The organism is Anabaena sp. CCY 0017 (assembly GCF_963920885.1).
Classification (GTDB): Bacteria; Cyanobacteriota; Cyanobacteriia; order Cyanobacteriales; family Nostocaceae; genus Nodularia.
Genome location: NZ_CAWUDG010000023.1, coordinates 1 through 57671, shown reverse-complemented (window position 1 = coordinate 57671; position 57671 = coordinate 1). Strand labels below are relative to the sequence as shown.

At 40.5% G+C, this 57671-nt stretch carries 43 protein-coding genes, 2 tRNA genes and 1 pseudogene (1 of these 46 running past the window's edge); 22 read left to right on the top strand and 24 right to left on the bottom strand.

Going from position 1 to position 57671, the window contains the following annotated elements; all coding sequences use genetic code 11:
- The 4 genes from ACM0OW_RS20930 to ACM0OW_RS20915 form a co-directional block, all read left to right on the top strand.
- A protein-coding gene (locus ACM0OW_RS20930; protein WP_414552062.1) for a PIN domain-containing protein crosses the window boundary here: on the top strand, positions 1–316 show its 3' portion. 296 nt of this gene lie to the left of the window's left edge; 316 of the gene's 612 nt are visible here — the last part of the coding sequence; its start codon lies beyond the left edge, outside the window; it ends in the stop codon at positions 314–316.
- A 458-nt stretch (positions 317–774) separates the two neighbouring features.
- Complete coding sequence (locus ACM0OW_RS20925) at positions 775–984, top strand: DUF2997 domain-containing protein (RefSeq protein WP_271942997.1); 210 nt, start codon at positions 775–777, stop codon at positions 982–984.
- 39 nt (positions 985–1023) lie between these two features.
- Positions 1024–1410 carry a DUF1257 domain-containing protein gene (locus tag ACM0OW_RS20920; protein ID WP_414552061.1) on the top strand — a complete coding sequence of 129 codons (387 nt, stop codon included), beginning with the start codon at positions 1024–1026 and terminating at the stop codon, positions 1408–1410.
- Complete coding sequence (locus ACM0OW_RS20915; RefSeq protein ID WP_414552060.1) at positions 1410–1868, top strand: ferredoxin; 459 nt, start codon at positions 1410–1412, stop codon at positions 1866–1868. The genes ACM0OW_RS20920 and ACM0OW_RS20915 overlap by 1 nt, the downstream gene beginning before the upstream one ends.
- A 382-nt stretch (positions 1869–2250) precedes the next feature.
- On the opposite strand, the gene ACM0OW_RS20910 is transcribed toward ACM0OW_RS20915, so the two are convergent.
- The 3 genes from ACM0OW_RS20910 to ACM0OW_RS20900 form a co-directional block, all read right to left on the bottom strand.
- The gene (locus ACM0OW_RS20910) at positions 2251–3870 is read right to left on the bottom strand and encodes a DUF4335 domain-containing protein (protein WP_414552059.1); all 1620 of its coding nucleotides are present in this window, start codon (positions 3868–3870) and stop codon (positions 2251–2253) included.
- A gap of 27 nt (positions 3871–3897) precedes the next feature.
- Positions 3898–4503 (bottom strand): DUF3038 domain-containing protein, encoded by a 606-nt coding sequence (locus ACM0OW_RS20905; protein ID WP_414552058.1) that lies wholly within the window; start codon positions 4501–4503, stop codon positions 3898–3900.
- Positions 4504–4958: 455 nt separating this feature from the next.
- On the bottom strand, positions 4959–7397 hold the full coding sequence (locus ACM0OW_RS20900; protein ID WP_414552057.1) for an endonuclease MutS2: 2439 nt from the start codon (positions 7395–7397) through the stop codon (positions 4959–4961).
- Between the two features lie 389 nt (positions 7398–7786).
- On the opposite strand from ACM0OW_RS20900, the gene ACM0OW_RS20895 reads away from it, so the two are divergent.
- The 7 genes and pseudogenes from ACM0OW_RS20895 (at position 7787) to ACM0OW_RS20865 (ending at position 16858) form a co-directional block, all read left to right on the top strand.
- Positions 7787–8452, top strand: coding sequence for a DUF1449 domain-containing protein (locus ACM0OW_RS20895; RefSeq protein WP_414552056.1), 666 nt, complete (start codon positions 7787–7789; stop codon positions 8450–8452).
- Between the two features lie 19 nt (positions 8453–8471).
- Positions 8472–10424 (top strand): flotillin family protein, encoded by a 1953-nt coding sequence (locus ACM0OW_RS20890; RefSeq protein WP_414552055.1) that lies wholly within the window; start codon positions 8472–8474, stop codon positions 10422–10424.
- Positions 10425–10803: 379 nt separating this feature from the next.
- Complete coding sequence (locus tag ACM0OW_RS20885) at positions 10804–11967, top strand: GuaB3 family IMP dehydrogenase-related protein (protein ID WP_414552054.1); 1164 nt, start codon at positions 10804–10806, stop codon at positions 11965–11967.
- 323 nt (positions 11968–12290) lie between these two features.
- A pseudogene (gene trxA / locus ACM0OW_RS20880) lies at positions 12291–12632 on the top strand (thioredoxin); the annotation flags it as partial.
- 631 nt (positions 12633–13263) lie between these two features.
- Entirely contained in the window at positions 13264–14334 is a 1071-nt protein-coding gene (locus tag ACM0OW_RS20875) for an LOG family protein (protein ID WP_414552076.1), read from the top strand.
- 28 nt (positions 14335–14362) lie between these two features.
- Positions 14363–15418 (top strand): methyltransferase, encoded by a 1056-nt coding sequence (locus ACM0OW_RS20870; protein ID WP_414552053.1) that lies wholly within the window; start codon positions 14363–14365, stop codon positions 15416–15418.
- Positions 15419–15520: 102 nt separating this feature from the next.
- Positions 15521–16858, top strand: a complete 1338-nt coding sequence (locus ACM0OW_RS20865) for a D-alanyl-D-alanine carboxypeptidase (RefSeq protein ID WP_414552052.1) — start codon at positions 15521–15523, stop codon at positions 16856–16858.
- A gap of 83 nt (positions 16859–16941) precedes the next feature.
- Here the strand turns inward: ACM0OW_RS20865 and lptC are convergent, their stop codons facing one another.
- The 3 genes from lptC to metG all read right to left on the bottom strand — a co-directional run bounded on the left by lptC (position 16942) and on the right by metG (position 20607).
- Entirely contained in the window at positions 16942–18201 is a 1260-nt protein-coding gene (gene lptC, locus ACM0OW_RS20860) for an LPS export ABC transporter periplasmic protein LptC (protein ID WP_414552051.1), read from the bottom strand.
- Complete coding sequence (locus ACM0OW_RS20855) at positions 18201–18830, bottom strand: NYN domain-containing protein (protein WP_414552075.1); 630 nt, start codon at positions 18828–18830, stop codon at positions 18201–18203. Before ACM0OW_RS20855 ends, lptC begins: the two co-directional genes overlap by 1 nt.
- Before the next feature lie 175 nt (positions 18831–19005).
- Complete coding sequence (gene metG, locus ACM0OW_RS20850) at positions 19006–20607, bottom strand: methionine--tRNA ligase (protein ID WP_414552050.1); 1602 nt, start codon at positions 20605–20607, stop codon at positions 19006–19008.
- A 379-nt stretch (positions 20608–20986) separates the two neighbouring features.
- On the opposite strand from metG, the gene ACM0OW_RS20845 reads away from it, so the two are divergent.
- Complete coding sequence (locus tag ACM0OW_RS20845; protein WP_414552049.1) at positions 20987–21712, top strand: lysophospholipid acyltransferase family protein; 726 nt, start codon at positions 20987–20989, stop codon at positions 21710–21712.
- 376 nt (positions 21713–22088) lie between these two features.
- Positions 22089–22910 carry an alpha/beta fold hydrolase gene (locus tag ACM0OW_RS20840; protein ID WP_414552048.1) on the top strand — a complete coding sequence of 274 codons (822 nt, stop codon included), beginning with the start codon at positions 22089–22091 and terminating at the stop codon, positions 22908–22910.
- A gap of 465 nt (positions 22911–23375) precedes the next feature.
- Here the strand turns inward: ACM0OW_RS20840 and ACM0OW_RS20835 are convergent, their stop codons facing one another.
- On the bottom strand, positions 23376–24128 hold the full coding sequence (locus ACM0OW_RS20835) for a class I SAM-dependent methyltransferase (protein ID WP_414552047.1): 753 nt from the start codon (positions 24126–24128) through the stop codon (positions 23376–23378).
- A complete protein-coding gene (locus ACM0OW_RS20830) occupies positions 24118–25326 on the bottom strand; it encodes an FAD-dependent monooxygenase (RefSeq protein WP_414552046.1) in 1209 nt (402 codons plus the stop codon). The genes ACM0OW_RS20835 and ACM0OW_RS20830 overlap by 11 nt, the downstream gene beginning before the upstream one ends.
- Before the next feature lie 153 nt (positions 25327–25479).
- Between ACM0OW_RS20830 and ACM0OW_RS20825 the strand changes: the two genes are divergently transcribed.
- From ACM0OW_RS20825 to ACM0OW_RS20815, 3 genes are read left to right on the top strand one after another with little or no spacing between them, the layout of a single operon-like run.
- Positions 25480–25914: a hypothetical protein gene (locus ACM0OW_RS20825; protein ID WP_414552045.1), complete on the top strand. Its 435-nt coding sequence runs from the start codon at positions 25480–25482 to the stop codon at positions 25912–25914.
- Between the two features lie 41 nt (positions 25915–25955).
- A complete protein-coding gene (locus tag ACM0OW_RS20820; protein ID WP_414552044.1) occupies positions 25956–28706 on the top strand; it encodes a tetratricopeptide repeat protein in 2751 nt (916 codons plus the stop codon).
- A 59-nt stretch (positions 28707–28765) separates the two neighbouring features.
- Positions 28766–28990: a hypothetical protein gene (locus tag ACM0OW_RS20815; protein WP_414552043.1), complete on the top strand. Its 225-nt coding sequence runs from the start codon at positions 28766–28768 to the stop codon at positions 28988–28990.
- Positions 28991–29222: 232 nt separating this feature from the next.
- On the opposite strand, the gene ACM0OW_RS20810 is transcribed toward ACM0OW_RS20815, so the two are convergent.
- The 5 genes from ACM0OW_RS20810 to ACM0OW_RS20790 all read right to left on the bottom strand — a co-directional run bounded on the left by ACM0OW_RS20810 (position 29223) and on the right by ACM0OW_RS20790 (position 33141).
- Complete coding sequence (locus ACM0OW_RS20810; protein WP_414552042.1) at positions 29223–29660, bottom strand: GNAT family N-acetyltransferase; 438 nt, start codon at positions 29658–29660, stop codon at positions 29223–29225.
- A 77-nt stretch (positions 29661–29737) separates the two neighbouring features.
- Positions 29738–30517 carry a uroporphyrinogen-III C-methyltransferase gene (cobA, locus tag ACM0OW_RS20805; protein ID WP_414552041.1) on the bottom strand — a complete coding sequence of 260 codons (780 nt, stop codon included), beginning with the start codon at positions 30515–30517 and terminating at the stop codon, positions 29738–29740.
- A complete protein-coding gene (locus ACM0OW_RS20800) occupies positions 30514–31221 on the bottom strand; it encodes a sirohydrochlorin chelatase (RefSeq protein ID WP_414552040.1) in 708 nt (235 codons plus the stop codon). Before ACM0OW_RS20800 ends, cobA begins: the two co-directional genes overlap by 4 nt.
- Before the next feature lie 171 nt (positions 31222–31392).
- Positions 31393–32625, bottom strand: a complete 1233-nt coding sequence (locus tag ACM0OW_RS20795) for a protein kinase domain-containing protein (RefSeq protein WP_414552039.1) — start codon at positions 32623–32625, stop codon at positions 31393–31395.
- A 135-nt stretch (positions 32626–32760) separates the two neighbouring features.
- Positions 32761–33141: a DUF4359 domain-containing protein gene (locus ACM0OW_RS20790; protein WP_414552038.1), complete on the bottom strand. Its 381-nt coding sequence runs from the start codon at positions 33139–33141 to the stop codon at positions 32761–32763.
- A gap of 124 nt (positions 33142–33265) precedes the next feature.
- On the opposite strand from ACM0OW_RS20790, the gene ACM0OW_RS20785 reads away from it, so the two are divergent.
- Both ACM0OW_RS20785 and ACM0OW_RS20780 read left to right on the top strand, forming a co-directional pair.
- Positions 33266–33338 (top strand) — tRNA-His (locus ACM0OW_RS20785).
- Between the two features lie 358 nt (positions 33339–33696).
- Positions 33697–36120, top strand: a complete 2424-nt coding sequence (locus tag ACM0OW_RS20780) for a sucrose synthase (protein ID WP_414552037.1) — start codon at positions 33697–33699, stop codon at positions 36118–36120.
- 49 nt (positions 36121–36169) lie between these two features.
- On the opposite strand, the gene ACM0OW_RS20775 is transcribed toward ACM0OW_RS20780, so the two are convergent.
- Both ACM0OW_RS20775 and cax read right to left on the bottom strand, forming a co-directional pair.
- Entirely contained in the window at positions 36170–36733 is a 564-nt protein-coding gene (locus ACM0OW_RS20775) for a peptidoglycan-binding domain-containing protein (RefSeq protein WP_414552036.1), read from the bottom strand.
- A gap of 629 nt (positions 36734–37362) precedes the next feature.
- Positions 37363–38454, bottom strand: coding sequence for a calcium/proton exchanger (cax, locus tag ACM0OW_RS20770; protein WP_414552035.1), 1092 nt, complete (start codon positions 38452–38454; stop codon positions 37363–37365).
- A gap of 447 nt (positions 38455–38901) precedes the next feature.
- On the opposite strand from cax, the gene ACM0OW_RS20765 reads away from it, so the two are divergent.
- Both ACM0OW_RS20765 and ACM0OW_RS20760 read left to right on the top strand, forming a co-directional pair.
- On the top strand, positions 38902–41562 hold the full coding sequence (locus ACM0OW_RS20765) for a DUF3536 domain-containing protein (RefSeq protein WP_414552034.1): 2661 nt from the start codon (positions 38902–38904) through the stop codon (positions 41560–41562).
- A gap of 239 nt (positions 41563–41801) precedes the next feature.
- Positions 41802–42272 carry a phosphate-starvation-inducible PsiE family protein gene (locus ACM0OW_RS20760; protein WP_414552074.1) on the top strand — a complete coding sequence of 157 codons (471 nt, stop codon included), beginning with the start codon at positions 41802–41804 and terminating at the stop codon, positions 42270–42272.
- Positions 42273–42429: 157 nt separating this feature from the next.
- Here the strand turns inward: ACM0OW_RS20760 and ACM0OW_RS20755 are convergent, their stop codons facing one another.
- The 8 genes from ACM0OW_RS20755 to ACM0OW_RS20720 form a co-directional block, all read right to left on the bottom strand.
- Entirely contained in the window at positions 42430–44598 is a 2169-nt protein-coding gene (locus ACM0OW_RS20755; RefSeq protein WP_414552033.1) for a dynamin family protein, read from the bottom strand.
- Positions 44599–44609: 11 nt separating this feature from the next.
- Positions 44610–45383, bottom strand: a complete 774-nt coding sequence (locus ACM0OW_RS20750) for a hypothetical protein (RefSeq protein ID WP_414552032.1) — start codon at positions 45381–45383, stop codon at positions 44610–44612.
- Between the two features lie 39 nt (positions 45384–45422).
- Positions 45423–47555 carry a dynamin family protein gene (locus tag ACM0OW_RS20745; RefSeq protein WP_414552031.1) on the bottom strand — a complete coding sequence of 711 codons (2133 nt, stop codon included), beginning with the start codon at positions 47553–47555 and terminating at the stop codon, positions 45423–45425.
- Between the two features lie 510 nt (positions 47556–48065).
- Positions 48066–49604 (bottom strand): SPFH domain-containing protein, encoded by a 1539-nt coding sequence (locus tag ACM0OW_RS20740; RefSeq protein WP_414552030.1) that lies wholly within the window; start codon positions 49602–49604, stop codon positions 48066–48068.
- Positions 49605–50354: 750 nt separating this feature from the next.
- Positions 50355–50426, bottom strand: a tRNA-Ser gene (locus ACM0OW_RS20735).
- A gap of 157 nt (positions 50427–50583) precedes the next feature.
- Positions 50584–50829: an HNH endonuclease gene (locus ACM0OW_RS20730; protein WP_414552029.1), complete on the bottom strand. Its 246-nt coding sequence runs from the start codon at positions 50827–50829 to the stop codon at positions 50584–50586.
- A gap of 120 nt (positions 50830–50949) precedes the next feature.
- Positions 50950–53409, bottom strand: coding sequence for a dynamin family protein (locus tag ACM0OW_RS20725; protein WP_414552028.1), 2460 nt, complete (start codon positions 53407–53409; stop codon positions 50950–50952).
- A gap of 192 nt (positions 53410–53601) precedes the next feature.
- Positions 53602–54582: an RsmB/NOP family class I SAM-dependent RNA methyltransferase gene (locus tag ACM0OW_RS20720; protein WP_414552027.1), complete on the bottom strand. Its 981-nt coding sequence runs from the start codon at positions 54580–54582 to the stop codon at positions 53602–53604.
- Between the two features lie 120 nt (positions 54583–54702).
- On the opposite strand from ACM0OW_RS20720, the gene ACM0OW_RS20715 reads away from it, so the two are divergent.
- Positions 54703–56124: a DUF2157 domain-containing protein gene (locus ACM0OW_RS20715; RefSeq protein ID WP_414552026.1), complete on the top strand. Its 1422-nt coding sequence runs from the start codon at positions 54703–54705 to the stop codon at positions 56122–56124.
- 247 nt (positions 56125–56371) lie between these two features.
- On the top strand, positions 56372–57112 hold the full coding sequence (locus ACM0OW_RS20710; RefSeq protein ID WP_414552025.1) for a GDYXXLXY domain-containing protein: 741 nt from the start codon (positions 56372–56374) through the stop codon (positions 57110–57112).
- Positions 57113–57221: 109 nt separating this feature from the next.
- Here the strand turns inward: ACM0OW_RS20710 and ACM0OW_RS20705 are convergent, their stop codons facing one another.
- Positions 57222–57461 carry a hypothetical protein gene (locus ACM0OW_RS20705; RefSeq protein ID WP_414552024.1) on the bottom strand — a complete coding sequence of 80 codons (240 nt, stop codon included), beginning with the start codon at positions 57459–57461 and terminating at the stop codon, positions 57222–57224.
- Positions 57462–57671: the final 210 nt, after the last annotated feature.

Here is a 57671-nt window from a genome sequence, read left to right as displayed (position 1 = left end):
GATGACGGATGATATTGAAAATCGCCTTTTTGAAGTTTTGAAGTGGGCTGCAAATAATGTGGATTTAATAAATCTAGAACCATCAATATTTATAGACAGCCTTAATCAAAAATTTATTCCTGATCCCACAGATAACTTAATTTTACATTCTATTCTTAATCACGCTAAAACCTCTTCAGATGATCAGAAAGTTCTGTTGACTGGAAACTCTAAAGACTTTGGGACAAAAGAGATTAAGCAAATATTGGGTGCAGCAGGAATACAAAAATATTTCGCCAGTACCAAATATTTTTTAGGGTGGTTGCAGTCTATTTAGCTATTTTGTAAAAAAATCAGTGGGGCGATCGCATCTCGTAGCGCATATATGAAATAATCCGAGTGGGTTAAACAACCCTGATTGAATCTATCTATGGCAAGAATAGTGTATATTCAATGGTAATGATAAAATTTTTCAATAAATTGTATACTTTTATGAAGGGGATAACTGGCTAAACTACTGCTAATGCTTGCTTTGAGGACTTTTGTCGCTGATTTTGGCAGCGTAATTGTGAGCTTGACTAATTTAGTATGTTAAGCGAAACTAACTAATAACTGAAGTATGTGCTTATAATATTAATAAAATTTGTAAAGATTCTGAGATATATATTTTGAGAGATGGAACATTTGTTCACAAATGGCAAGTTTGTATCTAAGTAACAATGTTCCGATGGCTATATTTTTAGCCTGCTGCTTAGGCAGTAAAGTTCAAACGTACTATCAAGGTTGGCTAAAAGCATGGAGACATTAGAGTTCATCATCTATCCAGACGGTCGAGTACAAGAAACAGTCACTGGTATTGTGGGCAATTCTTGCGCTGAGGTTACAGCAGCAATAGAAGCACAACTGGGACAAGTACTTAGTCATCAGCCAACCTCAGAATTCTTCGCCGCACAGGTGCAACAATCAGCTGTAGCCACTACCCAAGCCACATACAGCGATTGGTAAATTTTCTTAAAAGTTTCGTGTCATTTATTCACAACTGCCATGTCACACTTTAGCCAAATTAAAACTCAAATCCGTAACCTTGATTCTTTGAAAGATGCTCTAACAGAATTGGGCATAGACTGGAGACCAGGCCCACGCGAAGTCCGTGGCTATCGCGGTCAAACTCATCCTGCGGAAGTCACGATTGAGCAGGAAAACGGCTATGACATCGGTTTTAGATGGAATGGCAAAGAATATGAGTTGGTGGCTGACTTGCAATATTGGCAACAAGGCTTGTCTGTCGATGGCTTCTTACGCCAAGTAACTCAACGCTATGCTTATCAGTCCGTTGTGAAAGAAACTGCTCGCGCAGGCTTTCAAGTGACTGAACAAGAAAAAAATCAAGATGGCTCAATTCGCTTAGTAGTACAACGCTGGAGTGCGTAATGGCTGATTTTTTGCCCTCGCAGTCAGAACCAGAAGACAACCAGAACGGTTTGGAACCAGAGTTAGGTGGCTTCTTACGAGATGACCCAGAACGCTCTGGTTTAGAGCCGGAATTGGGTGGTATTGAGCGTCAGAAGGGTGTTTACGTTGACGAAATCACCTGTATTGGCTGCTTACACTGCGCTCATGTGGCACGTAACACCTTCTACATTGAACCAGATTATGGGCGATCGCGTGTGATTCGCCAAGATGGTGACGGGGAGGATATCATCCAAGAAGCAATTGATACTTGTCCAGTCGATTGCATCCATTGGGTTGATTACACCGAACTGAAAAAGTTAGAAGAAGAACGTAAATATCAGGCTATACCTATTGCAGGCTATCCAGTTGAACAGGCTGTATATGCTGCTGAACGGCGACGTAAAAAACAAAAGTTAAAAAACCAAAAACCCCATTAATAATTCGTAATTAGAAAACCTTTCATAGGCTATCTTGTATCAGGTGGAGATAGAAATCCCTACCTGATATAAAAAAGTGCTGAGTGCCAGTTTTTATATATTTGAACCACACTGTAGGGGCGCAAGTCCTTGCGCCCCTACAGTGTGGTCTATTTATAGCAACCGCCAAGGAGGTTAGGAGATTTTTGATTGCTGAAAGCCTTGATGTAAGGGCGGGCTTATTAAAATTATTATTAGTAATTGAGCATATCTGTAAACCCGCCCCTACTTGGTTTTTACTCAGGACTTTCCTATATTGGCAGCGTTTGGTTGCGCTGCGCTTAACCCAACCTACGTTTAATGCACTATTTTAGGCTTGTCAGTCCACTACAAATTGGGGATTCTATTCACTTTCAGGGAATGTTTGAACCCTACCATCAGGACCGAGAACAACTCGAATTCTGATATTTTGCCCATATTTATTGGCAGAAACAAAGGGTTGACCAATTTCAGGCATTCCCACATTTTCAACAAATGTTCTTGCTGCCTGATTTAGAGGATATATTCTTTCAATTTTACCATCAATACCCACCATTAAACTATATTCTAATGTTTGTGTGAATCCAGTCGGGGGCTGCCAGCGTTTTGTAAAAATTTCTCTAGCTTCTGCTACTTGAGGTGTGTCAAACAAAGTCGGAGCAGAGGTAAATTCTTCTGATTGCGGCTTGACGCGTTCATTACTTAATCTACTAACTAAGGCATTCTGATCTGCCTCAGTTGCGACATTTACAGAAGACTTCATTGCTTCTTCTATTTGCTGTATCTGGATGCGTGGGTCAGATGAAGAAGAAGTCTGCCTCCTATTTTGATTGGGATTCGTGGACACAGACAAGGGAACTGATGAGCTACTGAGTGATGTGTCTGGGTTAGCAGATAGGCTGGGTGGTAAAGTCCGCCTTTGGGGGATCGCAGTTTCACTCTGAGGAATTGAGCCTGTGAGGTCTGTCTGGCTATTGGGCTGAATAGTAAGTTGCTGTTCGGGAATTCTTGTAGAGGCTATACTGCGTGAATTGCTGTCTATGTTGGGGATTTTGGTCTCAAATATAGATAGTGGATCTTCTTGAGATGGTAAGGATGAGGCGGAATTTGTAAAGAGACTCGAATTAGGTGCTGTCGAGGGCTGTTGAGGGAAACTAGCGGTAGGAAATTGAGAGTCTGCACCTGGAAGCGGTAACGATGTCAAATTATCTGGGGGTGTAAATCCCCGTGGCGATGGGGGAACATCGAGAGACGCTGAGGGTTCTAGGGCAGTGTTCGCCGCTTCTGAGTCTGATGTTGCCGCTATTTGTGGTTGATTTTGCCTGTTATTGTTGGCAAACTGCAAAGTTATTGGTAATAAACCTATACCTAAAACCATGACTGCGGCAATAGGAGACCAAGCAGGTAATCGTAGAACTTTATTATTGTTATGGAGATTTGGTAAAGCCATGACATCAGCAGAATATTCGTCTAAAGCGGTTGCTAAATCGAATAGTTGCAAAAGACTGAGTTGAATTACAGAACCAGAGATTTCGTTAGCGAGGGAGCCAAGAAACAGATTGTGAGTTAAATAACTGCCTGTTTCTAAGTAGATTTTGTTCTCTGTTTGCGCTGTAAAGGATTTAAGATTTTTAATGGTTGGTTGTAAAGATGGCTGAAAATCTGTGAACTCGGAATTATCAGATACTTTACTAGAATCTTGGGGTTCACAAAGACTGAGCCAAAAGTTATCTGGGGGTTGTTGAAGAAATTCTTGTACATAGCTGGTGACAACATCACACAACATTTCTAGTTGATCTCTATCACCCCGAATGGGAATTTTACTTTCGTCTGGTAATTGGGGGTCGTCAAAGTGGAGTTCAAAGGTTAACTGTTTGATCACCGTTTTTCCCATCCACTGGGATAAAGGTGAACTTTGCGCCAATATTTCTAAGGTACAAGTTGGTGGTGTGTAACGTCGAATGACAGAATTTAATGATGGCATGGCAGAAACGGCGAGGGAGACGATTATCTAAAATTTTGCAGAACTGTCTATGAGTGCTAGCCAGAAACGGCGATGTCCACCAGGCGCACTGTAAAACAATAAATCTACAAGCAGCTTTAGGGCCAAGTGGGTAAGTAGATCCGTGGTTATTTGGTCGTCGTCTTCCATCCGTTCTTGGTAAGTATTGCAAAAAGCATCGATGTAATCTCCAAGTAAGGCAACCTGATGAGGTTCCCGCTTCTTTTCCGCCATTTGTTCGAGTAGACCAACAGCACGGCGAATCAATTCCTGGTGCTGTTTGGCGAGGTAGCAGGTAATGAGAACAAGCGATCGCGCTTCTTCCACATCTAGCTTTTTTCGCCCACCTTGACCTTTACGCAAAGGATTAGACTGACGCAAGCGCCATAAAGCTACCCGGTCTGGCACTCTTGACTCTAAATTCAGATTAATTGCCGCAGACAGCATGGCCTCGGAACCAATACCAGTGAAAGTTTCTAGCGCCAACAGCACCAAGTCTAATTGGGTTTTGATGTTGTCCCATTCCACTGTGTTTGGGGCTGGAAGCTTAATTAAATCCGCCCACTGGGGATTTGGTGTGGCTGAATCGGCGGCCGAGTGCATAACTTTTAGCATAGGTGATCAGGCTGTAGGGGCTGTTGCTGTTACCCATTTTGAAACCAGACTCTGAAATATCAAGGTTGGGTTCCCATCGCTATTAGCTAGAAGCTGCCGCAAGCTTTGCTCATTTTGGTAAACAGCAATAGTCTTTGTCTTACTCTACTAGATGAAAATTTATTTTCAAGAAATTTACTTGATAAAAGTGATTAATCTCTTCCCCCAGAAAACTATGATTTCAGTAGAAATGTATAAATAAACATTACTAAATTTAGTTAATATCTAATTGTTAATTACTTTAAATACTCAGGTAATTAGTATAGCAAAGTGCTGATTGCTGAGTGCTAAGTGCTGAGTATAAACCCATTTGCATTCAGCTTTTGAGCCATCAACACTGTTCTAACCGATATGACGGTTGCTATAAATAGACATTAACAATCTAGTAATCTGTGATTGTGATATTTATTGCCACTTTATTTAATATTGGCAATAGTGACACCACTGCCACCATCTGCCTGTTCTGCGGGTTCATGGTGGCTAACTCTGGGGTGTTGGTGCAAAAAGGCGTGAACTCCTTGGCGCAACTTCCCGGTTCCATGTCCGTGAATAATCCATAAGGGGCCTGTGGCTTCCGAGATTGCTTTGTCTAAAATAATCTCCGAATCAGCTACCCGTTTCCCACGCAAATCCACTGTATTTCGAGAGGTGCGAATCACAGGGGCGCTTTGTTCGGGTTGAGTAATTGGGGCTGGGGCTGGCTTTTGTTTAACAACTGGTTCAGGTTTCTGACCATCCAAAGATTCGATGTCTTCCAGCTTTACGGTCATTTTCATGATGCCAAAACGGACGCTAAATTCACCATCAGCATCGGGGGCGGTTAAAACGTCTGCTGTTTGCCCAAACTGGGAAAGCCGGACGCGATCGCCTACTTTGGGCATAAACCCGACTTTGGGCTTTGGTGCTACCTTTGGCTGATATTTTTGGGAAATTTGATTTAACGCATCAGTGGCTTGTTGGGCATCTTGGGCTTTTGGTGTGCCTTTTTGCAAACGGCGAATCACTTGGGCAATTTCACCTTTAGCTTGAGCGATCGCTTGCTGTACTGCTACTTCCTGATCAGCCCGCAAAGCTTTTTCCCGTTCCTGCAAAGCATCAGATTTTGCCGAAACTTCTTTGTATAAACGTTCCGCTTGCTGCAACAAACTTTGAGCTTCCGCCGCTTTAGTTTCTTGGCGGCGGCGTTGTGCTTCTAACCCAGCAATCACCTGGTTAACTTCGTCTGTAGCCCCTCCTACCTGAGTTTTAGCCTGTGTCACCACTTCTGGTTTTAAACCCAAACGCCGGGCAATTGTCAAGGCGTTGGAACGTCCAGGAATGCCCCACAATAAACGATAGGTAGGCGAAAGGGTACTTTCATCAAATTCTACAGAAGCATTTTCAAATCGCTCATCTTCATATTTCAGCGCTTTCAATTCACCAAAGTGAGTTGTGGCAATGGTTAGCTGGGCATGATTGGCGAGATATTGCAACAAGGCGATCGCTAAAGCACTACCTTCTACTGGATCAGTTCCCGCCCCGACTTCATCCAGGAGGACGAGTGCGTTGCTAGAGACGCGATTCATCGCGTCTGTACAAGCAGGAGATGGGGTAGCATTTTCTGGCTGTTCTTCGTTATCCAACGCATTCAAAATTCGACTAATTCGGCGAATATGTCCAGAAAATGTCGATAAACTTTGCTGTAAGGATTGTTCATCACCAATATCAGCTAATACCTGCTCAAACCAAGGTATTTCTACAGGTTCACGGGCGGAAACAAATAACCCTACCTTGGCCATTAATGCTGCTAAAGCGAGGGTTTTTAAAGTGACTGTTTTACCCCCGGTATTCGGTCCGGTAATCGTTACTACCCGCAGATGGGGACTAATCAGCAAATCCACAGGAACCACAGCTTGACCCTGTTCGTGTTGCTGTTGCCACACTAGCAGAGGATGCCGTAATTGGCGCAGGGTAATGATTTCATTGTCTTCACGGTTGATAAATCTGGGGGGATTTGCTCCTAACCAGAAACTATACCTCGCTCTGGCGGTGGCTAAATCCAACGTCGTCACAATTGCTAACAACCGTTCTAAATCTGGCTTGACTTCTGCTACTTTTTGTGTAAGAGTGCGGCGAATCGCTTCTTCTTCTGTTTGCTCTCTTCTAATTGTCTGCCGCAATTGGTTTCCCAAAGGCACAATCGAATTAGGCTCTACGTAAAGAGTCGCACCACTGGTGGAAGTATCATGGACAATGCCGGGAATGGCATCTTTTTGGGGTAATTTCACCGGGATGACATAGCGATCGCCCCGTTGCGTAATGATCTGTTCTTGAACCGCTCCAGATTTTGCTTGTAAAATATTTTGCAGTTTCTTGGTAATTTGACTGCGTATTTTACGTAAATCTGTGCGAATTTCTCCCAGTTTCAGACTCGCACGGTCGGTTACTTGGCCTCGTTCATCAATACATCGGTGTATTTCTTGCTCTAGTTCGGGATAAGTCCGCAAATCGGCGACTAAATCCGCTAATGTGGGCAAATCTTCTTGGTTATCAATGACACGGCGTAAATTTCTTGTCCCGGCCAAAGTTGTAGCGATCGCCAGCAGTTCATCCCCTGCTAAAATACCGCTAAGTTCAGCGCGTTCTAAGGAATCACCAATATCTTGAATCCCTTCAAAAGATAGTCCTGTTGTTGTCCGAGTTTCCAGTTGGTAGACTTCTTTAGTTTGTGCTAACAACTGCTGACTTGCTGCTTGAGATGCAGGGATGTTCAGATTAAGTGATGCGATCGCCCCTAGCTTAGTTGCCGCAAATGTGGAAAGATGCTGGCAAAGGCGATGCCATTCGAGTAGTTCTAAGGTCTCAGATTGGATCAAGGCTTCAATGTCGAATCTGAAAGAATTTTGACACACTCCCCCGCATAAATGACGGGAGATTCTGGGTTTAAACAGTAATTGCAGGCGTAGCGCGTCTTATAGGGTTCCTCGCCCAATGGACAACGCCCTGCCCATAAGCTGTTCACCACGGAATTTTAACTCGCGTTAGCGAACCATTTTATTGTATCACCACCGAATAAATTCGGTTTACAAACAACTTAACTTTTAAGTAGAAATCCTAAAAAATATAAATAAATATTTTCTTGTATTCAAATAAAAATTAACTCCGAGTTATCAAATGTACAATGTTGCCTGGACAGGTGTAATTTTGATAACCATAATAATTTAGTGTAGCACCACTGCTAAATACATAGCAGGAACAAACTTTTATGCTGTTTAGTCCCGCCAACTTGCCTTATTGGATATTCCTGGGAATGGGAGTAGTGCTGTTTCTGTTTGTGATTATCTCCGGTGGGGAAGATGCAGATGCAGATGCCGAATTTGATGCGGATACCGATGCAAATTTCAGCTTTGTTCAAGCATTGGGATGGCTAGGTATTGGTAAGGCTCCGCTCATCTTATTACTAGCAGCAGATTTGAGTTTGTGGGGCGTTTTTGGACTGATATTAAATACTTTAGGGAGTGGAATAATTAATGGTGGTTTCAGTGCATTGGTTAGAATTATTGTATTATTAGTCTCGTTAATTCTCAGTTTATTAGTGGGAAGATTTATCGCAGAAATAATTGGTAAACTTTTTGCAGATTTTGGAGAAGATGCCAGTAGCGATCGCTTGATTGGTTGTATTGGTACTGTGAGTTCTTTTTATATTCCTAGTGAAACTGAAGGTAAAATTGGACAAGTAGATGTATTAGATCCAAAACGTAATTTTCTTACAATTAGTGCCGCTTTACCAGAATGGGCAACCATTGCACCACAACGTGGTGAGGAAGTGATTGTCATTGAAAATCAACCGCAAAATTATCTGGTAATTGCCAAAGATAGCACAGATGAACAACTTTGGTTAGCTAACTCCAGCCAGAAAAATAAAACTTAAATAATTAGGGTGTAAAATCATGTTATTTTGGTTAACTTTTATCCAGTCTTTACCAACTATTCCTGTATCGGAAATTCCCACAATTCAGTTACAACCAAAACAGCAGCAAACTAGAACACTCGCTCAAAGTATTTCACCAGTCACATTTCAGCCTACTATCGCTCAAATCAATAATGGCTTAGTCTTACCAGGAATTATTGTTGCTTTAGTTTTCTTGCTTTTAGCAAGCTTATATGCTTACACCAGAATTTATGTAGTCACACCCAATAACGAGGCTTTTGTCAGAACTGGGGGTTTGTTTACCAAAAAGAAATCGGTAATTCTTTATGGTGGTTGTATTGTATTACCGGGATTTCATCAACTCACCCGTGTACCTTTGCGAGAAATTTCTATTGATGTAGAACGCACTGGGAAAATGGCAGTGCGGACTAAAGATTATCTAAGAGCAGATATTAGAGTCACATTTTATGTGTGTATTAATCCCTCAGAAGAAGATGTTTTGACAGCAGCAGCAAAATTATCTCAAAGTGGTACAATAATTACTTCTGATGACATTAAAAACGCCTTAGACAAACGGGCAGATGATGCTATTAGAGCCGCAGCTAAAACCAAAGAAATAGCCGAAATTGATTCTGATAAATTGGGTTTTGCTCAAGAAGTTTTGAATTTAATGGGTTCAGATTTGAAAAAAGTGGGGTTAACTCTCAATAATATTGCCATCTCGGAAATTTTAGAAAGTGTTACATACGATCCTGATAGTTTCTTTGATGCTCAAGGTGTGCGTTTAAGAACAGAAATTATTCAGCGTTCAATTCAACAAAAACGAGAAGTTGAATTAACAAGTCAAGTAGCAATTGAGCAAAAAGAACTAGATGCTCAAAAGCGATCGCTACAAATTGCCCAAGAACAAGAAAGTGCTAAATTAGAGCAAAAGTTTCAAGTAGAGGCACTCAAGGCACAGCGAGAACGGGAAATCCAAGAAGCAAAAGATAAAGAAGCCGCAGCGATTCAACGCAGTAGAATTTTGCAAGAAAGATCAGTTGAAGAAGAAGAAATTCGCCGAAAATTATCTTTGCAACAAAGCCAAATTGAAGCCGATATTGCTCTAGACGAACGCAATAAACATTTAAAGGTGTCACAATCACTGCAAAAGCAGGAAGCAGAAATTGCCGAAATTTCCCGTAAACAGAAGGTAGATGCTGGTAGACTCAAAGCTCAAGTGGAGATAGTCGAGTCAGAAAAACTAGCACGAATTGCTCAAGAAGATTTAGAGATTGCTATTTCTGCGAAAAGACGTGAAAGCTTCCTCGCCCAAGCAGCACAAGCCACAGCCGAAGAAGCTGTGAATACAGCCGGGGAAATTGAAAAAGCCGAACGTAACAAGCGGTTATCGACAATTGCAGCCGAAAGAGAAGCCCAACAACGCAGTATAAGCGATCGCAACGTTGTCGAAATCGATGCCTTCCGCCGTCGCCGTCAAGCTGAAATCGCCCAAGAAGCCGCAGAATTAGAAGCAGAGGCCATTCGGATCATCGCATCCGCTAACCGCGATAAAGTTTTAGCAGAAGCAGAAGCCCTAAAAGTCAAAATCGCCGCCGAAAATACAATCAGTAGCGCCAACCTTACAGCCCAAATGCTGACTACAATTTGGCCAGAATTAGCTGCTAAACTCCCAGAAATCCTCACAGCCCTAGCCCCACAACCGGGAGTTTTAGGAGATACCCGGATTTACTCATTCCCTGGTGCAAATGGCAGTAATGGCGCTCAAGATATTAACAAACTCATGCTATCTACCAGTGGGCTTTCCTTAATTAATACGTTACTTGATGAAGGTAAATTAGGCGAATTAATCGGTCAAATTAGCCAATTAGTCCGTAGTAATCACCCAATAACAACTGACACAAACAACAATCTTTCCTTAGTTCATAACCCAAAACCAACCCCCAACCAAAGCAACAAAGAAATAGGTTAATTCAGTTAACAGTGAACGAACCTTGTAGGGTGCATTATGGACGCTAGTCCTAACGCACGGAGAATTGAAGATGGTGCGTTGCGCTACGCGACAACACACCCTACAAAACATAATTTTGACTGAATATCTTGTGGGATGGGCATACTTCTATACGAGACGCTACGCGGTAAGCGCAGCTATGCCGTAGGCTTTACGACAAGTGTTACAGTGAGCTTGCCGAACTGCTCAGTACAAGTCTTGTCCGTCCTCATCATGCAAGTTCACAATTTGCTCCAAACTCTTATCCTCTAAAAATTAGTGGTTGCTGTCCAAAAAAAACGCTCCAAATCCCCTCACAATTTGATACCCTAGCTTAAACAGATTTGAAAAAAGTTAAAGCGTGGAAATTCAACTTGGGCGGGGAAAAACAGCTCGTAGAGCTTATGGAATTGATGAAATTGCTCTAGTCCCTGGTAGCAGAACACTCGATCCGAGTCTGGCAGATACAAAGTGGACTATTGGCAATATTGAGCGAGAAATCCCAATTATTGCCAGTGCAATGGATGGCGTAGTCGATGTCAAAATGGCTGTAAAACTGTCACAGTTAGGAGCATTAGGAGTCATCAACTTAGAAGGTATCCAAACTCGCTATGCTGACCCAGAGCCGATTTTAGAACGAATCGCCTCAGTCGGTAAAAGTGAATTTGTGTCCTTGATGCAAGAACTCTATGCCGAACCCATCAAGCCGGAATTAATTGAAAAACGTATTCAGGAAATTAAACAACAAGGTGGTATTGCGGCGGTGAGTGCTACTCCAGCCGCAGCCAGTAAATATGGTGAAATAGTGGCAAAAGCCGGGGCAGATTTGTTTTTTGTCCAGGCTACAGTAGTCTCTACGGCACATTTATCGCCAGAGTCGATAGTTCCCCTCGATTTGGCTGAATTTTGCCGTTCTATGCCCATCCCAGTGGCGTTGGGGAACTGTGTTACCTATGAAGTTACGTTAAATTTGTTGAAAGCTGGGGCGGCTGCGGTCTTAGTGGGAATTGGACCTGGTGCGGCTTGTACATCTCGTGGCGTTTTGGGTGTGGGCATACCACAAGCAACTGCGATCGCAGATTGTGCAGCCGCCAGAGATGATTATTATCAGGAAACTGGTAACTATATCCCGATTATTGCCGATGGTGGTTTAATTACTGGTGGCGACATTTGCAAGTGCATCGCCTGCGGTGCTGATGGTGTGATGATCGGTTCTCCCTTTGCCAGAGCCGCCGAAGCTCCAGGTAGGGGCTATCATTGGGGAATGGCAACTCCTAGCCCCTTACTGCCCCGTGGGACTCGCATTAGCGTTGGTACAACTGGCAGCCTAGAGCAAATACTCATCGGTCCTGCCGGACTGGATGATGGCACTCATAACCTGGTGGGAGCCTTAAAAACTAGCATGGGGACATTAGGAGCCAAAAACATCAAAGAAATGCAGCAAGTTGAAGTGGTAATCGCTCCTTCCCTACTAACAGAAGGTAAAGTATACCAAAAAGCCCAACAATTAGGCATGGGTAAATAAAGAAAATGGGGAATAGGGAGGTAGGAATCACTAATAAGAAATAAATTCTTTACTGATCCCCAGTCCCCAACTCAAATTCTTGTTGAAAAAATTTTCCAGACTCTTAAACAATCTCTGGAAAAATCCGATATGTCGCCTACAATAGAGATAGCGGAGACAGATGTTTCCGTTCACTCCTCACACCACACTCCGCCCGGACTATTGTCTGGGCGGTTCCTTATGTTTGTCCATAATTTCTTTAACTTCGTTGCAAATGTACATTTTTGACTTCTTAGCGGCTGTTTTTGCTATGGTAGAATTTTCACCAAACTCAGAAATATAATTGGCAAAGGTTTTTAGGCATGACAGCAGCCGAACAAGTTACAGATTCTAGTTTTAAGCAAGAAGTACTCGAAAGCGATGTACCAGTTTTAGTTGACTTCTGGGCCCCCTGGTGCGGTCCCTGCCGCATGGTAGCTCCTGTTGTAGAGGAAATTGCCGGTCAATATGAAGGTCAAATCAAAGTTGTGAAAGTTAATACTGATGAGAATCCTAATGTCGCCAGTCAGTATGGCATCCGCAGCATCCCTACTTTAATGATTTTTAAAGATGGGCAAAAGGTTGATATGGTTGTCGGAGCCGTGCCTAAAACTACATTAGCTAACACTTTGGAAAAATATCTTTGAGACTCAATTGGTAGCACAATCCTTTTGAGTCTGCCATTTGCTTAAGATTTAGGTAAATCTTTGTGAAGAAGTTTGCGAGGCGCGAAAACTCGCGTCTCAAAAAAACTTTTTCTTGTGGTCAACAGTGTTAGATGTCCACGACCCCAGTCATACTTGGTTCTAAAAATGTAGTGTGGCTTTTACAGCATTTTGGCGTTTATCTAACGACTTGGTGCGATATACTTCTATTTGATTTTTGTTGACGTAGCCTGCCTATAGCATACGCTGACAAAACTCAATGCCATCTATTTCATCTTGCTGTTACCATTTTCTGGACTACCGCAGTCAATTCACCGAATTAAATTAGATTGCTGTATGTCTATTGAATTCTTGAGCAGTGCCTTGGTGAATTTTTAACCACAGGTGCTTTTTCATTTTATGGCAAAGTGCTGAGGATAAAGCCACTGGCTGTAAGGCTTTGAGCTATTAACACTGTTTTAACTCATGTCAAAACCGCTATAAGAGATTATGAATAGTCTTTAATATGTTAATAGTCAAAAACTATGGAGTTTTAAATAACCACCGAGTGAAGCGGTTGTAAACTGCATTCCAAAATCAGGTAAAATGTAATGCCATTGTGGCGACAGTTCTCATGACCTCATCTGCGTCTTTTGACACATTAGAGACTCTCCAGGCGGATATTGCTGAACTATTTGATCGTTTACCAACGTTAAAAAATCAGCAACTGATTCAGCAAGCACTGGCTACTATAGTGCGTTTAGCTGAGACTGAAATTGAACGTCTTGATTGGAAAATCTTGTCATCTGCCTTAGCAGATATGGAACGAGGTTTCCAGCTATTTTATGACTATCGACACGTTCGCAAAGTTACTATCTTTGGTTCAGCGCGTCTATCTCCAGAAACACCAGAGTATCAAATCGCCCTTGAATTTGCTCGTGCTGTTTGTCAGTTAGGATTCATGGTCATGACAGGCGGTGGCGGCGGTATTATGCAGGCGGGTCACGAAGGCGCTGGACGAGATAATTCCTTTGGCTTAAATATTCAGTTACCCTTTGAGCAGCAAGCGAACCCATTTATTGAAGGTGATCCGAAGCTGATTCATTTTAAATATTTCTTTACCCGCAAACTATTTCTCCTCAAAGAAAGTGACGCTGTGGCTTTATTTCCTGGAGGTTTTGGCACTCAAGATGAAGCTTTTGAATGTATGACCTTAAGCCAGACAGGTAAATTTGGCCCTGTTCCTGTAGTTTTAATAGATCATCCAGGTGGCGATTACTGGCGGTCTTGGAGCGAATATATTGATCAACAACTGGTGCAGAAAGGTCTTGTGAGTCCCGAAGACCCTAGCCTTTACACAGTCACAGATAACCTGGCAGTAGCTTGTAATGCGATTACCAATTTTTATCAAGTTTATCACTCTAGCCGCTATGTAGGTGAGCAATTAGTGATTCGTCTGTCAGCAGATTTATCAGATGCTGCGGTAGAAAAGTTAAATGCTAACTTTAGCGATATTTTGGTAAAAGGAAAAATTGCCAAAAGCCCAGCTTTACCTCAAGAAAACCAAGATGAAACAGCCGAACTACCCCGCTTGGTGTTGTACTTTAACCAGCGTGATTTGGGTCGTTTGTATCAAATGATTGCATTAATTAACCAGATGGGTACTCCTTCTCAGGAAGAAAAGGCACATCCAGAAAGGAAGTGAATTTTATAGAGTTTATCTTTCACAAATCATGGGATTTCAACAGGACACTTACCAGTCAACAAGTCAAATACCTTTGGCCGAACAACTTAAGCAAATGATTTGTGGTTTTTGGTTAACGCAATCAATCTATGTAGCCGCTAAGTTGGGGATTGCTGATTTACTAAAAGATGGTGCTAAAAGTGCAGAAGAGTTAGCAAAATCTACAGAAGTTGATGCAGAATCATTGTATCGCTTAATGCGTGCTTTGTGTAGCATTGCTATATTTACAGAACTGGAAAATCGCCGTTTTCAGCTCACACCAATGGCCGAATATCTCCGCAGTGATGTTCCAGATTCGTTACAGGCGATGGCTATCATGTTCGGTTCTGAAGACTGGCATTGGCAACCCTGGGGCAATATTCTCTACAGTATCAAAACAGGTAAACCAGCTTTTGATGACGTTTTTGGAACGTCTTTATTTCCCTACTTGGCTCAAAAACCAGAAGCCGCAGCCATATTTGACACTTGCATGACAAGTTTTTCCAGCACGTATATCAATCCTGTGGTGTCTAGTTACGACTTTTCTTCTATCAACACCTTAATTGACGTGGGTGGTGGACATGGGACTTTACTTGCTAGCATTCTCAAAAATTACCCTAAAGTTAAGGGTATAGTTTACGACCAAGAACAAGTAATTGAGGGAGCAAAGCAACATTTAGAAGCATCAGAATTAGAGGGGCGTTGGCAATTATTGAGTGGCGACTTCTTTGAATCTGTACCGAGTGGTGGTGATGCTTATATCATGAAACACATCATTCATGACTGGGATGATGAAAGTGCCATCAAAATTCTTCAAAATTGTCACCATGTGATGCCAGACAACGGGAAAGTGCTGGTTGTAGAAAATGTCATTCCCAATCCTAACGAACCTTCCCTGAGTAAATTCCTCGATTTGGAAATGTTAATAATGACTTCTGGAGGCCGTGAACGCACCGCAACCGAATTTGAAGAACTCTTTGCTGCTGCTGGGTTTAAACTTACTAAGATTATTCCTACCCCTTCTTCGATCAGCATCATTGAAGGTGTAAAAATATCAGCAAAATAATGGTTTATCAAGATGTAAGTTCTTGTACCGCCCAATGCATCCTGCTGATTATGCTCGAAAAGCTTGTATATTAGCACAGGAAACTATTTAGAGGAAGAAAGTATGCTGGAATTATTGGGTTCAGGTTTAGTTTCTGTATGGCTAGAAATGGCTGGGGTACAAATTAAGCCTACAGAAGCCTTACAGGCATTAGCTTGGCAAAGTAGCCCTGGCTTGGTTCTGGCACCTGACCCCAATCCAGCCGGTTCGACTACAGTTCAGAAATATTTGCAGGGAATGATTTCCTCGAAGCTGGTAGCGGAAAACTTAGCGGAGAGTCAAGGCATTTGGATGCAGTCGGGGCCGATGTTGATGGCTAATCATCAAGGTACTACACCTCTGCCTGCTGCTTCTTTAACCAAAATTGCGACTTCACTTGTGGCTTTGAAAACTTGGGGGCCAGACCACCAATTTGAGACTTTGGTCAGCACGACAGGGCGAATAGTTAACGGGGTTTTGCAGGGTGATTTGGTGATTACCGGCGGTGGTGATCCGATGTTTGTTTGGGAAGAAGCGATCGCACTGGGTAATACTCTGAATAAAATGGGTATTAAGCAGGTAAAGGGAAATCTGCTCATAAACGGCAAATTCGCCATGAATTTTGAACCCAATCCCATATTAGCTGGGCAAATGCTCAAGCAGGCACTGAATTATGCAACTTGGACTCGTCCAGCAAATTACATATATTCCATTATGCCGAAGGGTACAGCTAAACCTCAAGTAGTAATTGCGGGAAATGTGAAAGTAGCAACCCAACCAAATCCTCAAGAAACCCTACTGGTACGTCGCCGTTCTTTACCTTTGCAGCAATTAATTAAGGAAATGAACGTGTTCAGTAACAACGTCATGGCAGAAATGTTGGCGGAATCGGTGGGAGGCGCTGCTGTCATGCAATCGAAAGCTGCTAAATTGGCTGGAGTACCAGAGGCAGAAATTCAGTTAATTAATGGTTCAGGATTAGGAGTAGACAATCGCATTTCTCCGAGAGCCGCTTGTGCGATGTTAATGGCGATTCAACGGGAAGCATCGACCCATAAAATTAATGTGGCTGACTTGTTTCCTAGCTCTGGATTTGACCGTCGGGGAACAATGCGATATAGAAATATGCCTCATGCTACTGTGATGAAAACTGGTACTTTGCGAGAGGTGAGCGCTTTAGCTGGAGTCATTCCTACACGCGATCGCGGTTTGGTATGGTTTGCTATTATTAACCGTGGTCCACAAATACCAGCTTTCCGCGCTAATCAAGATAAGCTGTTACAAGCTCTGGTAGAAAAGTTAGAAGTAGTTCCCAATATTCCCTCTACAATTACTCCCCATTCTCCTAAATATTTTTCACCGGAATTGGGTGCGGCTAGTCGTAACGAAATTTTGTTAGTTGCGAATAAAAGTAATTTATAATTCGTAGTTCGTAATACAGGAATCGAATCCCATTTAATTCTTGATAGTTTGCTTACTCAGTCCCCCTGCACATCTGCTTCTTCCTAATTTCTAATTCCTGCATCTTGAGGAATAATTTCTGTGACTACTCTGCGGCCAGATTTACCACTTTTAACTATAATGTCTTCTGTTTGCAGATTACCAACGGCTGTTTCACCTGTAAAATTTATGGGTGGGTCAACTTGACGATAAATCACGTTTCCCTGCGCTTCTAATAATTTTTTGTCCAGATACCAACTTAATTGATTAGATTTCAGGGATTGACGACGTTGACCTATAGCGGTGACATTACCTGCTAAATTGACAATTTTTTGCTGTATTTTCATTTCGCCTTGATTGGCGGTTACAGTCACATTTTCGGCACGCTGGACAACAGTAATTGGGGCATTTGTCTTCACCGTTTCTGCTTTCATGTCCCAGGTCATAGAGTTACTAGCTATTTGTGTGGGTGGGTCTACTAACTCTAACTGGGAATTTTTTTTGATCGTAGCAATTTTAGTTTTTAAGTTAACTTCGGCAGCATCTCCTCTGCCACGGTCAGTAATTTGATTATTGTTATAACGGTCAATTTGTATGGGGCGATCGCTAGTTAATATTTCTTCTTTAATTCGCCAAGTTAAATTTTCACTTCGCATTTGCATTTGGGGATCAACGGAATTGGCTATTACGCCACCAGAAAATTCTATCCGCTGTTCGCGAGTTTTAACTCGTGCTTCTTGCGCTACTGCTTTTAGTTGTTTATGAGTCCCATTGATTTGATTACGGACAATTAACAAATCTTCTTGAGGCAACCATTCTAATTCATTACCTTGCAATACAATACCATTGACGGGATCTGTAGCCAGAATTTTTCCCTTGAGAAATAGCCTCTGACCATCCTGTTCAATATCTGCTTTGTCTGCTTGTATTTGGTAAATTGGTTTGCCATCTTGGTATAGTTCACCAACGGGACTTTCCGCCTGACCAAGTTGTTTTTCTTTAGTATATATCGCCTTCTTAGATCGTACTTTCCAAACAGGTCTTCCAACTTCGTCGGCTTGTTCTAAAGTGACATCAAAGAAGGTTAAATTGCTTTCTTGGGGAGTTGAATCAACATCATCTGGTTGAGAAGGCGTGGGGGATTTACCCCCACAAGCAACTAATCCAAGTACCAATAAAAAAGTTAAAGGCAGGTAAAACAAATTTGCTTTTCGTCGAAAAAAACCGAGAGCTAGTGATGAAAATAAGTGGGGTAAATATGGTGTATTTTGCCCTTTATCAGCATAATTTACTCTCTTTTGCCGCCTGCCTTTTTGATAATTCATTAATCTTGGATTTCTAACTGTTGATCAGCCTCTCTCATATCTTCCAGAAAACCCATGCTGGATAGAGGTCTATATGGATAGCTTTGACGGGGGTTTTTTTGGATATCTTCTTTGATGGCTTCTAAATCAATATAGCGATCGCTCACATTGATTAAACTATCACTGGTCATGGAGCGCAAACTCACAACTTCTACGCGCACACCACGATAGCTGACTGAATTGACCGCATAAGCCAAATCTCCATCACCACTGACCAAAACTGCGGTATCATAGGAATCAACTAAGGCCATCATATCTACGGCAATTTCTACATCTAGGTTGGCTTTTTTGGAGCCATCAGGTAGCTGTACTAAATCCTTAGCAATGACTCGATAGCCGTTGCGACGCATCCACAACAGAAACCCTTGTTGCTTTTCGTTTGTGCGGTCTACACCAGTGTAAAAGAAAGCCCGTAATAGTCTAGAACCGCCAGTTAATCGGCATAGTAGCTTTGTGTAGTCAATTTCGATTCCCAATTGTAATGCAGCATAAAACAGGTTGGAACCATCAATGAATATAGCTACACGACCTCGATTCTCCAAGACTTGTTCCGGTGTAAAGATTGAGTCACTTTCTAGATTATTCAACATTGTTGTCATACCTCATTATTATGCTTGTTATATTTGATACGGATTTACCGAGATGTTATGCTAGAACGACTTATGATAAGGATTCGGAGCTAATCTAATAAGTTAAGCCCCGATCAGTTTTTTGAGAAAATTAAGAAATTGAACAAAATCAAAAAATGATGGAAAATTAAAAAAATTAATCGTTTTTGGGAATCTCGATGCGTTTAAAGACGGGCTGTGGTTTACCCAACGATTGTTCACTGCTGAGTAACCCCCATTTGGCATGGGTCACAAAAGGGGCAAGCATTGAAGTTTTTATTTGATCATTAAAGTCAATTCCAAAGCCCAGTTGCTGATAAATAGCGTTACTGATATTCGGAATGACTGGGGAAAGAAGATAAGCTGCTAGTCTAACAGATTCTAGAACTGCGTACAGGACTGCTTCCACTTCCTGCTGCTTGCCTTGTTTATATAGTGACCAAGGGGCTTGATCATCAATAAACTTATTGCTAGTTCGTACTAGTGAAAGGGTCGCTTCGCAGGCTTGGTTGAAAGCTAGCGCTTGATATGCTTGTTGCACCTTGTCCCCTAGACTTATACCAATTTTTTTCAAAGGGTTTTCGTCATTAATGGCTTCATTTCCAATGGTTAGTCCATCAGCAGCACAGTATTTCTTCACCATGTTTAAGGTCCGATTTAGCAAATTACCTAAGTCATTGGCCAAATCTGCATTCAAAACATTAATGAATCTAACTTCATTAAAATCGCCATCTTTGCCAAATTCGATTTCCTTAAGGAAGTAATAACGAACTGCATCACTACCATAACTTTGAACTAGCCAGATGGGATCGAGGGTGTTACCCTGAGACTTACCCATTTTTTGACCATCTTTAGTCAAAAACCCATGTCCAAACACTTGTCCTGGTAAGGGTAAACCAGCGGACATCAGCATGGCTGGCCAATAAACTGCATGGAATCGGAGGATATCTTTACCAATTAGATGTAGGTTAATTGGCCACCAAGTTTCTAAGGCGTTGGCTAAGGTTGGTTCTGCATCTGGTTCTAATAATGCGGTGACATAAGCTAGCAACGCATCAAACCAGACATAAAGGGTATGCTGGGGATCAACTGGGACAGGGAAACCCCAATCCAGATTTACCCGCGAAATGGAAAAGTCCTGTAAACCTTGGCTGACAAAGCTCAAGACTTCATTTCGACGACTTTCAGGTTGAATAAAATCTGGTCGAGACTGGTAAAATTCTTCGAGTTGGGCTTGATAATTAGATAGACGGAAGAAGTAGTTTTGCTCGTCCCGCCATTCAACTTCCTTGTTAGTATGAATAGGGCAGCGCTTTCCTTCTAGTAGGTCTCGTTCTTCCTTAAATTCTTCACAAGATACGCAGTACCAACCCTTCTGTTTGCCTTGGTAGATGTCGCCTTTGTCCCAGACTCGCAAAAAGAACTCTTTGACGATGGCTTCATGACGAGAAGCGGTAGTCCTACTAAAGCGATCATACTGAATATTTAATAACTGCCATAACTTGATAAAGCTAGGCACGATTTGATCACAAAATTCTTGTGGCGGTTTCCCTAAACTCTCTGCTGAACGCTGAATTTTTTGTCCATGTTCATCTGTACCTGTAATAAGTAATACCTGATGTCCTGACAGCCTGTGAAACCGTGCCACTACGTCTGCTGCTATTGTGGTGTAAGCACTGCCAACGTGAGGAACATCATTCACATAATATAGGGGTGTTGTCAATGCAAATTTTTTTTCTGTTTTATCCACTAAATCCATACAAAATAAAAAAATAAATTATTAAAACGTTTTCTATTGTACTTTTACTGGTACATTCACGCAATCTTATGATATTACTACTTGTTTGACAAAGCATAACTTAATATTAGCAAATTTCTGGCGACCAGAATTTTTTATTGATGTGTATAAATCCAGGTAGCCTTTACTCACAAGACATAATTGATCTACTCATAATCATTTCTAATCATTGCTATCATATTAATTGTGACTGGGAATACATAAGTCTAAATTCTGAAAATGTAGCTACCTTTATGGATAAATTTTTTCTGCCTTAAGACTACTCTAGTATCAATAGGGAAATGTCAAAATTAAGTCAAGATCATCGCCGATATTTTTTCCAAAAATATATTAATTACCCATGAGTCCAAATAGTCCCCTGGATATTTCTCGCTATTTTCTGACAGCGTTATCAACGCGAATTTTTCGCTATCACGAAGATCGCATTCCCAGAGATGCTAGCGTTTTGGTAGTCAGTAATCACCGTAGTTTTATGGATGCACTGATCTTAATGTCGGCGCTATCTAGACCAATTCGCTTTGCTTGTCATCACTATATGGGACAAGTACCACTGATGCGGGAAATTGTCACGGGACAATTGGGATGTTTTCCTCTGGAGGAGACAGCCAGCAGCCAGCAAAGCTTTTTTGAAAAATCACAGCGTATTTTGCAGTCAAAGCAAATGGTGGGTGTTTTTCCTGAAGGAACTCGGCCAATGGTGACATCTACCAAACCAAATGAAGTTGGTGAATTTCACAGAGGATTTGCTCATTTAGCATTGCGTTCTACTGTGGATGATTTAGCAATTTTACCAATTGCGATCGCTTCTTTAGAAGAAGTCAATACTTATGGCTTACCTCTGCGACTGTTAAGTTTCTTTGACCCTTCAGAACCTTTATTTAATCAACCAGGTTTACATCCCTTAGTTATCTATAATCGGGTGGCTGTGTTAATTGGTCGCCCTTATTGGATTACACCACAACATCAACAGAAATATCACGGCAAACAAGCGAAAAATGTTGTGAATGAACTAACTAAACATTGTCAAGATGAAATTGCTAGTTTACTAGTGCAAGGTTGTTATTAAATGCTGGAATAATTGTACCGATATATGTAATGCTGCTCGCTTTTTGGAAGATGTTTCTAGTAAGCATCACTCATAGTTTTTTCAGGAGTATTCTTATATTGATTAGTCTATCCTTGACAGGCTGATTATCAATGGAGTTAATGTTAATTATTTAAGTTATCTACAATAGTAGATGATTTATGAAGATGAGCGAACAGCCTATCGCTAAAGCGAAAGCTCCGCTAACGCGTAGTGTATGCCCCCAGGGCGTTAGTCGCCAGGTGAAATGGAAAAAAAATTTTAGGAATGACTTATGATTTTTATTATTTAATGGTAGTTTTTACTACAGACGATATGATCCTATCATAAAACAAAAAAGTTGAATTTATATTTTACAATGCCAAAAGTTGAGCTAAAGCCGTGTTTCCTGACTCCTAACCGAGTCCAAATAGAGTATCCGTTGTTTGTGTATTTACCAGGGTTAGATGGAACTGGTGAATTATTGCGATCGCAAACTGCGGGCTTAGAGGTTGGCTTTGATGTCCGGTGTTTGGCGATTCCCAGACAAGACCTCACGACCTGGGAGGAGTTAAGCAACAACGTCTTGGACTTGATCCATGCCGAATTAGAAAAAAGCTCACACAGACCAGTTTACCTGTGTGGCGAGTCCTTTGGAGGTTGTTTGGCGATGAAAGTAGCGACCCAAGCACCACAGTTATTTAAGCGGATTATTCTGATTAACCCAGCATCAGCCTTTCAGCTACGCCCTTGGTTGAGTTGGACATCCCAATTTACTTATTTTGTTCCAGAATGCTTTTATGACCTGGGCGCATTAGGATTATTACCTTTTTTGGCATCCTTGGCACGTATTCCCCGTCATCTGCGCCATGAACTGCTGAAAACTATGCGTTCTGTACCCCCAGCTACACTTACCTGGCGATTGTCTCTCCTGAAGGAATTTAGTGTAACTGAAGCGCAGTTACGCCAACTCACTCAAGCAGTTTTGTTGATTGTTGGTGCAAGCGATCGCCTATTACCCTCAATCAACGAAGCCCAACGTTTGCTAAATATTTTACCTAACCCCAAGATGGCTGTATTACCTGACAGTGGACACGCCTGTTTACTAGAACACAATATTAATCTCTATAAAATCTTACGAGAGCAAAATTTTGTAGAACATCAAATCAAAGCATCTCCGCAGTTAGAGACTAAAGGCTAGTACCGCCGTGAAATCAAAAGTTAAAAGGCTTGTATTTTTGTATTTTGAGCTTACTAAAATGGTATGCCTATTTACTTCGTGCTGTGATTGTAATCAATTAGACTTTTTTAACTATAAACAACTGACAAATCAAAAAATATTCAATTTCTAGTGGACTGACACGCTTAAAATAGTGCATTACTTTGGAGGTGAAAACCCGCCGATGTAGCTTGCTTCCCGAAGGGTACGCCGATGATATGGACTTTGGCTAATACAACATTTTAAGCTTGCCACGCCACTACAATTTTTTGCAACTGGGCTGTTTGATAGAGCTAGAGCAACGCTGGTAAAGCTTCAGGCTTTTTAGCTAAATTTTTTATCCAAGATAATTTATTGAAGATAATTTTTCAACGCATCAGCTAATTGGCTAAAAAAAGCATAGATTCTTGTTTTGGTGATGATTTATCAGGTATATTTAATGATGATTTACAATGCTTGCCCAATGTAAAACACATAACTATAATATTCAGAGTATTTACGATAAAGGTCAATCTCCAATTGCTCCATATCGATCACTTCCAGAGCTTCGGTATCATCTTGGTAATGCTTTCGTAAACCCTGTAATTTTTCTTCTAAAGGTTGATAGTAATGATTCCACCAAGCTGATTCTGGTAGTACGAAATAATCAATGATTTTGTAGCCACTATATTGGATAATCTTTAAATTACCTTCAATATCCTGCATGGCTGGATAACCATCATTCCAAAATTCTTGTAATTCTGTTGGTGCGTTAGGTTTAAGCCATGTAAGTTCTGAAGCTACTAAGTACCCTCCATGTTTTAACAAGGGTTTCCATTGCTTCAGTCCATTTTCAAACCCAATAATGTATATTGAACCTTCCGCCCAAATAATATCAAAACTTGCATCAGGAAAATCAAGAGCAAACATATCAGCGTTGATTACAGTAATCTTTTCTGATAATCCTTGCTGAAGTACTTTCTGTTTGAGTTCGTTTACATAAACAGAATGATTATCGATAGCAATAATTTTGCCATTAGTCAGGCTGGCTAAGTCTAAAGTCTGAAAGCCAGGGCCACAACCGATATCTAGAATTTGGGGATGTGGTGGCAAATCAACCGATTTTAAGAAGGCATTTTTCGTAGATTCTGAATCACCAGGCCCTTCTCTGGGTATATTCTGATGAATTTGAAAAAATATATCTTTCTGTTTATGGTTCATATTGACATAATTTAACCTGTGTTATGCCCTCGCGCATTTCACGTTGTCGCCTTAACCAAGACAGTTTAATTATTGTACGCAGTAAGGGCGCAAATTGAACCAAGAGCGATCGCACTAAGGAATTTTTTCGCAGCAGTTCGCCTTGTGCAGCTTCGTGTAACTGTAGTTGCTGGGCGCGGATAATTTCTGGCTGACGTTCGGCTTGAATCTGTGATAGTGCAGTATCAATTTTTTGGTGTTCCGCGTCTGCTTGCAATATCGGTACTAAATAATTAGCTGCAACAATTACATCACGCAAGGCTATATTTATACCCTGAGCGCGGACAGGAGACATGGGGTGTGCAGCATCACCTAAAAGTAATATACCGGGTGCGTGCCATTGAGGACAATAACCCACCACAACAGACAGCTTAATGGGAGATTCGATGGTATCTGCATGATTGCGAAAATGTTCTGCTAGCCATGAGGGGGATAGTGAGGCGAAAATTTCTGCCCAATTTGCTTGTTTGTAGTCGGTTTTTTCGTTGGCGGAGATTACATAAGCTAAATGTAATTTACCTGACTCTGCACCATGAAAGATGCTAAAGATGCGATTACTATTTACAATTGTCCGAAATACATTATCATCTGCAAACTGGGGACTAGCTGCCAACTTAAACCAGAGAATATCTATATTTTTAGGTTGACGTACTAACTTTAATCCAGCACGTTCCCGCACGATTGAATTCCGACCATCCGCCCCAATGACTAAATCAGCCGTAAGTTGTCGCCCATCACTGAGTATCACACCTGCAACACGCTGATTACTCCAAAATAAATCTTTGACCGCAACACCCTGGATAAATTCAAATCCATCATGGGTTTGAGCTTCGGAAATTAAGGCTTTGAGCAGTGGCGGTTGTGACACCAGTGTACAGGGACGAGTTGACCCCATTGGCTCGTCTATGCGAAATAATTGTTTTCCCTCAATGATGAACTCCCAGCCATCGAGTGGGCGAGTGGGAATTTCTTCTAAAAGTGTAGATAGTCCCATTTGTGTGAGCGCATCTAACCCACTAGGCATTAATCCCTCACCGCGAAATACCCGATGAAAGTCTTTTGCAGCTTCAATGAGGGTTACGTTAATGCCATGTTTTACTAGGAGTAAAGCCAGTGCTGCACCTGTGGGACCTGCGCCTACAATAATAATTTGTGCCATTTTATGCCTTCCTTAAAAAAGGGGACTTTAAGAAATTTTTCTGAAACTTGGATTCCTGATGAGTAATTGCTGTATTACCCTATTGGCGTAATTCAGAATTATGATGCGCTAGTATACATTTGTATAACTAATTGCGATAAATTGCGTAAATAAATGGATATCATCAGCTCAATCGTCAAACTTGTGGCTCCCTATCTGCCATTTTTGCTGAATGCAGGTAATAAAGCCATAGAAGGAGCATCTCAGAAAGTTGGTGAAGATGGTTGGAATAAAGCCAAGGCTATTTGGGGTAAGTTACAACCTAAAGTAGAGGCTAAAGAAGCAGCCCAAGAAGCGGCGACAGATGTAGCTGAAAATCCAGAGAATCAAGATTTACAAGCAAGTTTGCGGGTGCAATTGAAGAAGATTTTGGATGCTGATACCGCACTGGCAGAGGAAATAGCTCAAATTTTGCAAGAACAAAAATCAAGTGATGCCTCTGTGAGTCTCAATGCTGAATCTTACGATGAAAGTATACAGATCAATACAGCAGGCAATGTTAATCAGCCAACCTATGACTTGAGTAGGAATACTAACAGCCCAAAGTAACTAACTATATTGCTGTTTATGGTACTGCACAGCAAGAAATATTGGAGTTGATAGAACGCAGTACCAAAGCCGAATCACCAGGGATTTTGAAAGCAGGTGACTCGCCCAAAAGCTTGGCTTATTGGCAAGGACGAACAGAAGAAATAGCCCAAATACAGCAATGGTTAACTGATGAAAATACATTTCTCATTGGCATAGAAGGCATTGGTGGTACAGGGAAATCTACTCTGTCCGCTAAAATTTACGATGAAATTGGGGGTTTTCCTAAACGTTTTTGGGCTGATGTCGGTAACGGGGCAAGTTTTAGCGATTTAGCGAGGAAAGTATTACAAGAATTTGGCTTTCCGGTTCCAGAACAAGAAACGCAGTTAGTCGAGGCGTTGATTAGGTGTTTACGAACTGGTCAATTTTTACTGATTATTGACAATTTAGAGAGTTTATTACAAGCAGATAGACAATGGGGAAGTCTATTTTATGGTGATTTCTTTAACGCCTGGGTGGAATCTGGCAGTAAGAGTAAAGTCTTAGTCACCACTAGGGAAAGACCTGAATTACCAAAAGGCTTTGCATGGCTAACCCTGAAAGGTTTGCAAGTAGAGGAAGGAGTCGCACTGTTAACTGCATTAGGCATTCGGGGAGATTTAGCTGAGTTTGTCAAACTGGTAGATGGGCATCCCTTATTGTTGAGATTGGTAGCAGATTTATTAAAAGAAGAATATTCTCAAGACCCAGATTTAAGCAGACTAGCAGATTTAGGTTTAGGCAACTTGCAGCAGTTGTTGACAGACCCCCAAGTGGTAGGTGTGCATCGCCGGGAAAATGTGGGAATGGTGTTGGTATTGGATGCCAGTTTTGCAAGATTGAGTGAACTGCAAAAAGCGTTATTGCTGAATATTAGTGTGTATCGTGGTGCAATTAGTAGCGCAGCAGCCTTGGCAGTATTGCCAGAAAGTTCAGAAGCAGAAATTGAGCAAGAGTTAAGGAATCTGGTTAAGCGTTCTTTGTTGGTAGAAAAACTCAATGGTAAGCGGCGATTTGAGTTTCAGCCAGTGGTTTTGGAGTATGTGCGGTATAAAGCAGGTAATCAAACAGAGGCGCATCAACGAGCTATTGATTATTATCGCTCAATTGCTAAACAACCACCCTGGACAACAAAAGAAGATGTCAAAGAATACTTAGAAATTTTTGATCACTTTTATCAGTTGGAAGATTATAACTCTGCCTTTGATAGCATTCGCGTTTGCGATGATTTTTTAAGCTTGCGGGGTTATTACATCGACCAAGTGGAATTATATGGGCAGTTGGTCAATAAATGGCAAGAAATTGGCGATCACGACAATTGGAAATATCGGGATTCTCTTATCTTTTTGGGGAATGCTTACTACTTTTTGGGAGATTACCAAAAAATGATTGAGTTCAATCAGCAGTCTTTGGAAATATCTCTGGAGATAGGTGATTATAACGCAGAAAGTGAAGCTTTAAACGGTTTGGGCGTTGCTCATAACTCTTTGGGACAGTACCAACAGGCTATTAATTTTCTCCAGAAATCTTTGGAAATCAAACGGGAAATAGGCGATCGCTATGGTGAAGGTACTGCTTTGGTCAATTTAGGCTATACTCATAACTCTCTGGGACAGTACCAACAGGCTATTAATTTTTTCCAGAAGTCTTTGGAAATCAAACGAGAAATAGGCGATCGCTATGGTGAAGGTATTTGTTTAGGCAATTTGGGTAATTTTTTCAACTCCCTGAGGCAGTACCAACGGGCAATTGATTTCTATCAGCAGTCTTTGGCTATAGCCAGCGAAATAGGCGATCGCTATGGTGAAGGTAATTACTTAATGGGTTTGGGCAATACTTACAACTCTCTCGGACAGTACCAACTGGCAATTAATTTCTTCCAACAGTCTTTGGAAATCAAACGTCAAATAGGCAATCGCTCAGGTGAAGGTAATGCTTTAAACAATTTAGGCAATGCTTACAACTGCCTGGGACAGTATCAACGGGCAATTTATCTCTATCAGCAGTCTTTGGACATAGCTAGGGAGATAGGTGATGGCTCAGGTGAGAGTAATGCTTTAAACAATTTGGGCAATGCTTACCGTTACTGTGGAAAATACCAAGAGGCAATTGATTTCCACCAGCAGTCTTTTGACATAGCTACAGAGATAGGCGATCGCAATGGCGAAGGTATTTCCTTGGGCAATTTAGGCAATGCTTTTAACTCCCTGGGGCAGTATCAACAGGCAATTAATTTCTATCAGCAGTCTTTGGACATAGCTATAGAGATAGGAGATCGCCCTGGTGAAGGTATTTGCTTAGGCAATTTGGGTAATACTTACAACTCCCTCGAACAGTACGAACAGGCAATTAATTTCCTCCAAAAGTCTTTGGCAATCAAACGGCAAATAGGTGATCGCAATGGTGAAAGTGATTCCTTGATCAATTTAGGCAATGCTTACGACAGCTTGGAAGAGTACCAACGGGCGATTGAGTTCTACCAGCAGTCTTTGGATATCTCTAGAGAGATAGGCGATATTCGAGGGGAAGCAAACGCCTGGTTTAATTTAGGTTTGACATTAAAAAACGTCAACCGAGAATCAGACGCGCTGGGTGCTTATCGCAATGCCCGCGAACTATTTCAGACAATGGGAATTGATACTAATTTGCAAAATTGCAACGATGCCATTGAGCGTCTTTCTCAACCACAAACGCCTGTAGTTTTTCGCCGTGGTTCTTGGTCGTGGTTGTGGCGGTTTTGGCGTTGGGTTCGCTCTTGGTTTCGGCGGTAAACAACGTCCATTCACTTATAATTAATATAAGCTGTTAATTTTCAACTTCTTAATCACCTATGCAAAAACTAGAAATAGAACTCGATCAAGAAACCTTTGCCAAAATCAACCAATTGGCACAAACCTATAATTGCGAAATTTCTGACATAATTAAAGCCATGATTGAGCAATTAACACAACCAGAAATTCTTAATAATTCATTTATCGGTAAATGGGCTGATGATGCTGAATTAGTTGATGAAATGGTCGCAGATATTTTAAAACACAGGAATTATAGAGACTAAAGTTAGGCGTGAGAAAATCTTTAATTGATACTGATATTTTATCAGAAATTCGCAAAGGTAAAAATTATAAAATTAATGCTGAGTCTATTACTTATAGAGCTATATGGCAACAGCATACAACTTCAATTAGCGTGACATTAATACCACGTTTCACCAGTAGTAGGGCTAGGGCTGCACCTACAATGATAATTTGTGCCACCCCATACCTCCTTGCAATATTTAGCGGTGAGTATCAATCATGCTTTTTGGCAATATCAATATCATTCCCATCATATATCCACATTGGTGTGACACCTTGTGAATCCTGGAAACCAAGTTTTTCGTAGAAGGGAACAGCATGATCTATTGACAGTAAGATTTGCTGATGGAAATTAATATAACGACTTTGTAGACGTTTCATAATCTCCCGTCCTATACCTCTTTTTTGATATGCTGGCAATATTAATAAATGAGAGTAATAAACAACCAAAGCACCATCTGAAATGGCATTACCAAGACCAATCAGCAAATTCTGATGCCATGCTGAAATCACTGTGTGCGAGTTAGTAAGAGCTAACAAAAGTTGTTCAGGCTTGTCTGCTGATGACCATCCACATTGTGAATAAAGATTGATTACTTGATTACGGCTAAGTTCTGCTTTGTCTTGATACTCAATTTCTGCAAAAGTCATTGCTATTATTTATTAAAATGGCCGTTAAACAACCTGGAATTTGCTGATCAATAGCTGATGCATAAAACAGGCAACTATCACACAGGACGACAACCAGATAAAATACCGTGCATATTTACTACTGAACCAATGACTGCGATCGCAGGGGCGCTAAATCCAGTTTCCTCGACTTGTCCAATAATGGTTGCTAAAGTGCCAATCAACTCTTCTTGTTCTGGTCTTGTACCCCAACGGACTAAAGCTATGGGTGTATCTAAATCTAACCCAGCTTGATTTAACTCTTCCACAATATAAGGTAAATTGTGAATGCCCATGTAAATGACAATGGTTTCTGAACCGTGAGCGATCGCCTGCCAATTTACCTGGGGTTTATACTTACCTGCTGACTCATGTCCAGTTACAAAAGTCACAGAAGAGCTATAAAGCCGATGAGTTAAAGGTATGCCAGCATAAGCAGAAGCCGCAATTCCGGCTGTAATACCCGGCACAACTTCCACAGATACGCCAGCTTGGACTAAATCAGCCATTTCCTCGCCACCACGACCAAAAATAAACGGGTCGCCACCTTTTAGCCGCACCACTACAGCGTTTTCTTGCGCCTTTTCAATTAACAAATGGGTAGTTTCTGACTGTAATAATGAATGTCTCCCCATACGCTTACCAGCATTGATTTTTTCAGCTTGGGGATTAATCATAGCTAAAATCGCTGGACTGACCAAAGCATCATAAATCACTACATCTGCACATTCTAATAAACCCTTACCTTTAAGGGTCATGAGTCCTGGATCTCCTGGCCCCGCACCTACCAAATAAACCTTACCCAAACACTTTTGCGCTTCTTTCTCTGTGCGGCTCATGTATCTATTAAATCCCCAATGATCTTAGCTAATTCTGCACTTGCTCCCAAAGGTTCTGCCAGTTGGAAAGTGACAGCAGGAAATTGTAATTTTAACTTTTCTATGGACTGAGCGATCGCATCAGTAATACCACCTGTAAATAAAAAGTACGGCAAAATTGTTACTTCCCGCTTACCAGCAGCAACTAAATCCTTTATACGTGATTCTAAACTAGGAGCTACAGCCCAATAAGCGGTGACTGCTCCCAATCTTGCAGCTATGGTTTCTATTGGCTCTAAAGAACCAGGACGACGGCTACCGTGAGCTAACAAAATTGTGGTTTCGGCTTTCATTGTAGCCATTTGCTCGGATAGTAACGTAATTAAACCAGGATGACTACCTAGATGGGGATGCAGGTTAATCATCATATTTTCACCAAGAGCCTGTTTTGCCAAAGTAATCTGCTCAGGAATATCCGTCATTACATGGACACCCGGTAGCAGAAATAGCGGGACAACCTGCAAGCAATCAACCTCGTCAACCGAAGTAGCAAATTTTTGGATCTGCTGATGTAAAGGCTGAGGTTGTAATTCCAAAGCAGCTATACCTACCTGATGTTGAGAATTACCCATTTGTGCAGATACCAACCCTGCTAATTGCTGCATAGCAACTTCTGGACGGGGGTCACGACTGCCGTGAGATACTAGTAAATACCCAGATGTCATACAAATTTAAAAGCAGAATAAGACAAACACAAATATAGAAACCCAGCCCAAGACTGATGTTATGAATTACGAATTATAACAATCCCCAAGTATTTGAACCACATTTGTTGTAGGGGCGCAAGGCATTGCGCCCCTACCGCGTCGTATATTTACTCAGGACTCAGCACTTTTCTATAACTTGGACACTAAAACCTGAGTGTGTTGCCAAACTTGAGTCCCACCAGCCCAAATCCTAGAAGGGAAGTATCCTTTGGGAGCAAACCAAATAAAAAAGAATTCTGGAATAGAGTTGGAGTAATAAGAATTCCAGCTAATAGCAGCAGCAAACTTGCCATAGTCACCGTTAACACTTTCGTAAATTTGCTTCTGGACGCTAAAGCCAAAACGCCCGTTGCTATACTTCAACCATAATTGGTCAATTGTTTGTAATATCTCATCTGGTAACTTTTTTAAATCATTACAAAAAATATAGCTACCAATTGGCTTCGAGATGGCTTCACACATCAGCGCCCAAGTTTCTTTGTCTGCTTGTTCCCATTGGCGTAAAGTCAGTAAATCGCGTAATCGGCTGTAATCAAGTTCTACCTGGAAATTATCTAGCTGTAATGTGGCTATATTCAGGGCTTGCAGAACTTCATCGGCAGATTGATAACGTTTAGCAAGGGTATTGTGCAGCAGTTTATCCAGAACTTGACCGAAGGCATGGCTGACCCGATTCTCACTCAATATATAGTCACGCCATACCCAGCGATCGCTGATCACATCAAACAAATCAAAGGGAGGAATTCCCGTCAGTAAGTGAATACAGGTAACACCTAAGCTGTAAAGATCACTGGCTGGTAAAGCTTTTCCCCGTGTTTGTTCAGGCGCAATATATTCTGGGCTACCGATGCTTGTCCCTGTCTTGGACAATGCTGTAGCCGTGACGTGTTTCGCCACCCCGAAGTCAATTAACACCAAATCCCCTTGGGGTAGACGACGCATGATATTTGCTGGCTTAATATCCCGATGGATCACTTTTCGGTCATGAATGAATTGCAGCACTGGTAACAAATTGCGGAGTAATTCCCCAATTTGGGATTCGTTTTTAACTCCTTGTGCTTGCAGTTCCTGTTCTAGGGTTTGTCCTAAAATCAATTCCTGCACCAAATACAGCTGATGCTTCTGTTCAAAGTACCCTAATAACTTCGGTATTTGGGGATGCTGCAATTTATTCAAACTCACTGCTTCCTGGCGAAATAATTCTACAGCTTTGTCAAAGCTTTCCCTGTCTGACACCTGAAAGCAGAGTTGTTTGATCACACACCTGAGTTTGGAGGGAAGGTGTTCATCCACAGCTAAATAAGTTTTGCCAAAGCCACCACTTCCAAGACACCGCAGCAAGTGATAACGGTCTTGAAGCAAGAGTTTTTCACCACATTTGATACAAACTAGATCCGTATCGGGATTTTGCGAATATAGACAGCCAACATTTGGACAGAGTTTCATCACAAGGGGAAGCTTTGATTGGGCTTACCGATTAGTATTCCCCATTTTGGCTTATTGCTGCTCGGCAGTGTAAGTATAAAAGTTATTAAATGCTCCCACGGTTTCAAATTTATAAACCGGTATCAAGGAACTCAGATTTAAATTCGTTCTATAAATACTAAAAATCACGAAATTCTGCTGTTCTGAACTTCTTGCCAAGACTTCCCGCATTTGGGGAGTGACTTGATCTACCAAAGTTTCGCATTGAGATTTGATTAAATTTTCCAAGAAATTGGTAGTTTTTTGGCAAATGTCGTTTTTGAGATACTCTGTAAGCCGTTGTTCTGCATACTCTTCGTATTCAACCTGAGAAGGATTGGTTGTGGCCATTGCCACCCCCAAGGCTGCTAATCCTACTGCTCCCGAACAGGCTATAATAGTAAGTGCTTTCATTTGTTCTAGCTTTAATTATCTGTAGTTATTGGAGTCTAAAGACTCTAAATTAACAAAATCCGTTCCTTGAAAAAAAATCTTGCTTATTTTCTGATCAAGGTGCTATAATCAGGAATATCGAATGGCGAGCGTAGCCAAGTGGTTAAGGCAGTGGTTTGTGGTACCACCATTCGTGGGTTCAATTCCCATCGTTCGCCCTATTTTAAACAAATTATTGATCTAAATCGTAATCCAGAGCAATTAAATTAAAAATTAATTGCCAAAAAATCTTTTTTCTATAGTTACCAATATTTTTCCAACTTTGTGTGAAAATCATGACATACATTCATCGGCGGGATGAAAAATTGTCCGTCCTTAGTTAGAGTGCAAAAATACTGAGTAGCATATATTCTGACTAAAGAGAAACACAAATGAAGATACCTGCTCACGGATGAGCTAAGGAACACAGAGAGAATTTGTCTGTGTTTGTTTGTGTTTATATGTGATTAGGCTCAAGGAGGAGGTGTGAGCTTTGTCCTGTCAGTCAAAAAATAAAAATCAACGTTAGGTGTCACTATGTCTGAATTAATCCAAGCAATCCTGGATAGCGAAGAAAAAAGCGATTTGCGTTCCTTCGTTAGTCAATTACGCCAGGAAGAAAAAAATTACTTGCTGCGTAACGACATCCTGAATGTTTTTATTGATTATTGCTCCAAGTCAGAGAAATCAGAAACTGCTGCGGCTTCTTCCCGGTTAGGTAAACTAATTTACTATACTCAGGAAATTATTCAAGAGGATTCCAGCCTGTGCTTTATTATTCGTCCTAAAATTGCTAGTCAAGAAGTTTATCGGCTCACAGAGGATTTGAACGTTGAGCCAATGACAGTACAGGAATTGCTGGATCTACGCGATCGCTTCGTGGATAAATTTCATCCCCAAGAAGGTGATCTGCTGGAACTAGATTTCGGTCCCTTTTATGACTACACCCCCATAATCCGCGACCCGAAAAATATTGGTAAAGGGGTACAATTCCTCAACCGCTATCTATCCAGCAAAATCTTCCAAGACTCAACACAGTTGCTGGACAGCTTATTAAATTTCTTGCGTCTCCACCAATACAACGGTGTCCAACTGCTAATCAACGATCGCATCAAAACTAAGCAGCAACTTTCTCAGCAAATTAAAAAAGCCATCACCTTTGTGATGAGCGATCGCCCCCAGGATGAACCCTACGAAGAATTTCGCCTTGAATTGCAAATGATGGGTTTTGAACCGGGTTGGGGTAACACAGCCAAGCGGGTACATGACACCCTGGATATTTTAGATGAACTGATTGATTCTCCTGACCCCCAAACCATTGAAGCCTTTATTTCTCGCATCCCGATGATTTTTAGAATCGTCCTAGTATCGTCGCACGGTTGGTTTGGTCAAGAAGGCGTTTTGGGTCGTCCTGATACTGGTGGACAAGTGGTTTATGTCCTCGACCAAGCTAAGAATCTGCAAAAGCAACTCCAAGAAGATGCTCATTTAGCTGGTTTAGATGGACTGAACGTTGAGCCAAAAGTAATTATTCTCACCCGTTTGATTCCCAATAGTGACGGGACATTGTGTAATCAACGGCTAGAAAAAGTTCACGGTACAGAGAACGCCTGGATTTTGCGCGTACCTCTGCGGGAATTCAACCCCAATATGACGCAAAACTGGATATCTCGATTTGAATTTTGGCCTTATCTCGAAAGTTTTGCCATTGATTCTGAAAAAGAACTCCTCGCCGAATTTCAAGGTAGACCCGACTTAATTGTGGGTAACTACTCTGATGGTAACTTGGTAGCGTTTCTGTTAGCACGGCGGATGGATGTGACTCAGTGCAACATCGCCCACGCTTTGGAAAAATCCAAATACCTGTTTAGTAACCTTTATTGGGAAGAATTAGAGGATAAATATCATTTCTCCTTACAATTTACAGCCGATTTGATTGCAATGAATGCTGCAAACTTCGTGGTTAGCAGTACCTATCAAGAAATTGTCGGGACACCCGATAGCGTGGGACAGTACGAATCGTACAAATGTTTCACCATGCCGGAGTTATACCACGTAGTCAACGGGATTGAATTATTTAGTCCCAAATTTAACGTTGTACCTCCTGGAGTCAACGAGAATTACTACTTCCCTTATACTCGTAAAGAAGACCGAGTAGAAGCTGATAGCGATCGCCTGGCTGATATCCTGTTTAACTTGGAAGATCCCAATCAAATCTTTGGTAAACTGGATGATCCCAAAAAACGCCCTCTGTTCTCCGTTGCGCGACTTGACCGGATTAAAAACCTCACAGGTTTAGCAGAATGCTATGGTCAGAGTCCAGAATTGCAGGAACATTGCAACTTAATCTTAATTGCGGGTAAGTTGCGTGTAGAAGATTCAGGCGACAACGAAGAACGCGACGAAATTATCAAACTCTATCAAATCATTGAACAGTACAATCTTTACGGTAAGATTCGTTGGTTAGGTGTGCGCTTAAGCAAATCTGATTCCGGTGAAATTTACCGAGTCATTGCTGATCGCAAAGGTATCTTTGTCCAACCAGCTTTATTTGAAGCCTTTGGTTTGACAATTTTAGAATCTATGGTTTCAGGAATACCAACTTTTGCTACCCAATTTGGTGGACCATTAGAAATTATCCAAGATAAAATCAATGGCTTTTACATTAACCCCACAAATTTAGAAGAAACAGCCGAAAAAATCTTAGAATTTGTGAGCAAGTGTGATCACAGTCCTCAATATTGGGATGCAGTTTCTCAGGAAGGAATTAACCGAGTATTAAGTACATATACTTGGAAAATTCATACCACCAAGTTGCTATCTTTAGCACGGATTTATGGATTTTGGAACTTTACTTCCAAGGAAAACCGGGAAGATTTGTTGCGCTACTTGGAAGCTTTGTTCTATCTAATTTACAAACCCAAAGCCCAAGCATTATTAGAACAGCATCAGCATCGTTAGAAATATAATTAGTCAGTTGTTAGTTGTTAATTTCCACGCTGACAACTGACTAAATGCTTAAATTTTGCCAAGTAACTGGCCCCACGACTCCATCTACCCCGACATTACGCTGGTTTTGAAAGGCTTTAACAGCAGTTTCAGTCAGGGGACCAAAAGCCCCATCCACTCGAATTGCATAGCCATTAGAAACTAATAAACGTTGTAAAATTCTCACAGAAGTACCGGAATTGCCAAAACGTAGAGTAGGTAAAGGTGGTCCAGTAAATCTAGGCGATCGCGCTGCTATATTAATACTATTATCGCTGATAACTGGGGCATCGTTGTTCTTCGCCAGAGTTAACGAACCTGAAAATATATGCCTTTTTGTGATTTTCTCAAATAGTTTGTCTTTAGCTAGCTGGGATGCAGATGAATTCACTGAAGAAATGTGATCTGTTTGCATGAACTCAGGTGGTGTAACGTCAGGATTTGCAACTAATTGAGTGAAGTTATTCTGTGTGAGGTTATCCAAGCTATTTTCCATGTCCAATGGTTGTTGCTTCGGTAATTTATTGGGTAAAGATAGTCCTTTTGCAGTTAATATACCCGTCATCAGCAGACTAATTTCGCTCATTGTCATTCATTTTATCAACAATTTATACTATAACTTGACAAAAACACCTGTTATGTGTCTGGAATGGTATATACAGAAACATTCCAAAAATCATGTATTTTTTATTTGTAATTATTATTTATCAACCATTTCATATCTCAGTTATTATTTAATTCTTCCCATTTGTAGAGACGCGATTAATTGCATCTGCTATATTTAAATTTAAGTTAGTTAAATGTACAATAACCTAGTATTTGCTTTCTTCCTCCCAAAGTCTCATCAACTTTCTCAGTAATTAATAGCGGTAAATAAATATATGCACAAAATATTTCATCCAGTAATAAAACTGAGCATTTTTAGATAATAAGCACTTTTGGGAATCATAAGTATAATTATAGTTTGTAAAATCTTTAACTGCAAGCCAGCTATTCATTGAAAAAATAGAATTTTTCCAATTCCAGCCAAGTAATAAAAATAACCGCCTCATTCCTATTCCAGGCATAAAAATTGCTAAGTGAACAGTTGAGTTTATATTTCCCTCTCCTTACCAAGGAGAGGGACAGGTTTTGCATAGCAAAACCAGGGTGAGGTCATGCCGTGAAATATTAAATCAACCTACAAAATCGCACTTTTGACTTCGCCCTGCGGTACTAGCCAATACCATCAATTACAGGATGGAAGTAGAAAGCAAACCCCAAAACTGTATAAGCAGCTAATAGTAAAACCCCTTCTAACCAATTAGATTCACCATCAGAACTAATACTATTAGCAATTAAAACTGACACCGCCACAGCTACTAATTCAAAAGGGTTAAAATCCAAATCCATCGGTTTATCAAGTACCCATCCAGCTATTACTAAAACTGGTGCAACAAATAGGGCAATTTGTAAACTTGATCCCACAGCGACCGATATAGAAAGATCCATCTTATTCTTCATAGCCACGGTGACTGCGGTAGCGTGTTCAGCCGCGTTACCAACAATGGGAACCAAAATTACCCCTGTAAACAGTGATGTCAAACCGAGTTGAGATGTGGCTACTTCCAAAGAACCTACCAACATTTCTGATTCCAGTGCCACCAAAAGAGTACATACTAACAACACACCACTCCATAGCCAGATATTAGGCTTGGTATGAGGTGTTTCTTCCTCTTCTATCTCTGCAACACCCACATCATATAAATAGGCATGGGTTTTCATCGAAAATAACAGCGTCAGAACGTAGACCAGAATTAACACAACTGCAACTGCCAGCGAAAGATTTTGTAGAACTTTTTCGTTAATTCCGATGGAAGTATAATTCACAGCCGTTGGCAACAAAATGGCAATTACAGCCAAATTCATCGCCGAAGCATTCACCCGCGCGACAACCGATTGAAATGTCTGTACCTTGAAACGCAGTCCACCCAAAAGCATGGAAAGACCCATGACCAGTAGTAAATTACCGATAATCGAACCTGTAATACTGGCTTTGACTATATCCACCAAGCCGGCATTCAAGGCAACTAGAGCTATAATTAATTCTGTGGCATTGCCAAAAGTGGCATTGAGTAATCCTCCCAATGAAGGGCCAACTACTACAGCTATTTCTTCTGTAGCTGTACCCATCCAGGCTGCTAAGGGCAGAATTGCTAAACCAGCTGTAATGAAAACTACCAACTCTCCCCACTCCAAAAAGTGGGCTGCTAGGGAAACTGGAATAAACACTAATAAAACGAGAAAAAGTTTATTTTTAACTGACATTTGTTACCTTAAGGTGAGAGTATCATGCACAGATAATTCGCAATATTTTGCAAACAGACACTAGGATACTCTGAAGTGTCTGCGGTGTCCTGAGAAATTATACTGTCTCTACATTAGTACTCGATATGTAAAATAAAATTGCAATTTATGGAGTTTCTGCAAACTTTCGTAGCAAAAATATTAATTAAAGCTAGGATTTTTCATGAAATATAGGGTTTAATAGATAAAAAGACCCTGATGTATTTGACTAATGCTGCTGATCAAAACCCCTAATGGCTGTGTGATAACGCAGATTTCCGGCTTTAGTCAAACAGTTTTTTCGCCAATTTGACTGTATTCTATAATCATAGTTTTGCTGTATACCGGATTTTTGATTCAAACCTCTGTAGTAAGGTTTAAATCCTAGGTTTCGGCGCAAATGTAAGTTTTTTATTTGGATAAATATACATGACTTCTGCTGCTGAAAGGCCAGTTAACCCTGGCGTAAGTTTTACATCACATTCAACTCCCCACGATACTCACCAGACTGATCCCCTGAAACAGGCGACTGGTGTTTATGTCACGGTGCATGGTCATTTTTACCAGCCACCACGGGAAAACCCTTATTTAGACGCGATTGAACGTCAACCCAGTGCTGCACCTTTCCATGATTGGAATGAACGCATTCACTGGGAATGCTATCGCCCCAACGCTTTTGCCAGGGTCTGCAATGACCAGGGTGAAGTAGTGGAGATTGTGAATAATTACGAATATTTCAGCTTTAATATGGGGCCAACGCTGATGTCGTGGCTAGAACGCTACGATTTTGAGGTGTATCAGCGCATTTTAGAGGCAGACATCAAGAGTTGTCAGCGCTTGCATGGTCATGGGAATGCGATCGCGCAGGTATACAATCACATTATTATGCCTTTGGCCAATGAACGGGATAAATACACCCAAATTCGCTGGGGAAAAGCAGATTTTCGCTCTCGGTTTGGGCGTGATCCCGAAGGTATGTGGTTAGCGGAAACGGGTGTGGACTACCCCACGTTAGAAGCTTTGGTTGCCGAAGGTATTCGCTTCATTATCCTCGCACCATCTCAAGCGCAGCGTTGCCGTCCCCTACCAACAGAGAATGATCCCCACCCGGAATGGTTAGAAGTTGGCGGTAGTCAAATTGATCCTACCCGTCCTTATCGCTGTTATCTCAAAGAAAGTAGCGACACTGATACCCGCCCTTACATTGATGTCTTCTTCTACGATGGTCCCATTTCACGGGATATGGGTTTTAGTGATGTGGTTTATAATTCCAGTCACTTTGCTGGACGCATCGGTTCGGCGGTACGTGGGGATCACCGTCCAGCCCAATTAATTTCTGTGGCTACAGATGGGGAAACCTTTGGACACCATAAGAAAGGAACCGAAAAAACTTTAGCCTACGCTTTTATCGGTGAGTTTCCTAAACACGGTTGGACGGTGACAAATTTTGCTCACTACCTCAGCCTGAATACTCCCACTTGGGAAGCGGAAATTAAACCCGCCACAGCTTGGAGTTGCGCCCACGGTGTTGATAGATGGCAAGATGACTGTGGTTGTGGTGGTGAAGGTGGTGTCTGGCATCAAAAATGGCGGCGACCTTTGCGGGATAGTTTAAATTGGCTGCGGGATCAGCTGATTTTGGTGTATGAAGAAAATGCTGGGTTGCTATTTAATGATCCCTGGTTAGCACGAGATGAATATATTCAAGTGATGCGCGATCGCTCTCCTGCTAATGTTAACTCCTTCCTGTCTCGCCATCAAACCCACAAACTCACCGCAGCCGAACAAGTAGATGCTTTGCGCTTGCTGGAAATGCAGCGTCACGCTTTGCTGATGTTCACCAGTTGCGGCTGGTTTTTTGAAGAAATTTCTCGTCCAGAAGGTACGCAAATCCTCCGCTATGCTTCCCGTGCTTTGGAATTGGCTGGAGATGTGGCTGGTGTGCAGTTGGAAAAGAATTTCCTCAAACGCTTGGGATTAGCCCCCAGTAATGTGGATAGTTTCAAACATGGTGGGGAAGTCTATCGTCAACTGGTGCAAACTGCCCAGGTTAGTGTAAAGCAAGTAGCTGCTCACTATGCCATTACTTCTCTGTTTGGTAATCCTAAATCTACAGAGAAGCCCAATCCTCATCCTGGAAAAGCTAAATATCCTCATCCAGACCAAAAGCGAGTTTATTGTTACACCGTCAATGAGATAGATTACCAACTGCAACGGATGGGATCATTGACGCTGGCGGTGGGACATTTACAGCTAGTGTCAGAAATTACCTGGGAAAGTGAGAGTTTAGTATTTGCTGTACTGCATTTGGGCGGATGGGATTTCCACTGCTGTACTCAATTATTTACCGGAAGACGGGACTACAGCAAGTTGAAAGAAAAGCTGTTTAGTTCTTTAGAACAGGCGAGTGCGGCTCAAACTATCTTGGTGATGACACAGCTATTTAAAGAAGAAACATTCAGTTTGCAGAATCTGTTTGCTGAAGAACGTCACCGGATTATGCGCCTACTCAGTCAGGAAACACTGACCCGTTTAGATCAACTTTATAGCCAAGTCTATCGGAATAATTACGGTATTTTGATGGCGTTTCACCGGGATGAGTTAGAGGTTCCGCAAGAGTTGCAGGTAGCCGCCGAGATTGCTTTGGGATCGCGTTGTATGCTGACGTTGCGATCGCTTGAGCAAGATATCACGGAATCGGCCTTGAGCTTAAGTCATGTTATAGAATTAGAGGCGATCGCTACTGAGGCGAAACATCTACATTGTCGGCTGAATATACCCGAAGGCAAGCAGATATTAGAACAATTGATCATGCGATTACTTTGGCAATTGTTACACGATGCTAACGGTAGTTTTGCCATAGAAATTCAATGTTTAGAACGGTTAATTGATGTTAGCTATGAGCTAAATATTGGTATTTCTTTACATAAATCGCAAGAGTTATATTTCAGTTGTTTGCAAAGTCAAATTGTGCCATTGTGTCTCACAAATTTTAGCAATAAAGAAGACAATAATCAATGTCGTCAATTGCTGAAGTTAGGGAAAAAGTTAGCTGTTGATGTCAACCATATTTTGAGTAAGTTGGATTAAATCAGTATCAAATTTGTAGGGTGTGTTGTCGCGCAGCGCAACGCACCTTTTTTTAACGCAAAGGTACGCGGAGGTTTAAGAGGGGAGAAAGGATACTCTTTAGTTAACTAGATTTGGTTTTGTATTAGGACTTACATATTAGTCTCTACACCTTTATCTAAAAAGTTCTCAATAATAACTTTTAAATTTTTTAATTCCCTATGATGAAGGGACAAGAATCTAAAATGTGTGGAGTTACTATGCCCAAGCGGGTAATTATAGAAGTACAAAGTTGGTTTAAACGAGAGAGAATTGTCAGTAATTTAGAACTTTTTCAAGACTTTATTGTTATTGCTCTGTGCTTGGGATTGTTTGCTGTGATGCTAATTCGATTAGCAGATATGTTTTCTTCCTTTTTACATCCTTTGGATTTACGAGAAGTAACTTCTGATATCTTATTTATTTTGATTTTAGTTGAGTTATTTCGATTGTTACTTGATTACTTACAAGAACAGCGTATTTCTGTAGGTGCAGCCGTAGAAATTACTATTGTTTCGGCTTTGCGAGAAGTAATTTTACGTGGTGTTCTGGAAATTCCTCGTGATCAAATATTGGCAATTTCTCTATTTCTAGTAGTTTTAGCGGGAATTCTTGCAGCTTTACCTTGGATGTCTCGTTTTTTTGAAGGTGCGAAGATTATCACCCCGGAAACAAAAGAAGAAAAAGTATAGGAATACCATAGGAGTTTTAATATGCTTTTTACCTACTTATTGTAGGTTTTTATTTTGCAATATATGCGGGATAAAATATTAGAATACTATTAAATTTAAAAAGCAGATTCAGTTTTAATTTTACTCATCCAGGTATTATCTATAGCCTATTTTTCTGTTAAAAATTAATTCTTTTTAAAATATTTATTGCCTGCAACTTGTATGTTTCTATCTCAGTTTTAATAGTTTGATGGAGATTTCGTTCAAATTTCTTATCACGCTCATCCATACTTTTTTTCATAAAAAAATAACCCCAAGACAAAATTATCATACTAATGGCAGATTGTCTAGAAAAACTGAAAACTCTGATATCTTGAATATTTTGCCCCCACAACAAAATAACTAATGATAAAACAATAGTAATTACTAATATCACAACCTCTTTTCTATCTATAAGTTTTTTCTTATTCAATAGTTTATTAATACTTACTGAATGAATAAGATCACTGAGTTCTTGTCCAACTTCATAATTTTCACGCTTTAATTTTTCTAACCAGGCATAATTATAATGGGATGGATTATCCCATCTGGTTTGGCAATTCTCTTTAATAACTTGATTTGCTAGTTGATTTAGGTCAATTTTTTTATTTTTCTTATCCTGACGCTTTTGCATAAATTCACTAACGGCCAGCTTAGTAAATTTATCCCATATATCCTCAAATTCAGAAACTACACTCATTACTTCTTCTATAATAGGTTGAATATTTTCTCGGCATGAACTAATCCAATTTATGAATTTTTCATAATCCACACTATTTTGATATGCATTTTTGAGCTTGTCAGATATCTCTCTCTTTGGTTGATGTACTACCTGATAATCTGCGACTAAGCTATGCAAATTATCAATATATTCTTGCGTATTTTGCCGCATCTGATAAACACACTTTTGCAGCAATGATTTTACTTTCTCTAAATTCTTCTGTTTTAAATCTAAAGAAAATACTTTTGCAGCGCCACGAATGAATCCCAGAGCTTCAGATTTACCTATGGTTTTAGTTATTCTGGTTGCTAAATCCTCACTAATACTGGCTTGTTGACAGATATCTAAAGCTTCTCGATTAAAGATAGGTAAAACAATCTTAATTTTATTAAGTATAACAGAAGATTTTTGTTTTACTTCAATGATATAAGCATTGGCAGCATTATTTATTTGACCACGAGCAGCACCTAACCATTCAGGATTATTTTTGTCAATTTGAAATTTAACTTCTCTACAACAATCCATCTCCATTTGTGCCAAGGAAGTAATTAATGGTACTTGCATTAAATCTATTCCGCAAGTTATCTCCTCAATAAGTTTGTTAAAAGTAATTTGTCGATGTTTGAGGTCTTCTTCTGCCTCCAATTCCAGTTTTTGAATCTGTTGTTTTATATTCAGTAACTGAATTTTAAAATAAGCAGTTCTTTCTTGCAAGTGAGATTCAAGAATTGACAGTCTAGACAATAAAGCTACTCGATTTCCCAACAGTTCATAGAAAATCATCTTCATGTGGTTTTGGAAGGCTATTCGTGTTTCTAGCATTTCTGGCTCATCTTGTTTGAGCCAAGCTTTTGCAGCAGTTGTAAACAGGGCTGGAAAACCCACTAATCGATTTCCTATACCTGTTAAACAACTATTAGCCCAGGAAATCAGAAGTTCTCTTTCTTCTAGATCAATCTGATCAATTTGATTGATAATAATAACTAAATTACCTTTGAGTAAAGTGTTAACTTGCTGAATTACCTCTCGCTCTGCTTCAGCCAACAATTTACTGGCAAGCAAGACAACAATTGCCAAATCCGCCTGTTGAAGTTGTTGGAGTGTGACTTCTGAAAGAGTCGCATTATCTAGTAACCCAGGTGTATCCACCAAAGACCACTGATTTTTGAGTAGGGGTAATGGCAAACCTAGTTTAACGGATTGAACACCATCCGGTGCTTCCGAGCTACCTTGAGAAGTATCTAAGAGGATGTACTGTCCAATCTGCTCTGGAGAAATTAATTGACTATGATTAACCCAAGCAGCAGGTAGGTGATGGTAAACAATATGAGTGGGAACTCCTGTGGCTCGATTACTTCGAGATGGTAGCCAAGATGAACCCAACAAAGCATTGATGAGTGTAGATTTACCTGCTTTAAAAGCTCCGAAAATTACAGCTTGTTTATTCTGCTTTTTTAGTTGTAATTCAAACTCTTTTAAAGGTGTTAAATAAGCTTGATATTCGGTGTAAAGTATAGATTGAGGAGGTGTATTGAGATTTTTTAAGAGGGTAATAATACCAGATTCAATTTTTTCATTAATTAACATGAATATTATATTTATTTCTCTTCCAACATTTTTTTACCTGTAGCTAACCACTTTAACTGTTCTAGGGTATATGTTTTACCATAAGTGACTTCAGACAAATTATTGAAAAGTTGCAAAAGTTCGTCTCCAATTCGATTCATACGATTTTTTTCTTCATTTGTAGAAAATGTATAGTTTCGTTTTTGGGTAATAATTCTTTCTTGTTCATTTCTCACTTCGTCAATCTGTTTTTGTAATGTTTGTGTTAGTTTATCTGAAAGGTTCCAGAAAGATTCCTTGGTTCTACAAGTGAGAGATAACCTCATTTCAGGAGAACGATTTTTGAGTTCATCATGTATTTTTTTACCAATATTTTTGAGAATCTCTTGCTCATGTCTATTTTGATTCATGACAAATTGGAAAATTTCTACGAACACGAAAGTTACAATACCAAATGGACCTTCAAATAATGAAAAGATAAAAGTTCCTAATGCTGCTTGAAAAATTGCGGCTTGGATGAAACCTATCCAATTTCCTCTCCCCATGAGAGTACCAGCAAATCCGCTAAAGTCCATCATGACTAAACCAACAGCTAGTTGTAAAATTTTATCTACACGATTTTTAGAAATCTCCTCAACTGTAGATGAAACATGAGGCATATTCCCGGAAAATAAGTTTTCGATATTGGAGAGTTCTTTGGCAAAAGTAGATATCTCACCTTCTAATTTAAGTGCTAATCTTTGCAATTCACCCTCAGCAACTAAAGGTACTTGGTCAGGGGAGCAACGCGATTTTGTGAGGTGCAAAAAATTTGTAATATAAGTTACCTGGGTATTGAGCGATCGCTACCTAGAAAAGGTAAAAATAGGGAACTTCGACCAGGGTTTATTAGGAATCAGCCCTGGTAATTGAGATATAAAATTCGATCTCACATTTTCGCGTTGCTCCCCTTGGTCAGCCCAGTCTTTAAATTTAGCCTCTAAATATCTCTGGACATCACTTGAAGCTGATCGTTTGAGTCTTTCCTTTGCGCAGGAATCAACTAAAGCTTTAGCAATAGTTAGGGGATTAAAAATCTCTACTGTAATATATTCACCAGCTTCAGATAGCCAAAGAGTATTCATGTCTGTAATATGCTGATCTAAACTCGCGCAAAGCTTGACTGCAATTACTTCACTGTAAAGTCGAATAGTTTCCTGAATATCTTCTTTCTTTTTCTCCAAAGCCTGTAGTCGAGTTTCTGACTCAGTTCGGCGCTGTTCTAATTCTGCCAAGGATTGGTCTAAAGCAGCCTTTCCTAAGTCAATTCGGATATGAGCTTCATAGATAATACTTACTAGCAGCTTAAAGGCGGAACTTAAGCCAGCCCGAACTTTCTCCGCACTGGTCAAAAATATTTCTAGTGTTTTTTCCAATTCCAAAATGCCGGATGCTTCTAGTTTCGGCTGATTCACTGGATTAGATTGACGGGCTTTTAAAGCAGCTTTAGCATTGGTAAAAAACAAATGTTTGTTACACTTTTCTAAGTCAGGTTGCCCAGCCATATTGAGAAAATAATCTTTGAGATATAATCGGAAGTAATCTTTGAGTGATTCAACTTCGTCCTCATCTATGAGGTCAATCTGGTTCACAACAAAGAAAACATGATCAACAAAACCAGGTTTGAAGTGAGTTTGGATAAATTCTCGTTCAGCTTCTCCTAACGGTTGTTTAGCATTGAGTACAAATATAGCAGCTTGCGATTGTTCAAAAAAGTTAGTTGCTACCCTCGTTCTAGTAACTTGTTCAGCTAGTCCAGGTGAGTCGATGAGCCTAATTCCTTGAGTACAAAAATGGTGCTGACACTGAATCTTGGCGTACTGAATATTCTCGAATCGATCTAAAAAACCTTGTTTGTTAATAGTTTCAATATCTTGTGGACTCAGGCGGAATTCCCGGTTAAACTCTTCCAAACTGATTGTGCGGGGTTCATCTTTTCCTGCTTCATAAATTTCTACTTGCTGATGCTCACCAGCTACCAACATAGTAATAACTGCGGTTGCTGGCATAGCAGATACAGGTAAGACTTTACTACCAAGTATGGCATTTAAAAGAGTACTCTTGCCATGTTTAAATTCACCAATGACAATTAATTTGAAAATACCTTGTTGTATGTCATCGGCTTTAGCTTCTAAGGCTATGGCATCGTTGACTAAACCTAAACCGGGCAGAATACTTTCATTGGAGGAAAGGTTGAACGGTTCAGAGTTACGTTTACCAATCAAAGTGCTAATTTGCCGTAAAATCAATTCTGCTTTGTGGAAGAGGGCGGTAGTATGATCAAATCCCTGAGACCATTCTTGGGAACAGTTGAGTTCACTTTCATTTTCTATATCTGTAATCATTACTCTCATTAAGTCCGTTGCTACTTTAGCGTTATTAATCTGTACCCCGTTCTTCAATCGCTCAAGATCAGCTTGTAAAAGTTCTATCTTAACCTGCTGAGACTCCTGATATGTTTGTTGGGTAGATTTCAATTCCTGAATTTGCAAAATATCAATGTCAGGCTGAAATTTAGGTAATACAAAATTAGGGGGAATAAAATCAGTATTCTTGAATGCTTTAAAGTACCAAATACCTATTTCATAAGCGATGCAGAGATTGGTTGCAGCAGTTTTGTTATCTCCTGCAAATTGATGCACGGCTCGATTACCATCCCGTCGGAGTTTATGCAATCGTTGCAGGATAAAAACTATATCTGCTTTTTGGGCATGAAAGGTAGCTTCAATATGTCTGAGGCGATCGCTTAAGGTTTCTTCAGGAGCATAAATACCCAACTTAATAGTAACTAGGTCAACTAAATACTCCGCATAAGTACGGAGAGTGATTAAACAAGGAATGGGTTCATTCAGGCTATAAAGCCGTTCTGCTTTCTTTCCAAGTTCTTCCAACTGTTGACTACAAGACCCAATAAACTGAAAATTACTAGAGAAATTCATTAATACCTTTATCTCTCAATCAGATTAAATCCTGCGATAATTGGCTGATGGTTATTTAATATCTGTAAAGGTAATTATAAACACTTTTCTATTAGAAGTATATATTTTAAACGCTGTGCTGCCTTGCTTTAATAATAACTACACTGTACAGGTACATTAAAACTGCTCTTTAAAGTTCTGAAACCGCCGCCGGAGGTGAGCATCAGGGTGACGGATTTTTTGCTGATTGCAGGTAAAGCATAGGGCGTGTTAGGTTGAACACCTATAACGCACCGAGAATCTGGGATGGTGCGTAGCGCTAGGCGACAACACACCCTTGTATCTTAGAAAAAGTGGTAAACCGTCAGAATACTAGGTCATATTAGACCGCGACCACCTTGAAAACCGTAGTTTTTGTAATGAGGTTACAGTTTAGAAATCAAGCTACAACTGAATAATATACTCTGCTCAAGAATTCCAGGTTCCAAAATAGACGGAATTTAAAAACTAATTAACCAGATTTGATATTAATTAATCGCGATTCATCCGCACTAAGTCGGTCAAAATACTATCCAAACTTCCATTGACTTGGATTTTCTCAATCTTCTCAGCAATTCTTTCTAATACTTCTAACTCCTTTAAACGCAATGCTACGGGGTTATCTTCCATTACTTTGGCAGTATTTAACATACTGCGAGTAGCAGCCGTTTCTTCACGACGACGGATAACGTTAGCTTGGGCTATTTTTTCTGCTTCTACTACTTTCCCTAAAATCGTTTTAATTTCACCAGGGAGAATAATATCTTTGACTCCAACCGAATCTATTTCTATGCCATAGTCGGCGGTTTTTTGGTGAATGTAATCAAAAATACTGCTATCAATTGCCCCTTTATCTTCTAGTAAGGCATCTAGAGTTTTTTCACCTACAGCACCACGCAAAGCAAATTGTAGCTCTTTGTATAAGTAGCTAGTGAGATCCGATAAACGGTTTTTGGCTGTGAGTGGGTCGGTGATGCGGTAGCCAGCAGTTAAGTTGAGGCGCAAAGGTACTTTATCTTTGGATAAAATATCTTGGCCGGATAGTTCCATTGTTTGTTGGCGGAGGTCAAAAATTTCTGTGTTTACAGAACGCCCAAACACCCACCAAGCGTGATTCCCGGACTGGAGTTGTGTTTGAAACTCTTGATTGATGTACAACAGTCCCACATACTGGGGGGGTATGTAGGCAATATGTAAACTATTGAGGCTCAAAATTACAGCTTCAGGTAGACCCACAACTAACTCAGCAACTAAGTCAGAGGACAATTTAGCATCGGTGCTGATGTCAATTACTTCGACCTCTACATCTCGCCAAAACAGCTTGCGACTGCATGGGGGTAGGATACTAATGACTTTACCTTGATAACGAGCGATCGCAACTTGTTGATTTTGTAATTCGACAGTTTTGCAATAAGCCTCTACAAAATCGGGATGTTGTGAAATCAAGATATCTTCTAAGGGAAACTCTGGATTTGGAATCATCCGGCTGAGAGTCCGCACTGAAACATCTCTATTTACAGCCCAAAAAGCGTACTCTCCGGTTACTAGGGGGCGTACAAAATTATTCTGCACGTACAGCAAACCAATTTCGTACTCAAAAATTTGGAATTTTTTGATGCCATTTAAGGTATTTACCCGTAGTTGCTGCACAAATTCAGCAGGTAATTCCAAGTTTTCATCTAAGTTGAAAACATGGGATTCTACTTCAATAAAACCACGCCAAAAAGCCTTTAATTGATTAGGGGCAACACTGACCCAATTTTGACCACAGCGAACTAAAGCAGTTTCATTAAATGCCGTTTTAACTACTAACAGATGTGGCTGTAACTCTGCGCTATGATTTCGCAGCAACAATTCCAAGTTCTCAATTTGAGACTCTGGTTGATTGAGGTCATAGGTTTTTACATTCCAGTGCCGACCAAAATAGTTGTAAGTACCAGGTTGCAAAATTTTCTGAAAATCACTGCGTTGATACAAAATCCCAATTTCGTTAGGCTTGATATAAAAAGTTTTCCACAAAGAAATTTTCATAGATAATTTAGGCAGTTTTAGCCGACGAAAAAAGTTTAATAAAAACATAGGTAAAGGAGTTATCAGGGGTGCATCCCAGTTTTTATTCCTCAGTAGAAGAATAATATTGTCATTGCGTTCGCGTAGCGTCTCGCAGAGAGGAGGAACGACGTAAAGCCTTCGGCATAGCTAGAGCCTCCGGCACGCTAACGCGAACGCTTACCGCGTAGCGTGTCGCCTTGCGACTCAGCAATCGCATGGACTCGTTCTTAGTGAAAGATTTTGCGATTGCTTCACTCTACTTCGTTACGTATGGCTAAAGCCACGCTACGCGAACGCAATGACGGGCTAAAAAAGTGGGATGCTCCCGTTATCAGGCATTAGTGCCAATAACTTAATTAGCAGATAACTTTTGCCTTAATACTACACATACTACATTAAATTTTAAAACTCTGCAAATGTAGGTTTTTACAGTTCAGTTGCGGGCAAATGTCACATCCAAAACTGGATTAAGAAGGCTGGTACTTATTCCTAAACTACCCTTGGGTAATCTAGAAACAGACAACAACCCTCAAATCTGCCGTTCAGGTAGCCAGTTCCAGAACTCTGGATAGGGAAACCGAAGGGACAGACTCAAGTCAGGGAGAGAAAATTGGCGCTGGCTTCTTCACTGCTACTACCGAACACCACAAGTGATGAGCGCTAGTAAGCCTACATTACAGAGTTTCTAGTAACCTTTTCAGGTTTGTGTTTTCACCTTGGAAGGGTGGGTAAAAAGTACAGGAATCGAACCTGTAACACATCGATTTCTAGTCGATTGCTCTACCAGTGAGCTAACTCCTTGGGTTTATGTGTGACGTTACAGGTTACTTTGTAGTACACGGTCAATCCAGTGGTTGGCGCGCCAGTTGGGTATACAGAACCCAAACCATAACAAAGCCTGTGTATTACGCCTCATTACTCAATGTAGCACAAAGTAAATGGGATTGTTGGGAAATGTCTAATCCTGAAAATGTCGCCGGAATCGCGGGTCAATTTTATCGGTTTTTTGCTGGTTACAAGTAAAGCAGAGGGTGTGTAAGTTGCTCATATCGTTTTGACCGCCACGGGCTAGAGGAATGATATGATCAATTGTCAAGTTAGTTTCTAACTTGGTTTTACCGCAGCTTTGACATTGGTATTTGTCACGTTCAAAGACATATTTTCTCACTGAAGGCGGGATAGGAATGCGGGGCGTTTTATTCATGAATTACCCTCGTTGATTTGGCACAAGCGAGAGGCTTAGATCCCCGACTTCTTCAAGAAGTCGGGGATCTGTATGTTGTACAAACAGAAGACGAGATAAATAGCTATACGATGAAAAAGGCTATATATTCCCGACTAAACTATCAGCAATATAAACATCTTTATTGGCAAATTCCACAACTTCTGCATCGGTTACAAGTGGTTGAATATCGTCATTACCAATTACAGGTAATAAATGCTTATACAATTGCATGGATTCTAAGCAATTATTAACGTGTGAAACTGCGGAATTATAATCTGCTACTTTTTGTTCAATAACACTCAATAAACGTTGATTCTTGATAATTTTATCTTCAGCTTCTTCTTGCAAAGTTTTCTCTAAGTAAGCACGTGCTTGGGGGTACTGCTGCAAAATATCATCGGCTTGTTGTTCCGCCATTGGTAACAACTGAGTGTTGATAGTTTGGTTGATAGTTTGGCGGAAGGTTTGGCGAATTGTTTTCTTCACCTTTGGTTCAAAATCTAACTTTAACAATTGTCTAATTGCTGGTTCTGCTTCTACTATGCTTTGGGAGTCATAACCTTGGGAGGTTTGCAGCAAAGTTTGGCGAAATTGATAGATAGAAAAAGTACCTTCATCATAAAATCTATGACTTTCTTTCACGAAGCGATCGCACTCTACACTAGCATCACTTGTTAAAACCTGAGACACTATTTTTTCTACAGTTTTTACCTTTTGTTCAATGCCGCCATCATTACCTAACAAGCGATACAATTGACGATAGTATTCTGATTGGCGAATCTTTTCCATTAATTGCCGAAACAAATTAGCAACTAATTCCTGGGAAGCATCTATCAAAACATCTTCTAATTCATTTGCTAAATAGTATAATGCTTCTACTAAAACAGCTAGTAAAGGCGCAGTTGAATTCCGGGGATGACTGCGAGTAGAACGTTGATAAGCATCACTTGCAGAAAAAGTATCTACCAACTCATCTAAACGTCGAATCATCCGTGATTGTAGTAATCGAAAATCGGACTCAAAACTATCACAGGAATTATTAATTATTTCGTTGACTTCATCTTTGATATGCTCGTCAAAATCTTTTCCTACTTGCTGTAATTGCTGATTCAGGCGTTGCAACTCTTGCGCCTTCATCGCCTCAATTTCTCGTGGTTGACTATCTAAATCTCTTTGCTCATCTTGATAATATTTTTTCAATTTAATACAAATTTCTTGCAAATCATCAGCCAGGGTTTTAAAAAGCTGTGGACGCTTTTCTTCTACTAAATATTTAGTAATAGCTGTGCTGAATTCCTCAATACCGCTATCTCGAATTAGCTGATTAATTAAAGGCGTTCCATGTTCAGATAAAATCCGCACATAATTTTTATTGGGAGTGTCATTATTGAAGTAAATGTTGAACTGAGTTTGTGCAAGTTTACCGGAGATACAGTATTTATTAAACTCATGAATAAATTGCGGGGTTTCTTCTGTACCATCCAGACTTTTAATACTCTCTGCAAAAATCGAATCTAAACCGAATCTATCCTGGATACTTGTCTGTTTAATTTGACTCCCGTAAAATCCTAGTAATCCACTGGTTTTATAAACCCTACTCGTATCCCGAAACTGGCTGCTAATTAAATCATCTAAACGCTGCCTTAATTGGGTATTATACCAAGTTTCGTCAATGCGGTTGAAGGTGTAGAAGATGCGATCGCGTATTCCCGCATTGTCTCGCATTTTTTCTAACAGTTGCGTTTCTTCCTTCGTCATATCACCACCAGAAGCAGGTTTCAACACACACACCACCGCCGATGTATCAGGATGTTGAATTTTGGCGTAAGTTAACTGTGCATCCTTCTCTACTGGCGCATCAATTCCTGGTGTGTCGATAATGACATTACCATCCTTTAAAAGGTGATGGTTGCAGTAATATTCAATTCTCTTTAAAACAGCGCTATTACTACCACGTCTCGCATAGCCAGCCGCTTCCTTGAGATTAGAAAAATTAAATTCCTCCATCGAATATGTGGCATTATTCATAGTATGAATATGTTGGCGATTCGCCTCATAACCATCCAGCAGCAATATTAAAGCCTGCGCTTGCTTTGCGCGTTCCGATCTACTTTCCCCACCTTCGTGCTGAATAATACCCTGACAACCTTGACGCAAGACATTAACTATTTCAGCTTCATTGATATTAACGGCTGTTTTAACTCCCAACTGTTGACATAAAAAACTAGCTTGTTCGCGAATTTCTACTTCACTTAAAAATGTTAAAACAACCCGTTCTGCATTTATTTCTGCATATTCAATTTTGCATTCTGTACCTGTAGCGTGTCCTTCTGCACTATATAATAACTCCCGTTCTAGTAGTGCATTAATCAACATTGACTTACCCGCACTAAATGCACCAGCAAACACAATTTCAAACTTTGGAGAAATAACTTTTCCTAAAGAAGTCCGCACAGGTGTAATATCTTGAGACCGTAAAGATGGTTCTTGCTGTAAAAGTTCTAATATAGACTCAACTTGTTCTGCTAAATTTTGGCACTGAGTAGGCACTTCTGACATGATTAAATATCCATAAATATCCAAGTATATTTTAAGATTAAATCTCAGTAATGTACTTCAGTAATTTTACTCAAAGTTACCCCTGTTTTCTCTATGAATAACCATAAGTTTACTTATACATATTCTGTCTGATAGCTGGTATAGCCACAGATGCGCCTGACTAAATTCTGTGTACATCTGTGGTTAATTCATTTAAAAATTCTCTGCGTTCTCTGCGCCTCTGTGGTTCGTATTCATCCAAACCCCAGACAAATCATCTAAATTTATTTCTTGTGCTTTACCAACTTCAGTATTTTGCAAAAGCACCGTAAACGCACCCGCACCCAGTCTGTCTTGGGGAAAAAGCCGATAACAAGGAATATTACTTAAGTGGGACTGATATTCATTTAAATAAGTAATTTTCACTGCTTGAAACTGAGGAAACTTTGACAAAAACCATTCACAAACCTGCTCATTTTCCTCAGCAGAGTAAGTACAAGTCATATAAGCCAGATATCCTTGTGGTGCAACTAATTTAGCAGAGTTAGCTATAATTCTTTTTTGGCGATTAGCACTTCTATTAATAGCCGTGGGATGAAAACATCCTGGTGCTTTTTCCCCTTTAGCTAGTAAAGATTGCCCAGTACAAGGAGCATCTACTATAACTAAATCACTAGAGAAGGGAATATTTTCGGCAAAAATACTAGAATCTCGATTAACTACAGTGCAAGGGCTAATTTGACAGCGTTTAAGATTAGATATTAGCATCCCTAAACGTTTGCCAATAACTTCATTGCTAATCAGTAAATCAGGTTGCAAAGCTTTCCAGGCGAAAACACTCTTACCGCCAGGGGAAGCACACATATCAAAAACTAACCGGACTGGCTGAGGAATTGTTAACAAAACTGAAGCTGCAAATATAGAAGAAAAATCTAAACAATAAAAATAACCTTCTTGATGTAGGGGATGCTTACCGGGCTTTTCTCCTAATAATAAACGATTGACAAAATCTGGTTGCCATTTCGTTGGTGATTCCACGGTAAAAGGCAACAATTCTGGCTGATTTTGACACCAAAGAATAGCCGGATTAAAAGGTTGAGGATTAATTAACGCATCAATAAAATCTTCTTGTTTATCAGGGTTTTCAAACAAACGCCGGGAGAGTTTAAGTAATAAATTTGATGGTTTTTCCATTAGTAAAACTGTTACAGAAGAACAATGCTATTCAGGGGTTTGGCTGCATACTGAAAGTCTAATGACCGCCATTCTGATCATGATTTTTCAGCTAACCCACTGTACAGGAGATGGTCATAAATGTTAGATGATTTTCCCCAGAAATTACGCCGAGAAGCGCAATTGTGGCGAGATGAAGGACTCATTAGTGCTTCGCAATACGAAGACCTCGGACAACGTTATCGATTTAATAACCTAGAAGCTGCTGCACGCGATCGCTTTGTGGTAGTAGTGGTTTCTATAGGTAGTATCCTTTTGTGTTTAGGTATACTTACCTTTGTAGCAGCCAACTGGCAAACATGGTCACGAGAAGTCAAATTTATCCTGATGATGAGTTTGTTTCTCTCAACAAGTATCACTGGTTTTTCTACATGGAACCAAGCTAAATCAGGCAACAACGAAAAGAATAAACAGCAACAAGGCAAACGCATCCTGGGAGAAAGTTTACTAATTTTAAGCGCTTTCATTTTAGGCGCAAACATAGTTCTGATGGCACAAGCTTTTAACATTAACGGTTCCATGCCCGAACTGTTTTTTGCTTGGGGATTTGGTGTTTTGGCTATGGCTTACAGTCTGTCTTTAAGTTCCCTGGGATTTATGGCCATTATCCTCATTCAAATCGGGTATTGGATGGGAAGAGGAGATTTGTCATTTTCTCCAGGCGACTTAAACTGGGTTCGTTTGCTAGTGCGACATATGCCCTTGTTATCATGGTTACTCTTTGTACCCTTAGCATACTTTTGTCGCTCGCGCTGGATTTTCGCCTTAGCAGCCTTAGTTTTTGCTGGTACTTTGCAGTTGAATCTCAATCCTCTACCACTGCTGAATTACTCTAATATGGCTCCTTGGGTGGCATCTTTTGCTTTCGCACTACCGCCGGCACTATTCTGGAGTTACGACGATTTGCTGTTCCCGACAGTTAATTACAGGTTATTTCAACCTCTTGCCCGTAACCTAGCCTTAATATTTTTTGGACTGGTGTTTTATGCCTTATCTTTTCGTTGGCAATGGGTAGCCCCAGCCTTTAATTCTTTTGTGCCAAATAACACAAACAACCTGTTCATGTCTCTGCCTGTGATCGATTTAGGAGTCCTCAGTGGTTTAGCAGTATTACAATGGTTGTCGCTGCTGCGGCTGAGAAATAACCCTCCTCGCCGGGAGATAATTTTCACTCTTGCTGTTGTTACCACCTTCTTGGCTTTCATCATCATTACACCTTTCTGGCATCTAGCTATCACGCGCATTGATGAATTAGGCAGTTTCATCTTCAATGTACTGTTGGCATTTTTGGCATCAGGGCTAATCCGAGAAGGATTAAAGTTAAATAACAGAAATTCCTTCTGGGGCGGTATGCTATTACTAACACTGCAAATTATTAGCCGCGTGCTAGAATACGACACTGACATCCTTTTTCGTTCACTGGTCTTTGTTTTATGCGGTTCAGCATTAATTAGCGCCGGACTGTGGTTTGAACGTCGCCGACCTGTGGGATCTAATTCGTAGTTAGTAATGCTCCCGTTGGGAGAGCTACGCTCTAAGCGCAGCTAGGCCGCAGGCTTTACGTAATTCGTAATTACAGTTCTGTAAGGGTTTGAGCATTTCAAATGGGGAACTTTTTTCCGTTGACCTATAGTAATTGGTAAAATCTCTGTACTTCCCCCTTTTTAGAGGATCTCTGCGTCAGTCCTAATTCTGGTATTTTAACCAGGCACATTTGTGAAAAATCACCCTTCATTTTAGGACTACGCTCATGAAAAGTAATTCCTCTGAATCGAGTGGAAATAAATCATTTAAAACATTATCCCCAGAAGTGGAATTCTCCGAAAAGCTGACTTTTCGAGATTACCTCATTGCTACTGAACAAAAAGCGAACAAACCGATACCTTTTTGGCGGTTATTAGTTCCTCTGTTAATTCAAACAGGAATAATTCTCGCAGTTCCTACCCAAGCAATGTATACTAATATCGCGGGTAGGGATGTAATTCTGCAAACAGTGGCTCAAGACCCAAATAATGTTGTTCAGGAGTTTTCTCTAACACTGGAATACAACATATCCCGTGTGGAAAATTTGCGAAGACTTTCCGGTTGGGATGATTTACTCAGGAGAAATCAGGGGAGAAACAGACAACTGCTATCAGGAACCAACTTGTACGTGATTTTGCAAGAGCAACGAATTTCGTCTGGTCGTGGTGTTCCCAGCGCTTGGAGACCAGTCAGAGTGAGTAACAATCTGCCTGAATCTCTTCCCAGTAATCAAGTGGCTTTGAGAGGGGTATATGAAGATAATGCCATTACCTATGGAATAGAAACATACTATCTTCCAGAACAGCAACGGCAGCAAATTAGTAACGATATCTTCCAAAGCGTCCAGCAAACTAGAAGAAATAGAGGTAGACAAATCCGACCAATTACGGTGAGAGTCAAAGTCGATCCTCAAGGTAATGCTGTACCCGTTAGTTTGTGGGTGCGCGAGCGAAATTATACTTTTTAACCCTGTTTGGGCAAAAATGCCTACAGGTTAGAAGCCACTGTTTCCAAGAACAGAGCAACGCCTGGGCGTTGCTCAAATTTTATCGAAAATAGGGATGCTGTCTTACAAATTAATCTTCATGACGGACATTCCAGGCTGCACCGCCAGCCGCACCTACGCCTGCTACTAAACCTGTACTCATGCCTTGTATAGTTTTTTCTATGGGATTTTGTTGTATACAATTGCTCGTTACTGTTTCGGATTGCAAGCAACGATTGCTTTCTGCCCAACTTGACGTACCACCGAGAATTACACCAGTTAGACTACAGGAAAAAACAAGCAACAACAGGCGTTTGGTTTTTCTATCCATAGATGGATGCTTTAAAGGTGAGGATAATATAAACGATCTCAACTACTCTACACCCGTTTTAATAAATTGGCTACAAATTATCACCTGCTGCGGTAAAAGATTTCTGTTGAGGGGCAGCTAGTAACCTTCGCTACAAAACCCGAATTTTCATACTAGGGACTTCCAAATAATAAATTACCCAAAAAAACTTAAGAGAAAATGTTTGTTAGA

Bases quoted from the DNA above. Each gene is read 5' to 3' on its own strand.
- ACM0OW_RS20925 (WP_271942997.1), top strand. From the start codon at position 775: ATGGAGACATTAGAGTTCATCATCTATCCAGACGGTCGAGTACAAGAA.
- ACM0OW_RS20920 (WP_414552061.1), top strand. From the start codon at position 1,024: ATGTCACACTTTAGCCAAATTAAAACTCAAATCCGTAACCTTGATTCT.
- ACM0OW_RS20915 (WP_414552060.1), top strand. From the start codon at position 1,410: ATGGCTGATTTTTTGCCCTCGCAGTCAGAACCAGAAGACAACCAGAAC.
- ACM0OW_RS20910 (WP_414552059.1), bottom strand. From the start codon at position 3,870: ATGCCATCATTAAATTCTGTCATTCGACGTTACACACCACCAACTTGT.
- ACM0OW_RS20905 (WP_414552058.1), bottom strand. From the start codon at position 4,503: ATGCTAAAAGTTATGCACTCGGCCGCCGATTCAGCCACACCAAATCCC.
- ACM0OW_RS20895 (WP_414552056.1), top strand. From the start codon at position 7,787: ATGCTGTTTAGTCCCGCCAACTTGCCTTATTGGATATTCCTGGGAATG.
- ACM0OW_RS20890 (WP_414552055.1), top strand. From the start codon at position 8,472: ATGTTATTTTGGTTAACTTTTATCCAGTCTTTACCAACTATTCCTGTA.
- ACM0OW_RS20875 (WP_414552076.1), top strand. From the start codon at position 13,264: ATGACCTCATCTGCGTCTTTTGACACATTAGAGACTCTCCAGGCGGAT.
- ACM0OW_RS20870 (WP_414552053.1), top strand. From the start codon at position 14,363: ATGGGATTTCAACAGGACACTTACCAGTCAACAAGTCAAATACCTTTG.
- ACM0OW_RS20865 (WP_414552052.1), top strand. From the start codon at position 15,521: ATGCTGGAATTATTGGGTTCAGGTTTAGTTTCTGTATGGCTAGAAATG.
- lptC (WP_414552051.1), bottom strand. From the start codon at position 18,201: ATGAATTATCAAAAAGGCAGGCGGCAAAAGAGAGTAAATTATGCTGAT.
- ACM0OW_RS20855 (WP_414552075.1), bottom strand. From the start codon at position 18,830: ATGTTGAATAATCTAGAAAGTGACTCAATCTTTACACCGGAACAAGTC.
- metG (WP_414552050.1), bottom strand. From the start codon at position 20,607: ATGGATTTAGTGGATAAAACAGAAAAAAAATTTGCATTGACAACACCC.
- ACM0OW_RS20845 (WP_414552049.1), top strand. From the start codon at position 20,987: ATGAGTCCAAATAGTCCCCTGGATATTTCTCGCTATTTTCTGACAGCG.
- ACM0OW_RS20840 (WP_414552048.1), top strand. From the start codon at position 22,089: ATGCCAAAAGTTGAGCTAAAGCCGTGTTTCCTGACTCCTAACCGAGTC.
- ACM0OW_RS20835 (WP_414552047.1), bottom strand. From the start codon at position 24,128: ATGAACCATAAACAGAAAGATATATTTTTTCAAATTCATCAGAATATA.
- ACM0OW_RS20830 (WP_414552046.1), bottom strand. From the start codon at position 25,326: ATGGCACAAATTATTATTGTAGGCGCAGGTCCCACAGGTGCAGCACTG.
- ACM0OW_RS20825 (WP_414552045.1), top strand. From the start codon at position 25,480: ATGGATATCATCAGCTCAATCGTCAAACTTGTGGCTCCCTATCTGCCA.
- ACM0OW_RS20815 (WP_414552043.1), top strand. From the start codon at position 28,766: ATGCAAAAACTAGAAATAGAACTCGATCAAGAAACCTTTGCCAAAATC.
- ACM0OW_RS20810 (WP_414552042.1), bottom strand. From the start codon at position 29,660: ATGACTTTTGCAGAAATTGAGTATCAAGACAAAGCAGAACTTAGCCGT.
- cobA (WP_414552041.1), bottom strand. From the start codon at position 30,517: ATGAGCCGCACAGAGAAAGAAGCGCAAAAGTGTTTGGGTAAGGTTTAT.
- ACM0OW_RS20800 (WP_414552040.1), bottom strand. From the start codon at position 31,221: ATGACATCTGGGTATTTACTAGTATCTCACGGCAGTCGTGACCCCCGT.
- ACM0OW_RS20790 (WP_414552038.1), bottom strand. From the start codon at position 33,141: ATGAAAGCACTTACTATTATAGCCTGTTCGGGAGCAGTAGGATTAGCA.
- ACM0OW_RS20780 (WP_414552037.1), top strand. From the start codon at position 33,697: ATGTCTGAATTAATCCAAGCAATCCTGGATAGCGAAGAAAAAAGCGAT.
- ACM0OW_RS20775 (WP_414552036.1), bottom strand. From the start codon at position 36,733: ATGAGCGAAATTAGTCTGCTGATGACGGGTATATTAACTGCAAAAGGA.
- cax (WP_414552035.1), bottom strand. From the start codon at position 38,454: ATGTCAGTTAAAAATAAACTTTTTCTCGTTTTATTAGTGTTTATTCCA.
- ACM0OW_RS20765 (WP_414552034.1), top strand. From the start codon at position 38,902: ATGACTTCTGCTGCTGAAAGGCCAGTTAACCCTGGCGTAAGTTTTACA.
- ACM0OW_RS20760 (WP_414552074.1), top strand. From the start codon at position 41,802: ATGCCCAAGCGGGTAATTATAGAAGTACAAAGTTGGTTTAAACGAGAG.
- ACM0OW_RS20755 (WP_414552033.1), bottom strand. From the start codon at position 44,598: ATGTTAATTAATGAAAAAATTGAATCTGGTATTATTACCCTCTTAAAA.
- ACM0OW_RS20745 (WP_414552031.1), bottom strand. From the start codon at position 47,555: ATGAATTTCTCTAGTAATTTTCAGTTTATTGGGTCTTGTAGTCAACAG.
- ACM0OW_RS20740 (WP_414552030.1), bottom strand. From the start codon at position 49,604: ATGAAAATTTCTTTGTGGAAAACTTTTTATATCAAGCCTAACGAAATT.
- ACM0OW_RS20730 (WP_414552029.1), bottom strand. From the start codon at position 50,829: ATGAATAAAACGCCCCGCATTCCTATCCCGCCTTCAGTGAGAAAATAT.
- ACM0OW_RS20725 (WP_414552028.1), bottom strand. From the start codon at position 53,409: ATGTCAGAAGTGCCTACTCAGTGCCAAAATTTAGCAGAACAAGTTGAG.
- ACM0OW_RS20720 (WP_414552027.1), bottom strand. From the start codon at position 54,582: ATGGAAAAACCATCAAATTTATTACTTAAACTCTCCCGGCGTTTGTTT.
- ACM0OW_RS20715 (WP_414552026.1), top strand. From the start codon at position 54,703: ATGTTAGATGATTTTCCCCAGAAATTACGCCGAGAAGCGCAATTGTGG.
- ACM0OW_RS20710 (WP_414552025.1), top strand. From the start codon at position 56,372: ATGAAAAGTAATTCCTCTGAATCGAGTGGAAATAAATCATTTAAAACA.
- ACM0OW_RS20705 (WP_414552024.1), bottom strand. From the start codon at position 57,461: ATGGATAGAAAAACCAAACGCCTGTTGTTGCTTGTTTTTTCCTGTAGT.